We start from the raw sequence: 42,385 nt of genomic DNA, 5'->3' as shown, positions 1-42,385 counted from the left end.
CTGCACCACCTGACAAAGCGCGCAGAGACCATGGGCTACAGCTTGGTACCGTTGGCCACCCCAGAAAAAGCCAATGAAATATCAACAGCTTAGGAGGAGTTTCTTGAGAGGGAAGGCCGAAGGCCTGGACGAAGATGACGAGGGGGAAGTCCGGAGCGAAGGCTCCGGACCGCAATCGTGGGCGATCGCACCCACGGTGACCGCGGCGTCGGGCGACCTACGAAGAACTTCGGGGCGCCAAGATCACCGACCTAAGAAGAACCCATCGGCACCAAGATCAGCAATTCAACATCAAGTCTTCACAGACCGATGCCGACTAATACTCATCATGATCCCAAACGCAATCCCCATCGTGAACAACGCCGTCCCCCCATAACTCATGAACGGCAACGGCACCCCCACCACGGGCAAGATCCCCGTCACCATGCCTACGTTCACGAATACGTAGATGAACAGCATCATCGTCAGCGCGCCCGCCAGCAGTCGACCGAATTGCGACGCGGCCCGCGACGCGATCGTCAAACCGCGCGCCATCATCAGGCCGTACAGCACCAGGATTGCAATACCGCCGTACAGGCCGAATTCCTCTGCGTACACGGCAAAGATGAAGTCGGTCGTGCGTTCCGGGATGAAGTCCAGGTGCGTCTGCGTTCCCTTCATGTAGCCCTTGCCGTACACGCCGCCCGAGCCCACTGCGATCATTGACTGGATCGTGTGAAAGCCCTTGCCTAGCGGATCCGAGCTGGGATTGAGCAGCGTGCAGACCCGGTGCTTCTGGTATTCGTGCAGCACCACCCAGTCCACGTCCGGCTCGCAGAGCTGGTCTTCGTAATAGACCAGCGTGCCAATGGCGATGACGCCGGCCAGCATCACCGGCACCAGCAGTTTGAACGACAGTCCCGCGAAATAGATCACGAAAAAGCCCGCGCCGAAGACCAGCAGCGCCGTGCCCAGGTCGGGCTGCAGCACGATCAGGCCAAATGGTGCGGCCAGCATCGCGGCGGCGGCGAGGAAGTCGCGCACGCGGACCGCGCCTTCGTGGCGCTGGAAATACCAGGCCAGCATCATCGGCACCGCGATCTTCATCATCTCGGACGGCTGGATGCGGGTCACGCCCAGGTTCAACCAGCGGGTTGCGCCCTTGCTAGTTTCGCCGAAGAACTCGACGCCCAGCAGCAGCACCACGCCCACCACATAGAACGGCAACGCCAGCTTCATCAGCAGCTTTGGCGGAATCAGCGCCATTGTCCACATCGCGAAGAACGCGATGATGAAGTTGCGCGACTGTTCCGCGAAGCGCCAATCCGTGCCACCGACGGCCGAGTGCATCACCGTCAGGCCCAGCGCCGCGAACATCATCAGGATCGCGAGCAGCGGCCAGTCGAAGGCCGTGAACACGCGCAGCAGAATCAGGCCAAGACGTTTCATTGTTGGCGCACCAGGTCGGAGGCGATGTCATCGACGGTCGCCATGGTGTCGGCGGGTTGGGGACGCGCGATCTTGTCCTGGCGATCCTTGGCCAGCCAGTAATCGAAGACCTTGCGCGCGACCGGAGCCGCCACGCTGGCGCCCCAGCCGGCGTTTTCGACGATCAGCGCCACGGCGATGCGCGGTTGCTCAAGCGGCGCGAAGCCCATGAACAGCGCGTGATCACGCAGGCGTTCGTCGATCGCGCTGGCCCGGTAGTGGCCGCCACGCAGACTGAACACCTGCGCCGTGCCAGTCTTGCCGGCCGCCTGGTACGGCGTGTTGGCGAACGCGCGCCGCGCCGTGCCGGCGCGCACCACGTCGGCCATGGCGTTCTTGATGACGTCCACGTTGGCCTGCTTGAGCGGGATGCGGTAGTCCGGCGGCGCCTCGGTGGGCTTGGCCACGCCCGAGCGCGAATCGCGCACCGCATGCACCAGGTGCGGGCGGCGGTACAGGCCGTTGTTGGCCAGCGTGGACGTGCCCTGCGCCAGTTGCAGTAGCGTAAAGGCGTTGTAGCCCTGACCCACCGCCACGGAAATCGTCTCGCCCGCGTACCAGCGCTGGCGCTCCTTGTCCTTGTAGGCCGAGCGCTTCCAGTCGGTGGACGGCAGCACGCCGCGCTTCTCGCCTTCCAGGTCGATGCCGGTGATCTGGCCGAACCCGAACTGCTTGGTGAAATCGTGCAGGGCGTTCACGCCGATTTCAGGGCCAAGCGAATAGAAATAGGTGTCGGAGGAGACGACGATGGCCTTGTGCATGTCCGTCATGCCGTAGGCCGCGCCGCCAGCGTTGCGGAACTTCTGTCCGCCGAATTCGTAATAGCCCGGGTCCGAAACCCGGTCGGTCGCGCGGCGTTTGCCCAGTTCCAGCGCGGCCAGGGCCACGAAAGGCTTGTAGGTGGAGCCGATGGGATACGTGCCGTACAGGGGACGGTTGATCAGCGGATGGTCCGGCGATTCGTTCAGCATGCGCCAGTTGTCGACGTCGATGCCATCCACGAACAGGTTCGGGTCGAACGACGGCTGCGACACGAACGCCAGGACCTCGCCCGTGTCCGGGTCGATGGCGACGAGGGCGCCGCGCTGGCCCTCGAAGGCCTCTTCGGCCACCTTCTGCAGGCCCATGTCGATGGACAGCATGATGTCCGAGCCCGGCACCGGATCGATGCGGCGCAGCGTGCGCATGGGCCGGCCGCCGGCGGTGACCTCGACTTCTTCGAGGCCCGTGCGGCCGTGCAGCTGCTCTTCCCAGGTCTTTTCGATGCCCTTCTTGCCGATGACCTCGGTGCCGCGGTAGTTGCCGAGCTGCCCGGCACGGTCCAGCTCTTCGATGTCGTTGTCGGCGATGCGGCCAATGTAGCCGACCACGTGCGCGGCCGACACGCCCTGCGGGTACTCGCGCACCCAGCGGGCGCGCAGTTCGACACCGGGGAACTGGAAGGCGTGCGCGGCAAACCACGCGGCTTCGGTTTCGTTCAGGTTGTTGCGCAGTTGCAGGCTGGCGTAGCGGCTGGATTCGGCCGCGCGGCGCTTGAAGCGGCGCTGGTCGGACGGGCTGATGTAGACGACTTCGGTCAGGCGCTCGAAGAGTTCGTTCATGTTGCCCGCGTGGGCCGGTACGACTTCGAGCGTGTAGGTGCGGTAGTTGCGGGCCAGGACTTCGCCGTTGCGGTCCAGGATCTCGCCGCGCCGCGGCGGAATCGGCACGACCGCGATCCGGTTGCGGTCGGCGCGTTCGGACAAGCCTTCGTAGCGGTCGACCTGCAGATACCAGAAACGGCCGACCAGCACGCCGAAGCAGACCAGGGCGAAGGCGCCGCCCACCCAGGCGCGCAGGCGAAAGCGCTGCTTCTGCTGCTGGCCGGTTTTCTTGAATTCAAACATGACGCAACGCCGCCGTCAGGCGGATGAGGATTCGGCGTCGTCGACACCGCGTTGCGGCAGGTGCAGCACCCAACCCGCCAGCGGCCACAACGCAGCCGTCAGCAGCACGCTGATGCCCCAGTCCCAGCCCGGCCATTTTCCGGCCAGCCACGCGTGGATGATCTGGGTGACGAAGCGCGCAATGAAGAACACAGGCAGCATGTGCATCGCCTGGCTCCAGAGGTCGAACCGTTGCAGCCGGCGATGCAGGACCACCGCGCCGTAGGCGACGAGCGTGTACGACAGCGCGTGCTCACCCAAGAGGCCGGCGTCGTGCACGTCCATCAGCACGCCGAAGAAGAAAGCCGTGAACAGACCCACGCGGCGCGGCTCGTGCACGCACCAGAAAGCGATGATGAGCAGCAGCACGTCGGGCGCGCCCTGCCACAGACGCCACGGCAGCAGCGACACCAGCCAGGCGAGCAGGACGGTGCCCCACACGAAAAAGGCATGCGCGGGACCCGACAGCCGGTCGGGATGCACGTTGCTGGGCGTGCCAAGGCGGCGCGGGGACTGCCCCGCAGCGTGTTGGTTAGTCCGATCCACCGGAATCGACCTCCTGACGGTTGGACTCGGCGCGATCCACATCCACCTGCAGAACCAGGAAATGGCGATAGCGTTCGGGATGGGCCAGCGGTTCACATACGGCGCGCGCGAAACCTGAGGCGGTATCGCGTTCCACCGAGGTCACCTTGGCCACGGGCAGGCCGGCGGGAAAGAGGCCGCCGACGCCGCTGGTGACAATAGTATCGCCTTCCTTGATGTCGGCATTGGCCGCCAGGTAACGCACTTCCATCTTGCCGGGCGAGTTGCCGCCGAACGCAATCAGACGAAGTCCGTTGCGCAGGAGTTGCACGGGGATGGAAACCTGCTCGTCGGTGACGAGCGCCGCCTCGGCGGTCATGGGCGTCACGCGAACGATCTGGCCAACCACACCGCCTTCGTCGATGACGGGCATGCCGGGCGCCAAGCCAGCCTTGCTGCCCTTGTTGAAGACCAGGCGCTGCGTGAACGCGTTGGTGGGTTCGTACATGACTTCAACAACCACTGCGGACTGCGCCACGGTGTCGGTCACGCCAAGCAGGCGGCGAAGCTGGGAGTTTTCGGCGGCAAGCTGCGCCGCGTGGGATGCGACCTGGGCGAGTTCGATGCGCTGACGCTGCAAGGCTTCGTTTTCGCTGCGGATGAGGTTGGCCGCGTTAACCCATTCGTTGACTTGCTGGACGAGATCGCGCGGCGCCATGACGGCACGCTGGAACGGATAAAGCCCTACGGCAATCGCGCGGCGCGCCGGTTCCAGCATGCGCCATTGGGAATCCATGACGATCAGGGCCAGAGCAAGGACGACCAGAACGACCAGCCGCACCTCTGCCGGTGGGCCGCGCCTGAATAGGGGGGGAGTCCCTTGTCGTTGCATGAATCTCAGCCCGGGCGCCCGCGTCCGAGGCCCCCGCAGCGGCCGGAGCCAGAAAAAAGCGGGGCTCCGGGCTGGCGGGCAATATTAGTCGTTGATGAAGATGGCGCCCAGTTTCTCAAGGTGTTCCAGCGCCTCGCCGCAACCGCGCACGACGCAGGTCAGGGGATCGTCGGCCACCACGACCGGCAGGCCGGTTTCTTCTTGCAGCAGGCGGTCCAGGTCACGCAGGAGCGCGCCGCCACCAGTCAGGGCGATGCCCTTGTCGGTGATGTCGGCGCCCAGTTCGGGCGGCGTCTGTTCGAGCGCGATCTTGACGGCGGAAACGATCTGGTTGAGCGGATCGGTCAGCGATTCGAGGATCTCGTTGGACGAGACTGTGAAGCTGCGCGGCACGCCTTCGGCCAGATTGCGGCCCTTGACTTCGATTTCGCGGACTTCGGAACCCGGGAATGCGGAGCCGATTTCCTTCTTGATCAGTTCGGCCGTGGGTTCGCCGATCAGCATGCCGTAGTTGCGGCGGATGTAGTTGACGATGGCTTCGTCAAACTTGTCGCCGCCGACGCGCACGGAACCCTTGTAGACCATGCCGCCCAGCGAGATGACGGCCACTTCAGTGGTGCCGCCGCCGATGTCGACGACCATCGAGCCGCTGGCGTCGGACACGGCCAAGCCGGCGCCGATGGCGGCGGCCATGGGTTCTTCGATCAGGAACACGTGGGAAGCGCCGGCGCCGAGCGCCGATTCACGGATGGCGCGGCGTTCAACCTGGGTGGAGCCGCAGGGCACGCAGACGATGATCCGCGGGCTGGGCGCCAGCATGTTGCGGGGGTGCACCATGCGGATGAACTGCTTGAGCATCTGTTCGGTGACCGTGAAGTCGGCAATCACGCCGTCTTTCATGGGCCGAATGGCCTCGATGTTGCCGGGAACGCGACCGAGCATCTGCTTGGCTTCGTGCCCGACGGCCTGAATGATCTTCTTGCCGTGGGGGCCGCCTTCATGACGGATTGCGACCACGGAAGGCTCATCGAGAACGATGCCCTTGCCGCGGACGTAAATCAGCGTATTGGCGGTACCTAGGTCAATCGCCATATCGCTGGAAAAATAACTGCGCAGGAATCCGAACATGGGAGCTCAGCTAAATTCTGGGGGGAATTGGGGTCAAGCCGCGGGGCGTTTGGCCCGTGAAACAACGGGTCCGCCTGTCATCACGGCGATTAAACCGTGAATCATAACTTATAATTTCCCCGGAAATAGCGCATAAATGCAGGCTATTCAAGCTTTGTAACGGGTTTGGCGTATGCATACTGCCCACTCCCGCCCCGCGGCCTTCGCTTACCGATTTTTGCAATCCCCCATGGCGCTCAACGACAAAGATGTGGCCCGCATTGCCCGGCTGGCCAGAATCGAACTGACCCCCGACCAGCGCACCGTCGCGCAGGCCGAACTCAACGGCATCCTCCACCTGATCGAACGGCTTCAGTCCGTCGATACCCAAGGCGTCGAACCCCTGGCTCATCCCCTGTCCGCGCACGAGGACATCGTATTGCGCCTGCGTGAAGACGCCGTGACCGAAGCCGGATCGGAAGCCCGCCGCCAGGAACTGCTGGCCAACGCGCCCGATGCCCAGGACGGCCTGTTCCTGGTTCCCAAGGTCCTGGATTAAGTCATGACGAAACCTGCCCTGCATACCCAATTCGAGGGGATCGCCGCGTTGCGCGCGGCCCTCGCGCAACGCGAAGTCAGCGCGGTAGACCTGGCGCAAAGCGCCCTGTCGGCCGCCGAAGCGGCCAGCGGCCTGAATTCCTTTTTACATATTGACGCCGAATTGACGCTGGCCGAGGCCCGCGCGGCCGACGCTGCACTGGCAGCCGGCACCGCGGGTCCGCTGGCCGGCATCCCGATCGCCCACAAGGACGCGTTCGTGACGCGCGGCTGGCGCACTACCGCGGGCAGCAAGATGCTCGACGGTTACGTCAGCCCGTTCGACGCGACCGTCGTGGAACGCCTGGGCGCGGCCGGCGCGGTGTCGCTGGGCAAGCTGAACTGCGACGAATTCGCCATGGGCTCGGGCAACGAGAACTCGGCATACGGCGCCGTGAAGAACCCCTGGGATCACGTTGCCGTACCCGGCGGCTCGTCGGGCGGTTCGGCCGCCGCCGTGGCCGCCCGCCTGGTCGCCGCCGCCACCGGCACCGACACCGGTGGCTCGGTCCGCCAACCCGCCGCGCTGTGCGGCGTCAGCGGCATCAAGCCCACTTACGGCACCGTGTCGCGTTACGGCATGGTGGCCTTCGGCTCCAGCCTGGACCAGGCCGGCCCGCTGGCCCCCAGCAGCCGCGACCTGCTTGAAATCCTGGATGTCATCAGCGGCTTCGATCCGCGCGACGCCACCAGCCTCGAAAAATGCGATGGCGCGGTCAACGAACCCGGCCGCGTGCGCCGCGACTTCGACGCCGCGCAGGCCCGTTTCGACGCCGCCGGCAGCCAGCCGCTCAAAGGCCTGCGCATCGGCGTGCCTGAAGAATACTTCGGCGCCGGTCTGGCCCCCGATGTGGCCGCCGCCGTGCAGGCCGCGCTTGAGCAATTCGAGGCGCTGGGCGCCGTGCGCGTGCCCGTCTCGCTGCCGCGCACCGAGCTGGCCATTCCGGCGTATTACGTCATCGCTCCCGCCGAAGCGTCCAGCAACCTGGCCCGCTACGACGGCGTGCGCTACGGCCACCGCGCCAAGCAGTATGGCGACCTGAACGAGATGATCAGCCGCTCGCGCGCCGAAGGCTTCGGCGACGAGGTCAAGCGCCGCATCCTGATCGGCACCTACGTGCTGTCCCACGGCTATTACGACGCCTACTACCTGCAGGCGCAGCGCCTGCGCCGCCTGATCGCGCAGGACTTCCAGCGCGCCTATGCCGATCAGTGCGACGTCATCATGGGACCGGTGACGCCGTCGGTCGCCAAGAACATCGGCGACAACCGCGACGACCCGACCGCCGACTGGCTGGCCGACGTCTACACGCTGGGCGTCAGCCTGGCGGGCCTGCCCGCCATGTCGATCCCCTGCGGCTTCGGCGGCGAGAACCAAAATCGCCCCATCGGCCTGCAGATCATCGGCAACTACTTCGACGAAGGCCGCCTGCTGGCCATCGCCGACCGCTACCAACACGTGACGGACTGGCATCAGCGTGCCCCTGTCCAGCAAGGCTGAGAACATGAACTGGGAAATCGTCATCGGCCTGGAAACGCACACGCAGCTTTCCACGGACTCCAAGATCTTTTCGGGCAGCAGCACGCAATTCGGCGCCGCACCCAACACGCAGGCGAACGAGGTTGACCTCGCCCTGCCGGGCAGCCTGCCGGTCATGAACCGCGGCGCGGCCGAACGCGCCATCCGCTTCGGCCTGGCCGTGGGCGCCAAGATCGCCCCGCGCTCGGTTTTTGCGCGCAAGAATTACTTCTACCCTGACCTGCCCAAGGGCTACCAGATCAGCCAGTACGAGCTGCCGGTGGTGGTGGGCGGCTCGCTGTCGTTCTTCGTCGGCGAAGAAGAAAAGACCGTCAACCTGACGCGCGCCCACCTTGAAGAAGACGCCGGCAAGTCCCTGCACGACGACTTCAACCTGGGCAATGGCAGCCCGGCCAGCGGCATCGACCTGAACCGCGCCGGCACCCCGCTGCTGGAAATCGTGACCGAGCCCGAAATGCGCTCGGCTGCCGAGGCCGTGGCCTACGCGCGCGCGCTGCACAGCCTGGTCGTGTGGCTCGGCATTTGCGACGGAAACATGCAGGAAGGCTCCTTCCGCTGCGATGCCAACGTGTCGGTCCGCCCGGTAGGCCAGAAGGAATTCGGCACCCGCACCGAGATCAAGAACGTCAACTCGTTCCGCTTCCTGGAACGCGCCATCACCTACGAAGCGCGCCGCCAGATCGAGCTGATCGAGGACGGTGGCACCGTCGTCCAGGAGACGCGCCTGTACGACGCCGACCGCGACGAAACGCGCAGCATGCGCAGCAAGGAAGACGCGCACGACTACCGCTACTTCCCCGATCCCGACCTGCCCACGCTGGTGATCTCCAGCGCGTGGGTGGACGAGGTCCGCGCCGCCATGCCCGAACTGCCGGCCGCCCAGCGAGCCCGCTTCGAAACGGAATACGGACTGCCCGCGTACGACGCCGCGCAACTGACCATCAGCCGCGATCTGGCCGCGTACTTCCAGGCGGTCGCCAACGCGCTGCCGGCCGGCCAGGCCAAGCTCGCGTCCAACTGGGTCATGGGCGAAGTCGCCGCCGTGCTCAACAAGGAAGAAAAGACCATTGCCGAATCGCCCGTCGCGGCGCCGGCGCTGGCGGCCCTGATCGGCCGCATCATCGACGGCACGATCTCCAACAAGATCGCCCGTGAAGTCTTCGGCGCCATGTGGGCCGGCGAAAATGGCGGCGATGCCGACGCCATCATCGAATCGCGCGGCCTGAAGCAGATCAGCGACACGGGCGCCATCGGCGCGATGATCGACGAGGTGCTGGCCGCCAACCCGGCCATCGTCGAGGAGTACCGCGCCGGCAAGCAGAAGGCGTTCAACTCCCTGGTCGGCCAGATCATGAAGGCCGCCCGCGGCAAGGCCAATCCGCAGCAGGTGAACGATCTGCTGAAGCAGAAGCTGGATAGTTGATGGACCGCCGGTTCTCCTCGCGGAAAACCGGCGCAATATCAGACTGAATCGGGGGCCGCGGCATATTGCCGCGGCCTTTTGTTTGGCCAAGAATGATCTGGTCGATTTCGCCGGAGCTTGGCCATGAACTACACCGAGGTCAGCAGCAACGACTTGCTGCACCGATTCACCGATTACCTGCAGGCCCTCAGCCAGGGACAGCACTTCATCATCGCTGTCGACGGCGTGCGCCGCGCCAGGCTGACGCCCGTCCTGCCCGATACCTCACTGAACGCGCACGATGCCCTGGAGGCCATGAAGCGCCTGCACACCGCGGCTCCGGTCTCCCACGACATCATCCGCGCGTGGATTGAAGAAGGCCGGGAATGAACACCATCCGTCTGGTGCCGGACGCGTCGGTCGCCCTTGCCTGGCTGCTGTACCGCGTGGATGTCCACGAATCACTGCTTGCCCAGCATCTGCTCGACGTCGCGCACGGCTCGCAAAACACCGTGCCTCACATCTGGCGCGTGGAAGTTGCCAATGGCGTTTTGCGTGCAGAGCGCAGCCAGCGCATTTCGCGGGCCCAGGTCGCTGCGTTCAATCAACTTCTCGACAACCTGCCCATCGCCGCCGACAACGACGATGCGGCTTCCTGCATCGCGCGCACCTGCCAGCTTGCCCGCGCCCATGGGTTGACTGCCTACGACGCCAGTTATCTCGAACTCTCGCTGCGGCAGCGCGCGTGCCTGGCCACCTTTGACCGCAAGCTGGCGGACGCGGCGCGGGCCAGCGGCGTCACCGTGTTCGGGCAACCGCACGGCGTCGCCGAACCCGTTGCGCCCTATCTGTGGCAATGACGTTTTGGCAATCGCATCTTTGCAATGACAAAGGGCGGCCCATGGCCGCCCTTTGTCATTGCTTTCAGCAACGAGACGCTTACTTCACCCCGTACTTCGTCCGATACGCCAACACGGCATCCCGGTTCTCCGCAAACGACGCATCATCCTGCAGCAGGGCCAGGATGTCGGTCAGCGAGGCAATCGCCACCACGGGGATGCCGTAGGTCTTGGCCACGTCCTGCACGGCCGAATGCGGCGACAGGGCGTCGTCCGGGCCGGCGCGCTCCATGCGGTCCATCGCGATCAGCACGGCGGCCGGTTCGGCGCCGGCGGCGCGGATGATTTCCACGGACTCGCGCACCGACGTGCCGGCCGTGATGACGTCGTCAATGATGACGACCTTGCCTTTGAGCGGAGCGCCGACCAGCGTGCCGCCTTCGCCGTGATCCTTGGCTTCCTTGCGGTTGTAGGCGAACGGCACGTCGCTGCGGCCCTGCATGTCCGGGTGGCCGGCCAGCGCCACGGCGGTGGCGGTGGACAGCGGGATGCCCTTGTACGCGGGGCCGAACAGCATGTCGAATTCGACGCCGGAATCCAGCAGCGCCTGTGCGTAGAACTGCGCCAGCTTGCCGACCGAGCGGCCATTGTTGAACAGGCCTGCGTTGAAGAAATAGGGGCTGATGCGGCCCGACTTGACCTTGAAGCTGCCAAAGCGCAGAACGCCCTCGTTCAAGGCGAAACGGACGAAATCCAGGGCGGTGACGGAGGACGGGGCGGCGGGCATGCAGGGTGATCCGGTAGGTGGCAGACCCCGCATTTTATCCGCTGTCGGGGCTGTTCCAGGTGGCCGCGGCGGAGTCGGTTAAATTCCTGGCATTGTCCGCCCCCCCTGCGGCCGCATTACAGGAGTTTCGCTTTGCTGCGCATCACGTCGATCAACCTCAATGGCATCCGGTCCGCCTTCAAAAAGGGCCTGCAACCGTGGATGGAAAAGCACGCCGCCGACGTGCTGTGCCTGCAGGAAATCAAGGTATCCCACGAGGACCTGACCGACGAACTGCGCCATCCGCCCGGCTACACCGGCCACTTCCACCACGCCGTGAAGAAAGGCTACAGCGGCGTGGGCATCTACCTGCGAGATGCCGCCGAGCGCGTGAACAACGGCTTTGATTGTGAAGAGTTCGATAGCGAAGGCCGCATCATCCGCGCCGACTGGAAGGATCTGTCGGTCATCAGCGCCTACCTGCCTTCCGGCTCCAGTGGCGACGAACGCCAGCAGGCGAAGTATCGCTTCCTGGACAGTTTCGGCCCGTGGATCGATGCCCTGATGCACGAGCACAAGACGACCGGCCGTGAATTCGTCATTTGCGGCGACTGGAACATCGCGCACAAGGAAATCGACCTGAAGAACTGGAAGGGCAACATGAAGAATTCGGGCTTTCTGCCCGAAGAGCGCGCGTGGCTGACGGACGTCTTCGACAAGCGCGGCTTTGTGGACGTATTCCGCACCATCGACGACCGCCCCGACCAGTACACCTGGTGGAGCAATCGCGGCCAGGCCTGGGCCAAGAACGTCGGGTGGCGCATCGACTACCAGATCGCGACCCCCGGCATCGCGGCCAAGGCGCGCAGCGTCGCCATCTACAAGGACGAACGCTTCTCGGATCACGCGCCGTTGACGGTCGATTACGACTTCACTTTGCGCGCGTGATTTTTCTCAAAATAAATATAGGGACGCATTAAGGGTGCCAAGCGGGCGGCGGCGTCTTTGCGACGCTGCCGGATGCCCCGCAGCGGCGTATCAGAAGGCGCCCTGCCCTATGCCGCATCGGCGAAATTAAACGGGGACACTTCAAAAATCCCTGAATTTTCAAGCTCCCCCGTTTGATCAGCCCGGTTTCCATCCACAGGCGATCAACACTCCGCTTTTATACGTCCCCGTTTATCGTCTGGAAAAATCTGTTTGTTATCAAGGTGATGGCGCAGTTTTTCGCTTTGCGCAGGGCAACATTTTGCCCCTACAATCCCCGCACCATACAGGTGCAGCCATGCACCAAAACAAACTGATCGCGCCCCAATTTGGCGCAATTTCCGCACCTATTCGAAGCACCCCCGAGGAGATCATGGTGAAAGTGCAGAGTCTGGACGACTTCCTGCGTGGCGTCGCCGCGCGCGACCCGCAGCAACCCGAATTCATGCAAGCCGTCCAGGAGGTGATGCTCAGCTTGTGGCCCTTCGTCGAGAAGCATCCCCACTACGCCGAGCACGCTCTGCTGGAACGCCTGGTCGAACCGGAACGCGTCATCCAGTTCCGCATCTGCTGGACCGACGATCAGGGCCGCGCCCAGGTCAACCGCGGCTTCCGCATCCAGCACAGCTCCGCAATCGGGCCTTTTAAGGGCGGCATGCGCTTTCACCCGTCGGTGAACCTGTCGATCCTGAAGTTCCTCGCCTTCGAACAGACCCTGAAGAACTCGCTGACCACGCTGCCCATGGGCGGCGGCAAGGGCGGTTCCGACTTCGATCCCAAGGGCAAGTCCGACGCCGAAGTCATGCGCTTCTGCCAGGCGCTGATGATCGAGTTGTATCGCCACCTGGGTCCGGACACCGACGTGCCCGCCGGCGATATCGGCGTGGGCGCGCGTGAAGTCGGCTTCATGGCCGGCATGATGAAAAAGCTGTCCAACTCGACCGCCAGCGTCTTCACCGGCAAGGGCCTGACCTTCGGCGGCAGCCTGATCCGCCCCGAAGCCACCGGCTACGGCACCGTCTACTTCGCCGAAGAAATGCTCAAGCGCGTCGGCAAGTCCTTCGACGGCATGCGCGTGTCCGTGTCGGGCTCGGGCAACGTGGCGCAGTACGCCATCGAGAAGGCCATGGCGCTGGGCGCGCGCGTCATCACCGTGTCGGATTCGAACGGCACCGTGGTCGACGAAGCCGGCTTCAACCACGAGAAGCTCGTGGCGCTGATGCACATCAAGAACGACCTGCGCGGCCGCCTGGACACCTACGCCCGCCAGTTCGGCCTGCAGTACGAAGCCGGCAAGCGCCCGTGGCACGTGCCCGTCGACGTCGCCCTGCCCTGCGCCACTCAGAATGAGCTGGAGCTGTCGGACGCCCAGACGCTGATCAAGAACGGCGTGCTGGCGGTTGCCGAAGGCGCCAACATGCCCGCCACGCTGGACGCCGCCAAGGCCTTCATCGCCGCGCGCGTGCTGTACGCGCCGGGCAAGGCCAGCAACGCCGGCGGCGTCGCCGTGTCGGGCCTGGAAATGGCCCAGAACTCGGCCCGCCTGTCGTGGACCCGCGAGGAAGTGGACACCCGCCTGCATGCCATCATGCGCGACATCCACGAAAACTGCGTGCGCCACGGCCATTCGGAGCGCGAGTACGTGAACTACCTGGACGGCGCCAACATTGCCGGCTTCGTCAAGGTCGCAGACGCCATGCGTCAGCAAGGGCTGTATTGATCGCCGCCCGCTGAAGCGCGCGCGACAACGCGCGGGCCCGGCATGCAAAAGGCCGACTCGGATGAGTCGGCCTTTTGCATTGCGGCGATGGCGGGCCGCGGATGGGCCCGCGCCTGCGCCTTTAAAAAGCGCGCAGCCTGGCGGGGTGGCGCAAAGATCAGTGCTTCATCGCGCCGTGATCGTGGCTCATGCCGGGATTGTGCGAGGCCGGCTTGACCTTGAACTCCACCGCCACTTCGCCTGCCTTTTCAAACTTGAGCGTGGCGGGCACGGTGGCGCCATCCTTGAACGGCGCCTTCAGCTTGATGAACATGACGTGATAGCCGCCCGGGCTGAGCTTGACCTCCGTGTCGGCGGGCAGCGCGATGCCGCCTTCGACCTGACGCATCTTGGAGACGCCGTTTTCGGTCTGCACGGTGTGCAGTTCGACGCGTTCGGCGGCATCCGACGAGACCGACAGCAGACGGTCCGGCGCCTTGGCGTCGTTGTCGATATCCATGTACCCCGCACCGTTGGCCTGTCCGGGCGCCGAGGCGCGGACCCAGAGATCGTCGACTTCGACCTGGCCGACCTTGTAGTCCTTGGCCCACGCCGAACCGGCGGTGCACAGGCCGATCGCGGCAACAACGGCAAACTTGCGGATGTTCATGGGTGTCCTCCTGAGACGTTAGCGGCGCCTGACCAGGCTGCGGGCGGCTGACAGCACCGAGTCGGTCAAGGCTTCCATGGCCTCGGAGTTTACCCGCCAATGCTGCCAGTAGAGCGGCACGTCCTCCCACGCCCGGCCGCGCAGCAGAACGAGTTGACCGGCATCAAGATGTTCCTGCACGAGCGGCAGCGGGTTCATGGTCCAGCCCAATCCGCCCAGCGTGGCCTGCACGAAGGCGCGCGTGGACGGCACCCACCAGACCGGCGGCTCCCACGGCGCGGGGTCGGCGATCTTGTGCGCAAAGCGCGCCTGCAGCGCGTCCTTGCGGTTGAAGACCAGAACGGGCGCCTGAGCCAGCGTCTGCGCGTTGACGCCCGAGGCGAAGTAGCGCTTGTGGAAGTCCGGCGTGCAGGTGGCCACGTAGCGCATGCTGCCCAACGCGTGGATGCGGCAGCCCTGCACCGGATCGGCCAGCGTGGTCACGGCGCCCAGCACGGAGCCGTTGCGCAGCAGCGCGGCCGTGTGATCCTGGTCTTCGGACAGCATGTCCAGCGTGGCGCGGGTGCGCGCCGCGAACTGCAGGGCGGCGTCAACGAACCAGGTTTCCAGGCTGTCGTGGTTGACCGCGATGGGGATGCTGGCGTGGGGCACGTCGTCGTCGGCGACGCCCAGCCGGTTCAGCGCGTCGTGTTCCAGCAAGGCGGTCTGCTCGGCCAGTTGCACCAGCACCTGTCCGTCTGCCGTGGCGGCGGCCGGCACCGTGCGTTGGACCAGCAGCCGGCCCATCCGGTCTTCCAGCGCCTTGATCCGTTGCGACACCGCCGACGGCGTGACGCTGAGCGACAGCGCCGCGCGCTCGAAACTCCCTTCGCGCACCACCGCGGCCAGGGCGCGCAGGTTGCCGTGATCGATTTTCATGAGATTAGGAATACTTAATATAGTGAAGGAAAATTAGCTGTATTTCATATACATGGCAAGGGAAAATGGCGCATTGCCGATTGCTCTCAGCATTCGGCCACCCATCAAAGCGCCGCCACAGGCGTTGCAGTCACAGGTATTTTTTCCATGTTTGCCACCTTGTCATCCCCCGCCTTCCTTACCGCCTGGGCCAGCGGAACGGCCACGGGCCTAGGCCTGTTCGCCGTCGTGGGCGCGCAAAGCGCGTTCATCCTGCGCCAGGGCCTCATGCGCGCGCATCTCTTGAGCGTCGTCGCCATCTGCGCGCTGATCGACGCGGTCTTCATCTTTGCCAGCGTGTCCGGCCTGCAGGCGCTGACCGCGTGGTTCCCCTGGCTGACGACCGCCGTGCTGTGGTTCGGTGTGGCGTTCCTGACCTGGTACGCCGCGCAATCCGCGCGCCGCGCCTGGACCGCCACGGGGGGTCTGGCCGCCGCCCGCGACGTGGTGCCGTCGCGCCGCGCCGCCATGCTGGGCGCGCTGGGTTTCTCGCTGCTGAACCCGCACTTCTGGCTGGACATGGTGGTGGTCGGCTCGCTGGCGCACGGCTTCGAAGACGCCCGCATGGCCTTCGCCGCCGGCGCTTTCACCGCCAGCCTGCTGTGGCTGGCGGTACTGGGCATCGGATCGCGGCTCTTTGCACCCTTCTTTGCCAGCGCGTCGGCCTGGCGCGCGCTGGACGGCATCATCGCCGTGGTCATGGCTGGTTTGGCGATCAGCCTGGCGCTGAAGGGCGTCTGAGCCTCGCCATGTACACCTCCACGTTCATCTTCGCCATAAAGCAGTTCGACGATGCATTCCACCGCCTCGACCAGCGCATCGCAGAGGCGGCGCGCGCGATGCCGGGCTACCTGGGGGAAGAATCCTGGGAAGACACCACGCGCGGGTTGTTCGCCAATGTCTATTACTGGCAATCGCTTGAAGCGTTGGACGCGCTGATCCGGCATCCGGCGCATCAGCAGGCCAAGGCCGCGCAGTCGCAATGGCTGGACGGATACCGGGTGGAGATTGCCCAGGTGCTGCGCCAGTACGGGCACGGCGTGCCCGCGCCGGCACTTTTATAATTGGCGCCTCACCACTTTCTGTCGGGCGCCGGGCCGGCCCGCCAACGCGCCATGCGTGGACCTTCGCCTTCCAAAGACGTGCGCCTGCCGCCGCTTGCCGCCATCCAGGCGTTCGAAGCGGCCGCGCGGCTGGGTTCCTTCGAGCGTGCGAGCGAAGAACTCTTCGTCACCGCCAGCGCCATCGGCAAGCGCATCGCCTCGCTGGAAACCCTGCTGGACGTCACGCTGTTCATTCGAAGCAGCCGCGGCGCGACGCTGAGCGCCGCCGGACGCGAGTACCTGGAACAGGTGCGCACGGCGCTCGATCTGCTGTCCGACGCCTCGCTGCACAAGCGCAACGAACCCAAGCTGGAAACGCTGCGCGTCGTGTCCACGCCGACATTCGCCCGGCAGGTGCTGATTCCGGCCCTGCCCGGTTTCACGGCGGCAAACCCCGGCGTCGAACTTGAAATCATGCTGTCCATTCCCTATCTGGACATCATGCCCCCCAACGCCGACGTCTGGATCCGCTTTGGCAGCGGCAAATATCCCGGCCTTCATGCGCATCCGCTCACGCACGATCCGGTGTTCGCGGTGTGCGCACCGAGTTATCAAGCGGCGCGCGGCCCGTTCAAGCGGCCCGCCGATCTGGCACGCGCCGACCTGTTGCGTTGCCCGATGGAACCCTGGCGTCCGTGGCTGGCAGCGGCTGGCCTGGACTGGCCCGAGCCGTCGCGCGGCGTGTGGCTGGTAGACCTGGGCATGATGCTCGCCGCGGCGCGCGCCGGCCAGGGCGTGGCGCTGACTCGCCGATCGCTAGCCGCCGAGTGGCTGGACGAAGGCAAGCTCGTTCGCGTGCTGGATGTGGAGATCCCCGGCGAGTCGCAGTACTACCTGTGCACCGAAGCCACACGCACACCGGGCGGCGCGGCCCAGGCGTTTTCCCTATGGCTCGCCGAGGTCTGCAAACGCGCAGCCCAATGGCCATGCGGGCCGCAGGCCGGTCAGGAATAAATTTCCAGTTATCTGCGGAATGAATTTCCGCACGACGCCGCACCCTGCTCGCTAGGATGCGGCCAGCGTGACTGCGCCCGTCCCGGAGACACGCTGTGTGGACAAGCGGAAGCGGACGCATTGCGAACGCAACACCGACGCACGCCCATCTCACCGCCCATTCCACTCACAGCATTCAGTAAGCTGAAAGGAACCTTGCATCCGCACTAGGTATTTACGCGGAAAAGCACCGCCGGGTCAGATTCGCGTAAGCGATTAAGCAGACAGTCACGACACGCAACAAAGGAGCGCGCCAACAAAACACCATCCGCCGATTGGCGCCGGCACACGGCTTTCCACGCAGTTCACCCAATTACAACGGAGACATCCATGGATTTTCGTTTGAAGCTGCTTGCAGGAACCCTTGCATTTGCCGTATCGGCCGCGTCCCACGCCGCCGACCCCATCAAGATCGGCGTGGCCGGCCCCTACACGGGCGGATCGTCCTCCATGGGCGTCAGCATGCGCGACGGCGTTCGCCTTGCCATTGAAGAGATCAACAAGAACGGCGGCGTGATGGGCCGCCAGCTCGTCGCGGTCGAACGCGATGACGAAGCCAAGAACGAGCGCGGCGTACAGATCGCGCAGGAACTGATCAACAAGGAACAGGTGACCGCCACCGTCGGCTATATCAACACCGGCGTCGCATTGGCCTCCCAACGTTTCTACCAGGACGCCAAGATCCCGGTGTTCAACAACGTGGCCACCGGCAGCGTGATCACGCATCAGTTCAAGGCGCCTGAATACCCCGACAACTACGTGTTCCGCAATGCGGCCCACGACAGCATCCAGGCCCCGATGATCGTGGAAGAAGCGATCACGCGCCGCGGCTTCAAGAAGGTCGCGATCCTGGCCGACTCCACCAACTACGGCCAGCTCGGCCGCGAGGACCTGGAAAAGGCCCTGGACGCCAAGGGCATCAAGCCGGTCGCCGTCGAAAAGTTCAACATCAAGGACGTCGACATGACGGCCCAGCTGCTCAAGGCCAAGGCCGCGGGCGCCGAAGCCGTGCTGACCTACGGTATCGGCCCGGAGCTGGCCCAGGTCGCCAACGGCATGACCAAGCTGGGCTGGAAGGTGCCGATCATCGGCAGCTGGACGCTGTCCATGGCCAACTACATCGACAACTCCGGCGCCAACGGTGAAGGCGCGCGCATGCCGCAAACCTTCATCCAGGACCCGGACACGCCCAAGCGCAAGGCGTTCATCGACGCCTACCTGGCCAAGTTCAAGCCCAAGAACAACCGCATCGATTCGCCGGTGTCGGCGGCGCAGGGCTATGACTCCATCTTCCTCTTGGCCGCGGCCATCAAGCAGGCGAACTCGACCGACGGTCCCAAGGTGCGCGAAGCACTGGAAAACCTGCAGACCCCGGTCGAGGGCGTGGTGATGACCTACAACAAGCCCTTCTCGCACGACAACCACGACGCGATCACCGCGAAGGAAGTGGTCATCGGCGAGGTCAAGGGCGGCCGGGTCATCAAGGCCAACTAAATCCCGACAAGCAGGAAGGCGGCGGCTGCCCGGCCGCCGCCGCCCGCGCCTGAAGCTTCGGGCGCGGGGCATGCAGCCGCCTGAAAACAGCGTTCTGCCCAAGGGGGTTGGGACGGAACACAGCGCCTCAAGACACACACCATGATTCTTCTACAGCTCATCTATAGCGGTATCGCGCTAGGCATGATCTATGCGGTCATTGCGTTCGGCTACCAGCTCACCTTCGCCACATCGGGCACCTTGAACTTCGGCCAGGGCGAAGCCCTGATGCTGGGCGCGCTCGTCGGCCTCACGCTCGTCGGACTGGGCGTGAACTACTGGGTCATGATTCCCATCGTCTGCATCTTCGGCTTCGCGCAGGGCGCGCTGGTCGAACGCGTGGGCGTGCGGCCCGCCATCAAGACGCGATCGGAATTCGGCTGGATCATGGCCACCATTGCGCTGGGCATCATCTTCAAGAACGTGGCCGAAAACATCTGGGGCCGCGACGACCTGCGCTTTCCCTCGCCGCTGCCCGAGGCGCCGATTCAGGTGCTGGGCGCCAACGTGCTGCCGATGGAGCTGCTGGTGGTGTTCGGCGCGCTGGGCATGATGATTCTGGTGGAAATCTTCAACCGCAAATCCATCTACGGCAAAGCCTTCGTCGCCACGTCCAACGACCGCGACGCGGCCGGCCTGATGGGCATCAACACCGGCATGGTCATCACGTTCTCGTACGCGCTGTCGTCGCTGACCGCGGCGTTTGCCGGCGTGCTGGTCGCGCCGCTGACGCTGACGGGCGCCACGATGGGCGCCGTGCTGGGCCTGAAGGCATTTGCCGTCGCGATCATTGGCGGCCTGTCCAGCGGGATGGGTGTCGTGGTGGGCGGGCTGATCCTGGGGATCGCCGAAACGACCACCGGTTTCTATCTATCAACGGGATACAAAGACGTGCCGGGATTGGTATTGCTGCTGCTCGTTCTGACCTTCAAGCCCGCCGGCCTGTTCGGCAAGACCGCGATCAAGAAGGTGTAAGCGATGAAACCCCTGCATCTTCTCCTATCCATCGTGGCCGTGGCCTGCCTGGCCGCCGTGCCGCTGGGCGTGACCAACACGTATTACCTGCACCTGATTGAAACCATCATGATCTATTCGATCCTGCTGTTCGGGCTCGATATCGTGGTGGGCTACACCGGCCAGGTGTCGCTGGGCCACGCGGGTCTCTTCGGCATCGGCTCGTACGTGGCCGGCGTGCTGGTCTTTCACCTGCAGATTCCGATCTGGCTGACGCTGCCCGCCGCCATCGTCATCGCCGCCGCCTTTGGCGCAGTGCTCGCGCTGCCGGCGCTGCGCGTCACCGGCCCCTATCTGGCGATGGTGACGCTGGCCTTCGGCACGATCATCCAGATCCTGATCAACGAGATGACCTTCCTGACCGAAGGCCCGCTGGGCATCAAGGTCACCAAGCCGTCCATCGCCGGCCACGTGCTGACCAAGGCCGAGTACTTCTGGCTGGTCGCCGCGCTGCTGGTGATCTCGCTGATCGTGGTGCACCGGATCTTGAAGTCGCACCTGGGCCGCTCGTTCGAAGCCTTGCGCGACAGCCCCATCGCATCCGACTGCATGGGCGTGTCGGTGTACCGGCACAAGGTGATCGCCTTCGTCATCAGCGCCGGCTTTGCCGGCCTGGCGGGCGCGCTGTACTCGTATTCGGAACAGTACATTTCGCCGAACACGTACAACTTCGAACTGACGATCCTGTTCCTGCTGGCCATCATTATGGGCGGCCGCAAGAGCCGCACCGGCGCGCTGCTGGGCGCCTCGATCATCGTGCTGCTGCCCAAGATGCTGGACGACATCGGCACCTTCCGCCTGATCGCGCTGGCGGTGGCGATCCTGGTGACGGTAGGCAGCGTTGTGGCCATCTCCAAGGGCCGCACCGAGCCGCGCAAGGTCGCGGTGCCGGTAATCGGCACGATCGTGCTGGCCATCTTCTCGTACTGGCTGGACGCCGTCACCGACTGGCGCCTGACCATCTTCGGCGCGATGATCCTGTTCGTCGTGTACTACCTGCCCGACGGCATCGTGGGCTTCGTTCGCAACCTGTTCTTCTCGACGCGGCGCGCAGCGCTGGCGGTGAAGAAGGACCTGGTGAAGGAACAGGATGCGGTGCCAGACGCCGTCGCGGGCAAGGGCGAGACCCTGCTGGCGGCCAAGAACGTGCTGATGCAGTTCGGCGGCCTGAAAGCGCTTAACGAGGTGGACCTGACCGTCAAGCGCGGCACCATCCACGGGCTCATCGGACCCAACGGTTCCGGCAAGAGCACGATGATGAACGTGCTGACCGGCATCTACGTGCCCACGGCCGGCGCGGTGGAGTTCGGGGGCAAGTCGCTCGTCGGACTCCCGCCCGCGGACATCGCCGAAGCCGGCATCGCGCGCACGTTCCAGAACGTGCAACTCTTCGGCGAAATGACCGCGCTGGAGAACGTGCTGGTGGGCCTGCATCACACCTTCACGACGGGTCTGGCTGGCATCGCGCTGCGCACGCCCAAGTGGAAGACCGAGGAACAGCGCGCACGGGCACGAGCCATGGCGCTGCTGGAATTCGTCGGCCTGGAATCGCTGGCCAGCGAAGAAGCGCGCAACCTGCCCTATGGCAAGCAGCGCCTCCTGGAGATCGCCCGCGCACTGGCGCTGGATCCGCAACTGCTGCTGCTGGACGAACCGGCGGCAGGCCTGACGGCGCCTGACATCGTGGAGCTGCTGGCGATCATCCGCAAGGTGCGTGACCACGGCATCACGCTGATCCTCATCGAACACCACATGGACGTCGTGATGGGGGTGTGCGACACGGTGTCGGTGCTGGACTTCGGCCAGAAGATCGCCGAGGGCCTGCCTAATGAAGTGCAAAGCAACGCCAAGGTGATCGAGGCGTATCTGGGCGGCGCGCCCGCCTGACGCCAAGGGGACAAGAAGATGCTATCGATCAAGAATCTGGAAGCAGGCTACGGGAAGGTGAAGGTGCTGCACGGCATCAGCATGGAAGTGCCGAAAGCCAAGGTGGTGACGTTGATCGGCTCGAACGGGGCTGGGAAGACGACGACGATGCGGGCCCTGTCGGGGATGATCCGGCCGACGGCGGGGGAGATCACGCTGGGTAGCAAGCGGATCGATGGGATGGAGTCGCATCGCATCGCGCGGCTAGGGCTGGCGCATTCGCCGGAGGGGCGCCGGGTGTTTCCTACGCTGTCGGTGACTGACAACCTGCTGCTGGGTGCGTTTCCGCGTCTGACGGGTAGCCGGCCTAAGGGTGACGTTCAAGCTGATCTGGGGCGGGCGATGGATCTGTTCCCGCGTTTGAAGGAACGGCGCGATCAGCTGGCTGGGACGCTGTCGGGCGGTGAACAGCAGATGCTGGCCATGGCGCGCGCGGTGATGCTAAATCCGGAATTGGTGCTGCTGGACGAGCCTTCGATGGGACTGGCGCCGATTCTGGTTGAAGAGGTGTTCCGGATTATTGCGCGGCTCAAGGAGGAAGGCGTGACGATGCTGCTGGTGGAGCAGTTTGCGGCGGCGGCGTTGAATGTGGCGGATTATGGGTATGTGCTGGAAAACGGGCGGATTTCTGTGCATGGGAGTGCGGAGAAGTTGAAGCATGATCCGGCTGTGGTTGCGGCTTATTTGGGTGGGGGGCATTGAGGGGGTTGGCTGTGGCGTTATTCGGCTGGCGGTGAGGGGGGGTCTTTAGACGCCCGCCGCAGCGGGGGCCGGGGTGCGCGGGGCTACGATTGCGGTCCGGAGCCTCGTCCGCCTTCGGCTCCCTACGGTTTCCGTCGGGCGCATCTACACGCCCCGCGCACCCCGGCCCCCGCTGCGACAGGCTCCAGTTGATTCAGCTTTACCGGTGGCGGGGCGAGTTGGGTTCTTTAGGTTCTTGCCCACGGTGGGGGAGAGAGAAAGATCTTGCGGGGCCCGCCCGCGGCGGCCGCGCGGGCGGCCTTCGGGGGCTTACGCGGCGTCTTGCGTCGGAGCGATGACGCTTCGCGTGTGGCTGCGATGTGGTTGGGTTCTTGCCTATGGCAACGTTTAGTGTCTGACACTGACGAGCACCATTCGCAAGCCGCTCTCCGCACGCGCGCAAGCGCACACCGCACCGACGAACCGCAGCTCCGATGCCGATTGCCGCCGCCCGGGCGGCAGCAATTCGGCGGCCTCGCAGACCTCCTTCCCTGACCACAGGTCTTGTAGCGCCCAAACCAAAGACCCTCGTAGCACGGCGTCGCGGTCACCGTGGGCGCGAGCGCCGTCGATGCGCCCGACGGAATCCGTAGGAGTCGCCGCAGGCGAGGACGAGGATGAGGAAGGGGGAGTCCGGAGCGAAGGCTCCGGACCGCAATCGTGGGCGATCGTGCCCACGGTGACCGCGGCGTCGGGCGACCTACGAAGAGCTTCGTAGCGCGCCAAAAGAAAATGGGCCTCTGCAGGCAACCGACCAAATCAGTCTTCACCTGCAAGGCCCACGCTCACGTCGCATCACTCTCGATGCGACGTCACCCTCAAACGATCGTCAGCGTCACATCAATGTTGCCGCGCGTTGCGTTCGAGTACGGGCACACGATGTGTGCAGCCGCGACCAGCTTTTCGGCTTCTGCGCGGTCCAGGCCCGGCAGCGAGATCTTCAGTTCCGCTTCGATGCCGAAACCCGTCGGAATCGCGCCGATGCCGACGATGCCGTTCACCGACACGTCCGCCGGGATCGCGATCTTGTCGCGGTTGGCGACGAACTTCATCGCGCCCAGGAAGCAGGCCGAGTAGCCGACGGCGAACAGTTGTTCGGGGTTCGTGCCTGCTGCGCCGGCGCCGCCCAGTTCGCGGGGGGTGGTCAGCTTGACGTCCAGGTTGCCGTCGTCGCTGACGCCACGGCCTTCACGGCCTCCGGTGGCGGTGGCGTTGGCGCGGTAGAGGACTTTTTCGATCGACATGGTGTGGTTCCTTTGAATGAAAGTTTGTACTGCTTGCCTTGCGGGACCCTTCCCGTGTTGGCGGTCAACGATGAACTTGCGACTTGCTTAAGACTTTAAATAGTGAACAACAATATCGTGCGCTATTTATAAAACCGGATGATGACAGTCATCACCCACAACCTCAAAGACTTCCGGCCAGCTTCTCCCGCAGCGCGTGCAGCATCTTCGTCATGCCCTGCGCTTCGTCCAGCGAACACTGCGCTGCCGCGCCAACCGCGTGCGGCACCGCTTCGGCCTTTTCGCGCAGATCGCGGCCCTGTTTCGTCAGGCCCACGATCACCTGGCGTTCGTCGGTCACGGCGCGCTTGCGCGTCACCAGTCCCGCGGCCTCCAGGCGTTTAAGCAGCGGCGTCAGCGTGGCCGAATCCAGAAACAGGCGGCTGCCGATATCCGTCACCGTAATTTCGTCGCCTTCCCACAGCACCAGCATCACCAGGTATTGCGGGTAGGTCAGGTCCAGCCCGCTCAGCAGCTTGCGGTACACCTTGTTCATCGCCAGCGAGGTCGAGTACAAGGCGAAGCACAACTGGCTGTCCAGCAGCAGCGGGTTGAATGCGGCTTTGGTCTTGTTTCTGGATTTCATGGTGCGATATTAAATAGCGCGCGATTTATCGTCAACACTTTTTTTAAGTCCTGATAACGATTACGCCGCCTGCTCCGCTTCCACCGCGCCGCGGTCCGAGCCGTATTGCTTCAGCCCGTCCAGGTCCAGCACCCGAACCGCCCCGTATTCCACGTTCAGCAGCCCCGCCTCCTCCAGCTTGCGCAGCGCCTGGTTCGCGCGCTGACGTGACACCCGGGCCAGATAGCCGACTTCTTCCTGTGTAATCGTCAGTCGCATCCCCATGCCCGGATACAGCAAAGGGTTGAAGAGCTCGGCCAGACAGCGGGCCACGCGCGCATCGGGATCGAGCAGACGGTCGTACTCCGCCTTGCCGATGAACTGCGCCACGCGCTCGTTCAATTGATGCAGCAGGTACCGGTTGAACGGAATACTGGTATCCAGCAACCAGTCGAACGTCGTGCCCGGCAGGCGCGCCACCACCGAATCGCGCAGCGCCACGATGTCGTACTTGCGGACCTCGCGTTTCAGCAGCGAGCCCTCGCCGATCCAGCCGCCGGCGGGCACGCCCGTCAGCGATGCAACCTTGCCTTCCGAGTTGCCCACCGACACCTTCACCAGTCCCGCCAGTACGCCGATCCAAGCCTGGGCGAGTTCGCCTTTGCGCTCTATGATCGATCCGGCAACGACCTGCTGCACGGAAAGGTCCCGCTCCACGCGCGCTTGCTGTTCGGCGTTGAGCACGCGGAACCAGGCGGCGGCGAGTTGCAGGGAGTCGGATAGCTGCATCGGGAATACCCTAAAAGGTCCTTGAATGTCGCGATGGTGACAGTTGGTAGCAACCCAACCTTATACCTTAACTCCTGCCGTAAATCTAAAACCAACTGGTCAAGCACACCGCCGCAACCGCCGCTTCATTGCAGGCACTGCGCGCGATGCGCCCAAACCGGAGGAGACAACGTGGCACATTCATCGCCCGCATCTGCACAGGTGCCGGCGGCGCCGGACACCTTTCCGGCGCTGCTGCTCGCGCATGCCAACGTTCGTGGGTCGCGGCCCGCGATACGAGAGAAAGACCTGGGGATCTGGCAAACCCTGACCTGGTCCGAAGTGGCGGAGCATGTCCGTCACGTCGCGCAGGGTCTTGCATCGCTCGGCATTCAGCCCGGCATGCACGTCGCCGTCATCGGTGAAAACCGCCCGCGCCTCTACATGGCCATGATGGCCGCGCAATCGCTCGGCGCCATCCCTGTTCCGCTCTATCAGGACGCGGTCGCGCAGGAAATGGTGTACGTGCTGCAGGATGCGGAGATCAGCGTTGCGATCGTCGAGGACCAGGAGCAGGTCGACAAGATGATCGAGGTGCGCGAACAGTGCCCTGCGCTCAAGCATGTCGTGTTCGACGACCCGCGCGGCCTGCGCCATTACGCCGATCCCATGCTGCTGTCGTATGAGCAACTGGAAGCGCTGGGCAGTGAATATGCCGCCAAGCATCCCGACTTCTACGCGCGCGCCGTCGCTGCCGTGCAGCCGCATGACCCCGCGGCCATGTTTTATACGTCCGGCACGACGGGCAAGCCGAAGGGCGTGGTGCTGACGCACCATGCGCTCATCGACCGCGCGCGCGCCGTGTCAGAAATGGAAAAGCTGACCGACCAGGAAGACGTGCTGGCCTATCTGCCGCCCGCCTGGATCGGGCAGAACATGTTCTCGTACACGCAGTTGCTGGTCACGGGCTTCACGGTGAATCATCCCGAGTCGCCCGACACCGTGTCGATCGACATGCGCGATATTGGCCCCACCTATTACTTCGCGCCGCCACGCGTGCTGGAAGGCTTGCTGACGCATGTGATGATCCGCATGGAGGACGCGGGCTATCTCAAGCGCAAGCTGTTCGCGGCGTGCATGAAGCTGGCGCGCCGCGTTGGCACGAAGATCCTGGACGGTGAATCCGTCAACGCCTGGGACCGCATGCGCTACGCGGTGGGCAACGTGCTGATCTACGGTCCGCTGCGCAACGCGCTGGGCATGAGCCGCGTGCGCGTGGCGTACACGGCCGGCGAAGCCATCGGTCCAGACCTCTTTGTGTTCTACCGCTCCATCGGCATCAACCTGAAGCAGCTGTACGGCTCCACCGAAACCTCGGTGTTCGTCTGCGTGCAGCCCGATGGCCAGGTTCGCGACGACACCGTCGGACCGCCGGTGGCGGGCGTGGAGATTCGCGTGGCCGACAACGGCGAGATCCTCGTCAAGAGCCCGGGGCTCTTCAAGGAGTACTACCGCAATCCCGACGCCACGGCCGAAGCGCGCAGCGCCGACGGCTGGTTCCACACGGGCGACGCGGGCTATCTGGATACCGATGGGCAGCTCAAGATCATCGATCGCGCCAAGGACGTGGGCAAGCTGGCCAACGGCAGCCTGTTTGCGCCCAAGTACATCGAGAACAAGCTCAAGTTCTTCCAGCACATCAAGGAAGCGGTGGCGTTCGGCGCCAACCGCGAAGACGTGTGCGCGTTCATCAACATCGATCTGGAAGCTGTGGGCAACTGGGCTGAACGCCGTGGCCTGCCGTACGCCGGCTACACCGACCTGGCGGGCAAGGACGAGGTCTACCAGCTGATCGCCGAGTGCGTGGAGCAGGTCAACGCGGATCTCGCGACGGATCCCAAGCTGGCGGCGTCGCAGGTCAGCCGTTTCCTGATCCTGCACAAGGAACTGGACCCGGACGACGACGAGCTGACCCGCACGCGCAAGGTGCGCCGCGCCTTCATCGCGCAGAAGTACGGCGTGCTGATCGACGCGCTCTTTGGCGGCAAGCAGTCGCAGTTCATCGAGACCGAAGTGAAATTCGAAGACGGACGCACCGGCAAGATTTCGGCGGATCTGCGGATCCATCCGGTCAAGACGTTTCCCGCCATCACCGCCCGAGCCGCGTAAAGAACATGAGCACTAACGACCGCGACCAGCGTATCGGCGATGTCATGCTGGACATGCAGAACATCTCCCTGTCTTTCGGCGGCGTGAAGGCGCTGACCGACATTTCCTTCAACGTGCGCGAGCACGAGATCCGCGCCATCATCGGGCCCAACGGCGCGGGCAAGAGCTCGATGCTCAACGTCATCAACGGCGTGTACACGCCGCAGCAAGGCGGCATCGCGTTTCGCGGCGAGCGGTTTTCGCGGATGAACCCGCGCCGCGCCGCTGAAATGGGCATCGCGCGCACGTTCCAGAACCTGGCGCTGTTCAAGGGCATGAGCGTGCTGGACAACATCATGACCGGCCGCAACCTGCGCATGAAGAGCGGCCTGCTGGCGCAGGCGTTCCGCCTGGGGCCGGCCGAGCGCGAAGAGATGCAGCACCGCGAGTTTGTCGAGAACATCATCGACTTCCTGGAAATCCAGGCCTATCGCAAGACGCCGGTGGGCCGCCTGCCCTACGGGCTGCAAAAGCGCGTCGACCTGGGCCGAGCGCTGGCGATGGAGCCGCGTCTGTTGCTGCTGGACGAGCCGATGGCCGGGATGAACATCGAGGAAAAGCAGGACATGAGCCGCTTCATCCTGGATGTGAACGATGAGTTCGGCACGACCATCGTGCTGATCGAGCACGACATGGGCGTGGTCATGGACATCTCGGATCGCGTCGTGGTGCTGGACTACGGGAAAAAGATCGGCGACGGCAAGCCCGATGAAGTTCGGGCGAACGAGGATGTGATCCGCGCCTATCTCGGCGTGTCGCACTAAGCCGGACAACCAAGGCGGAAAGACATGGGATTTTTTCTAGAGACTTTATTCGGCGGCCTGATGAGCGGCATGTTGTACGCGCTGATCGGCCTGGGCTTCGTGCTGATCTTCAAGGCGTCGGGCGTCTTCAACTTCGCGCAGGGCGCGATGGTGCTGGTGGCGGCGCTGTCGATGGCGCGCTTTTCGGAATGGCTGCCGCGCTGGCTGGGCTTTGACAACATGATCCTGGCCAACGTGCTGGCGTTCATCGTCAGCGCCATCGTGATGTTCCTGCTGGCGGTCGCGATCGAACGCTTCGTGCTGCGGCACCTGGTCAACCAGGAAGCCACGACGCTGTTGATGGCCACGCTGGGCATCAGCTATTTCCTGGACGGCCTCGGCCAGATCACGTTCGGCAGCTCGGTGTACTCCATCAACGTCGGCATGCCCAAGGATCCGCTGATGATCCTGGACTCGGTGTTCGAAGGGGGGCTGCTCATCAACCTTGAAGACCTGACCGCGGCGGTCATCGCCGCGCTGCTGGTGGCGACGCTGGCGCTGTTCTTCCAGTACACCTCGACGGGCCGCGCGCTGCGTGCCGTGGCCGACGACCACCAGGCCGCACAGTCGATCGGCATTCCGCTGAACCGCATCTGGGTGATCGTGTGGAGCGTGGCGGGGCTGGTGGCGCTGGTGGCGGGGATCATCTGGGGATCGAAGTTCGGCGTGCAGTTCACGCTGTCCACCGCCGCGCTGCGCGCGCTGCCGGTGGTGATCCTGGGCGGCCTGACGTCAGTGCCGGGCGCCATCCTGGGCGGCCTCATCATCGGCGTGGGGGAAAAGCTGTCCGAGGTCTATCTGGGGTCGCTGGTGGGAGGCGGCATCGAAATCTGGTTCGCCTACGTGCTGGCGCTGGTGTTCCTGCTGTTCCGTCCGCAAGGGCTGTTCGGCGAGAAGATCATCGACCGCGTCTAAGCCTGCGTCACCGAGGATAAAAAATGTTCTATCGCGAAAACGGCCAATTCAAGACCAGCTATCGCGCTGACCAGCAGATCTTCCCGATCCGCCAGGACCGCGTCTTCATCTGGCTGCTGATGGCGGTGGCGTTCATCGTCGTTCCGGCCATGGCCAGCGACTACCTGCTGCGCGCCATCCTGATTCCGTTCCTGATCCTGGCGCTGGCCGCCGTGGGCCTGAACATCCTGGTCGGGTACTGCGGACAGATCTCGCTGGGCACGGGCGCCTTCATGGCGGTGGGTGCGTATGCGGCCTGGAACTTCGGCGTGCGCTTTCCCGGCATGCCGCTCGTGGTGCAAATCTTGTTGGGCGGCTGCTTTGCCACCATCGTCGGCGTGATCTTCGGCATCCCCAGTTTGCGCATCCGCGGCCTGTATCTGGCGGTGGCAACGCTGGCGGCGCAGTTCTTCGTGGACTGGGCGTTCCTGCGCATCCCCTTCTTCACCAACTATTCGTCCTCGGGCAGCGTGTCGGTGCCCCCGCTCACGGCCTTTGGCCTGCCGGTGCAAAGCGCCATGGAAAAGTACCTGTTCGTGCTGATCCTGGTTGTCATCTTCAGCTTGCTGGCCAAGAACCTGGTGCGCGGCGCCATCGGCCGGCAGTGGATGGCGATCCGCGACATGGACGTGGCGGCATCGGTCATCGGCATCCGGCCCATGTACGCCAAGCTGACGGCGTTCGCGGTCAGTTCGTTCATCGTGGGCGTGGCCGGCGCGCTGTGGGGCTATATCCACCTGGGCTCCTGGGAGCCGCTGGCGTTCGACCTGGGCCGCTCGTTCCAGCTGCTGTTCATGGTCATCATCGGCGGGCTGGGTTCGATCATCGGCAGCTTCTTTGGCGCCGCGTTCATCGTGCTGGTGCCCGTGGCGCTGTCCAACATTCCGCACATGCTTGGCCTGCCGCTGTCGGTGGACACCGCCGCCCACATCGAGCACATGGTGTTCGGCGCGCTGATCGTGTTCTTCCTGATCGCCGAGCCGCACGGCCTGGCGCGGCTGTGGAGCATCGGCAAGGAGAAGCTCAGGATCTGGCCGTTCCCGCACTGATCGTGTTTCGTTTTGATTTCCGTGGGTCCATCGCAGCACAACCGCGCTGGACCCCCGCCCCGAATACCCGGCTCAAGACCGGGCCAATCCCGGTGTCACAGGGTTGACCGACCCAAACACCACGCAGGAGGTAAATGGAGATGAAGCGTCTTAACCTGAAGTTGGCGGCAGCCTTGATGGCCGCAGCCGGCGCCGCAGGCGCCGTGGCCACGCCGGCAATGGCGGCCGAAGAGCAGTTCGTTCCGTTGCTGGTGTATCGCACGGGATCGTTCGCGCCGCTGGGCATTCCCTGGGCCGATGGCAAGCTGGATTACCTGAAGCTCGTGAACGAGCGCGATGGCGGCGTGAACGGCGTCAAGATCACGTATGAAGAATGCGAAACCGCCTACGCCACGGACCGCGGCGTGGAATGCTACGAGCGCCTGAAGGGCAAGGGCACCGGCGCATCGGGCTTCGACACGCAGTCCACCGGCATCACCTTCGCGGTCAGCGACAAGGCCATCGTCGACAAGGTGCCCGTTGAAACGATGGGCTACGGCCTGTCGCAATCGGTGGACGGCAGTGTGTTCGAGTGGAACTTCCCGCTCCTGGGCACGTACTGGACTGCCGCCGACGTGATGATCCAGGACATCGCCAAGAAAGAAGGCGGCATGGACAAGCTCAAGGGCAAGAAGATCGCCCTGGTCTACCACGACTCGCCGTACGGCAAGGAGCCGATCCCGCTCTTGCAGAAGCGCGCGGCCAAGGAAGGATTTGAGCTGCTGCTGTATCCGGTGACGGCGCCGGGCGTGGAGCAGAAGTCCACCTGGCTGCAGATCCGCCAGGCGCGTCCGAATTACGTGCTGCTGTGGAGCGCGGGCATCATGACGCCCACCGCCATCCGCGAAGCGCAGGCCAGCGGCTATCCGCGCGACAAGATGTACGCGATCTGGTGGGCTGGCTCGGAAGGCGACGTGAAGGACCTGGGCGATGTCGCTAAGGGCTACAACGCCATCACGATCCACAACAGCGGCGCCGACAGCGACAAGGTCTACGACGATCTGAAGAAGTACGTCTACGACAAGGGCCAGGGCGCGGACAAGACCGGCAAGACCACGCTGGGCACCATCGCCCACACGCGCGGCATGATGATCTCGATGCTGCAGGTGGAAGCGATCCGCGCCGCGCAGGAAAAGTACGGCAAGGGCAAGGCGCTGACGCCCGAGCAGGTGCGCTGGGGCTTCGAGAACCTGGACCTGACCCAGGAAAAGCTCGACAAGCTGGGCTTTGGCCAGATCATGCGTCCGGTCAAGACCTCGTGCGCCAACCACAAGGGCGACGACTGGGCCCGCATCGTGCAGTGGGACGGTTCCAAGTTCAAGGTCGTTTCCGACTGGTATCAGGCCGACAAGACGATCCTGGACCCGATGGTCAAGGAATCGGCGGCCAAGTACGCCAAGGAAAAGAACATCACGCCGCGCAAGTGCGAGTGATGCTTCTGGAGCACCCGCGGCCCCGCGCCGCGGGTGCGCAACGCAGGTTGATATGAACCGGCGGCCGGCTTTCCGGCCGGCCGCCGCCACGCCGCAGGAAGGTTTATGAACGACGCCAATATTGCCGCCGCCGACGCCCCCCAGGTGCTGCTCGATGTGAACGGCATCGAGGTGATCTACAACCACGTGATCCTGGTGCTCAAGGGCGTGTCCCTGCAGGTGCCCGAAGGCAGGATCGTGGCGCTGCTGGGCGCGAACGGCGCCGGCAAGACCACGACGCTGCGCGCGATCTCGAACCTGCTCAAGGGCGAGCGCGGCGACGTCACGAAGGGCCACATCCAGTACCGCGGCCAGCGTATCGAACGCCTGACGCCCGCCGAACTGGTCAAGCGCGGCGTCGTGCAGGTGATGGAAGGCCGGCATTGCTTTGCCCACCTCACCATCGAGGAAAACCTGCTGACGGGCGCCTATACGCGCAGCATGAGCCGGGGCGACACCACCGCCGCGCTGGAGCGGGTCTACCAGTATTTCCCGCGCCTGAAGCAGCGCCGCACCAGCCAGTCCGGCTACACCTCGGGCGGCGAGCAGCAGATGACCGCGATCGGCCGCGCGCTGATGGCCAACCCGAACATGATCCTGCTCGATGAGCCGTCGATGGGTCTGGCGCCGCAGATCGTCGAAGAGATCTTCGAGATCGTGCGCGACCTGAACCAGCGCGAGCGCGTGAGCTTCCTGCTTGCCGAGCAGAACACCAACATCGCGCTGCGCTACGCCGATTACGGCTACATCCTGGAAAACGGGCGCGTGATGATGGACGGCGCGGCCGCCGACCTGGCGCAGAACGAGGACGTAAAGGAGTTCTACCTGGGCATTTCCAGCGGCGAACGCAAGAGTTTCCGAGACAACAAGTTCTACCGCCGCCGCAAACGCTGGCTGGCCTGATTCCCGACGCGGGCAAGCCAGCGCTTGCCGCATGGCGCCGGCAACGGCGCCGCCAACCGGCACACGAGAAGGTGCGATTCCATGTCCGAGTTTTTCGATGACCGCGAAACCCGCGCGCCCGAGCAACGCGAGCGCGATCTGATGGCCGCCCTGCCTGGGGCGATTGCGCGGGCCATCGCGCGCGCGCCGGCCATTGCCGAGCAACTGCGCGGCGTGGACCCCGCCACGATCACCTCGCGCGAGGCGCTGGCCCGGCTGCCGGTCCTGCGCAAGCATGAACTGCTGGAACGCCAGCAGCATAGCCGCGATGACGGCGCGCAGCCCGCCGGTCCCGAGAAAGCCTTCGGCGGGTTCTCCGCCATCGGCTGGGGCGAAGCTGTGCGTGTGTTCGCCTCGCCCGGTCCGATCTATGAACCGGAGAGCGCGCGGTCGGATTACTGGCGCTTTGCGCGCGCCCTGTACGCGGCGGGCTTTCGCGCCGGCGAACTGGCCTACAACTGCTTTTCGTACCACTTCACGCCGGCCGGCTCGATGATGGAAACGGCCGCCCACGCCGTGGGCTGCACCGTGTTTCCCGGCGGCACCGGGCAGACCGAGCAGCAGGTTCGCGCGATTCAGGACCTGGCGCCCAGCGGCTACACCGGCACGCCGAGCTTCCTGAAGATCATTCTTGAGAAATCAGACGAACTGGGCGTGAAGCTCGATTCGCTGCGGCGCGCACTGGTCTCCGGCGAAGCCTTTCCGCCGTCGCTGCGCGACTGGCTGGCGGCGCGCGGCATCGACGGCTACCAGGCCTACGGCAGCGCCGACCTGGGCATGATCGCGTTCGAGACGCCCGCTCGCGAAGGGCTTGTGGTGGGCGAGGACATCATTGTCGAGATCGTGCGTCCCGGCACCGGCGAACCCGTGCCGGCAGGCGAAGTCGGCGAGGTCGTGGTGACCACGTTGAATCCGGATTACCCGCTGGTGCGCTTTGGCACCGGCGATCTGTCCGCGGTGATGTCCGGCATCTCGCCGTGCGGACGCACCAACACACGCATCAAGGGCTGGATGGGACGCGCCGACCAGACCACCAAGGTGCGCGGCATGTTCGTGCATCCGTCGCAGGTGGCGGACGTGGCGCGGCGGCATCCGGAGATCCTGCGGGCGCGGCTGGTCATCAGCGGCAGCACCGGGTCGGACCGCATGGTGCTGAAGGTGGAGTCGCGCGAACAGAACGACGCGCTGGCCCGCCGGATTGCCGATTCGGCGAGAGACTTGACGAAGTTGCGGGCCGATGTCGAATGGGTGGCCGAGGGTGGCCTACCGAACGACGGCAAGGTCATCGACGACATCCGGACGTACGAATAGGCGATTCGACTCGAGTGCAAGCGCGAGGGCAAGCGCGCGGGCAGGCGCGCGGGCAAGCGGCCGCTACGCGCGCGGTCCGGTTGCGTCGCCGTCGCGGCGCCCAGCCCGCGTGATGTACGCGTGGATGCCCATGCCAACGAGCATCGCCCCCGCAAACACCGCTGCGTCGCCGATGCCCGCCGCGGCAGCGACGAGCGCCGGGCCGGGGCAGAAGCCCGCCAGCCCCCACCCCACGCCAAACGCCAGGCTGCCGGCAGCCAGACGCGCGTCGAGCCGGGTGGCTTGCGGCCAGCGCATGGGCTCGCCGGACAAGCTGGCCCGGCGACGCCGCAACAGCGCATAACCGACACTGGTCGCCAGCACGGCGCCGCCCATCACGAATGCCAGGGTAGGATTCCACAACCCGGCCAGATCCAGAAAGCCCAGCACCCGTGCCGGGTCCGCCAGGCCCGATATGAGCAGGCCCAGTCCGAAGACGAGCCCGGCGGCGAAGGCGTAGAGCGCGGCCATGATCAGACGCCCGCCACGTGCCGCAGCACGTAGACCGTGGCAAAGCCCGCGGCCATGAAGATCAGCGTCGCCACGAGCGACCGGCGCGAGCCGCGCGACAGGCCGCACACGCCGTGTCCGCTGGTGCACCCAGACGCATAGCGCGTGCCGATGCCGACCAGCAGGCCGGCGACGATAAGGCGCGGCGTGCTGGCCTCCACCGTGATGGAAGGCAGTTCGGAAAAGAGGCGGAACAGCCAGGGCGCGGCGCACAGCCCCAGCAGGAAAGCGATGCGCCAGCCGCCGCCGCGCTCGGGCGCCAGCAACCCGCCCACGATGCCGCTGATGCCCGCGATGCGTCCCGCGCCCAGCATCAGCAGCACCGCGCCGGCGCCGATCAGCAGGCCGCCCACCGTGCCGGCGGCCGGGGTGAAGGCGGACCAGTCCACGTTCACTTGAGTGACTCCATGGCGCGTCCGCAGTACAAACTGGATAGCGTTTTCATCACCTGGCTGACCTCGAAGCTGGCCATCTGGTAATAGACGTATTTGCCCTCGCGCCGCGTCGCGACCAGACCCTCGTCGCGCAGCACACCCAGCTGTTGCGAGAGCGTCGGCTGGCGGATGCCGGTCAGCGATTCCAACTCGCCGACGTTGCGTTCATTCTGGACCAGCTGACACAAGAGCAGCAAGCGGTCTTCGTTGGCCAGCGCCTTGAGCAGCGCGCAGGCCTGGGTGGCGGACTCGCGCAGGACGGCGACTTCGCAATCGGTAAGGGGAGCGTTCATGACGAGGTGTCGGACACGTGGGGGATAGCCGCGTCATTATATTTATGAATAAACTATGCGCAAATATTATTTATTTTCGTAAATTGACCTGATCGGGCCGCCCTTGCGGCCTTCACGCGAGCCCTCATGACCCCGCACATCCAGGCCTTCTTCGACACCGTCACTGCGACCATCACCTACGTCGTCCACGAACCCGCGCCCGGCGGCGCGTGCGCCATCATCGATTCGGTGCTGGATTACGATCCCAAGTCCGGCCGCAGCAGCACCGCCAGCGCCGATCGCGTGGCTAATTACGTGCGCGAACGCAGCCTGCGGACCGTCTGGCTGCTGGAAACCCATGCCCACGCCGATCATCTGTCGGCGGCGCCCTATCTGCAACGGCAGCTTGGTGGCGTGATCGCCATCGGCCAGAGCATCCGCACCGTGCAGGGCGTCTTCAAGACCATCCTGAACCTGGAGCCGGAGTTCCAGCTCGACGGCTCGCAATTCGGCCATCTGTTCGCCGATGGCGAGACCTTTCAGATCGGTTCGCTGACCGCCACGGCCATCCACGTGCCCGGCCACACGCCGGCCGACATGGCCTATCTGATCGGCGATGCGGCATTCGTGGGCGACACGCTTTTCATGCCGGACGTGGGCACGGCGCGCTGCGATTTTCCCGGTGGCGACGCGCATCTGCTGTATCAGTCGATCCAACGGCTGCTGAGCCTGCCAGACGACACGCGGCTCTACATGTGCCACGACTATCCGCCGGCGGGCCGCGAGGCCGCCTGGCAAACCACCGTGGCCGAAGAGCGCCGCGGCAACATCCACGTGCGCGACGGCATTACCGAGGACGAATTCGTCGCCATGCGCACGCGGCGCGATGCCACGCTGTCGATGCCCACGCTGATTCTGCCGGCGATCCAGGTGAACATCCGCGCGGGCCATTTCCCGCCCCCCGAAGACAACGGCGTGCGCTATCTCAAGATTCCCGTGAACGCGCTCTGACCCTCGGCCGCGGCGCACTTGCGCCGCGCGGCCTTATCCCGCAAGATCGCCCGATCGCAGCCACCCGATCCGACGCGCATCCATGTTTGCCGAAGCCGAAGCCGACCCCATCCTGTCCAAAGACGAATTCAAGGCGCTCGAAGCGCGGCTGCGCGTCGCGTTGCTCAATGCGCAATACGAACGGCTGCGGCAGGCCGACAAGACGCTTCTGATCGTCGTGGCCGGCATCGATGGCGCCGGCAAGGGCGCCACGATCAACCTGCTGAACGAATGGATGGACCCGCGCCACATCCGCACGCTGGCCTACGGGCCGCGCGAAGGCGACGAGCTCGAGCGCCCACCGCTGTGGCGCTACTGGCGCGATCTGCCGCCCAAGGGCAGCACGGGCATCGTGTTCGGCTCATGGTATACGCCGCTCGTCATTGAAGCCGCGCGCAAGAAGCCCAACGCGGACGCGATCGAGGCGCACTCGGCGGCGATCATGCGCTTTGAGACCATGCTGGCCGCCGAAGGCGTGCAGATCATCAAGCTGTGGTTTCACCTGTCCGCCAAGGCGCAGAAGACGCGCGCGCAGCGCCTGCTGGCCAACCCCGATACGGCCTGGCAGGTCAGTCCGGTCGACATGAAGGTCAACAAGCGGTTCGACCGCATCCGGGCCGGCGCCCAAGTCGTCCTCAATCACACCGACTGCGGCCATGCGCCGTGGGTGGTGATTCCCAGCGCCGACGAAAACATGCGCGCCGCCCGCACGGCCGAGGCGGTGCTCGGCGCGCTGCGCCGGCGCGGGGTGCCCCGCCTGCCGCCCGCTTTCGTGGCGCACTCCAGCACGACGCGCATCGTGGACCGGCTGGGCAAGCTGGACTACGACGCCAAGGTGGACAAGGAAGACTACGAGACCGAACTCGGCCTGCTGCAAGGCCGGCTGGCGCGCGCCGCCCGGTCCGACAAGTTCAGGAATCGCTCCCTGATCCTGGTGTTCGAGGGGCAGGACGCAGCCGGCAAGGGTGGTGCCATCCGCCGCGTCACACACGCGCTGGATATCCGGCAAGTCGACATCACGCCGATATCCGCGCCCACGACCGAAGAGTTGGCCCGGCCCTATCTGTGGCGTTTCTGGCGCTGCATTCCCAGCCATGGCCGCATCGGCATCTTCGACCGCTCGTGGTACGGCCGCGTGCTGGTCGAGCGCGTCGAAAAGCTGATACCGCCCGCCCGGTGGCGCCGCGCGTATGCCGAGATCAACGACTTCGAGGAACAGCTTGCCGCCAGCGGCGCGCTGGTGCTGAAGTTCTGGCTGGCCGTCACGCCCGACGAGCAGCTCAAGCGTTTTCACGAGCGCGAGAAATCACCGTTCAAGAATTTCAAGATCACGCCCGACGACTGGCGCAACCGCGACAAGTGGAAAGAATACGCGGCGGCAGCCAACGAGATGATGACGCGCACCGATGTGGCCCACGCGCCGTGGCATCTGGTGTCGGCCAACGACAAGCGTTACGCTCGCCTGCAGGTGCTGCGGCATATCGTCGACGCCATGGAAATCCAACTCTGAAGACCCCAGGAGGCCTTGCGCCATGAGTACCGCAGAAATCCGTCCCATCGTCGCCACCGACTTCGACGCCTGGCTGCCCCTGTGGAAGGGCTACCAGGACTTCTACCGCGTCAGCATCGACGACGCCGTCACGCGCAACACCTGGGCGCGCTTCCTGGACCCCGCCGAGCCCATGCACGCGGCGCTGGTCTATGAAAGCGGCCGCGCTGTCGGCATGGTGCACTGGATCTTCCATCGCTCCACCTGGACCGCCGGCGACTACTGCTACCTGCAGGACCTTTATGTGGACCAGGACGCGCGCGGCACGGGCGCGGGCCGCAAGTTGATCGAACACGTCTACGCCGAAGCCGCCGCGGCCAACTGCGCCCGCGTCTATTGGCTGACACACGAAACCAACGCGACCGCCATGCAGCTCTACGACCGGATTGCCGACCGTTCCGGCTTCATCCAGTACCGCAAGGTGATGGCTTGAGCGCGCGCGATCCCAACTGTCCGCTGTGCCAGGAAGACGGCGGCACGCTGCTGTGGCGCGGGCCGCACCTGCGCATCATCGAGGTCGACGACGCCGACTATCCAGGCTTCACGCGCGTGATCTGGAACGGTCACCTGGCCGAGATGACCAGCCTGTCCACGCATGGCCGCGACCTGCTGATGCGGGCGGTGTATGTGGTGGAGGAAACGCAGCAGGCGATCCTGACGCCGGACAAGATCAACCTGGCGTCGCTGGGCAACATGGTGCCGCACCTGCATTGGCACGTGATCCCGCGCTGGCGCGGCGACCGGCATTTTCCGGATCCGATCTGGGCAGCGCCGCGCATCGCGCCGGGCGCTGAGCCGGATTCCTGGAAGGACCGGCAGGCGCAGGTGCAAGCGCTGCTGCCTCGCTACCGCGACCGGCTGGTGGAAGCCATGAATGCGTTGCTATGGCATTGAGCCTGCATGGGCGTTGAGGCAGTCAGGGCAATGAGCCGCCAGGCGCCACGGATGCAGGCCCGCGCCGCTCCCCCAGCCAGCGTGCGTACGCCGATTCGACCAACTGCGCGGCACGATCCGCGCTGAACAGACCCTGCCCGCGGATGAATTCGCGGCCCGCCTCGCCCATGCGGCGTCTGCGTTCGGGATCGGCCAGCAGGCTTTCCAGCGCCGCGGCCAGCGCAGCCGGGTCTCGCGGCGGCACCAGTAGCCCGGTCACGCCGGCCTGCATGGTTTCCGGCACGCCGCCCACGTCGGTGCCGATCACCGGCACCCCCATGGCGGCGGCCTCGACGAACGCCGTGCCAAAGGCTTCGCGGTGGGTCGGCAACGCAAACACGTCGAACGCCTGCAATACGTTGCCGATGTCATGACGCCGGCCCAGGAAGTGCACGCGCGATGCGAGGCCCAGGGATTGCACCTGCGCCTTCAGGCGCTCGAACACCGGCATGCCATCTCCGGCCAGCACCAGGTGGGCATGCGGAAACGTGGCCACAACCTGGTGGAAGGCGTCGATCAGGTCCGCGTGCCCCTTTTCCGCACGCATCACGGCCACGCAACCCACCACGAGGGCATCGTCAGGCAGCCCGAGTTCTTGCCGGACAGAGCCCTGGCCATCGCTTTCGGGCAGGACGATCGGGGAATGGATGGTGGCGATGGACTGGGGCGCCGCGCCGCCATCCAGCAGCTGGCGGTGCACGTGCCGGCTCACCGCGATGACGCGGTGGGCCAGCCACGTATAGGCGTACAGCGAGTTGATCGGCTTGGCCAGGTGGCGGGTGCGCACAATGAGCGGCGTGCGCGCCAGGCGCGCGCCCATCGCGGCCCGCACCGTGTCGCTGCGGCTGTGGGTGTTGACTACGTCGAACCGGCCACGAGCCGCCACGCGCCGCACGAATGCCACGCTGCGCATGAAATTCACAGGGCCGTCCATGTTGATGGTGTGCACGGTGAACCCGGCGTCGCGCAGGCGCTGCGTCAGTTCGGCGTGCGGCTGGCACACGGCTTCCAGGTGATGGCCGCGCTCGCGCATGGCGACCATCTCCTTATAGATGCAGAATTCCTGTCCGCCGAACGCCGTAGCCGCCTCCGTATGCAGAATGCGCAGGCGGCCGGCGGTAACGGGCGAGGGATGCAGGTCTGAAGGGTTGCGTGGCGGCATGACGGCGAAGGGCGCCAGGCGGCCTGGCGAAGCCACGACAGAATCGTGGGTTCAAAAAAGGCCGACGGCGTCGGCCTGTAATAGGGTTGTTACATAGAGGTTAAGTGAATGTAATCGACAACCCGCTGGCGCGACAAGCCGGTCGGATTCGCGGTGCTGCGCGCCGCCGGTGCGCCGCGTCAAACTTCCAGTACGCCGTGATCCGGCGCGTCGCGGGCGTTGCAGTAGACTGGCCGCACCGTCAGTTGCAGGAGCCGGCATGAAATCGTCCAACATCATCGTGCAGCGTGTCTATGAAGGCACCGGTCCGGAAGGTCACTACCTCGCCCTGGTCGACCGCATGTGGCCACGCGGACTGCGCCGCGCAGACCTTGGCCTGGACGAATGGGCCCGCGACATCGCCCCCAGCGCCGAACTGTGCAAATGGTTCAGCCACATCGAGGACCGCTGGGATGACTTCCGCGCCAAGTATCTGGCTGAACTCGCCACCCCAGCGCAGCAATCGCGCATGGCGGCGTTGCTGGACGCCGCGGGGGATCGCCCCCTGACCTTGCTTTTCGGTGCGCGCAATACCGAGCACAACCAGGCGGTGGTGTTGCGCGACGCGCTTCTCGACTACGCCCGACAACACCGCAAACGCGCAGCCTGAACCAGCCGTCCCCGCGCCGCGATCCGCCTGCGCTTCCGTCTTTACCCCCTTTACCCTTATGCCCCGCCGATGGCGCGCGCCACGCGCGCCCGAGCCTATCCCAGAGGAATTCCATGTCTTTCAGTTCCGATGCCTGGACCCGCAACGCCGCGCTCTATGAGAAGACGCGCGACATGCCGTTCAACCGCGAGTTGGCCAGCGGCCAGCTCGCCGAGGACGCGTTCAAGCACTACATGATCCAGGACGCGCACTATCTGGTGGCGTTCGGACGCGCGCTCGCCATCGCCGCCGCCAAGGCCGACGATGCCGACGGCGTGGTGCAGTTTGCCGAGGCCGCCAAGGGCGCCGTCGTCGCCGAGCGCAGCCTGCACGCCGGGTTCATGCAGCAGTTCGGCATCGACGCCGCTACCTTCGAAGCCACGCCGCTGACGCCGGCGAGCCATCACTACACCAGCTTCCTGATTGCCACCGCCTGGAGCGCGCCCTATCCGGTCGTCCTGGCCGCCCTGCTGCCCTGCTTCTGGATCTACGCCGAAATCGGGCGCGACATCCACGCACGCGCCGTGCGGCCCAATCCGTATGCGGCCTGGATCGACACCTACGCCGGCGACGATTTCCACGCGCTGGTCCGCGCCGTGACCGCCACCGTGGATCGTGCGGCGGATACAACGTCGCCGCAGACCCTGGCCGCGATGCACCAGGCCTACACGCACGCCGCCCAGCTTGAATGGATGTTCTGGGATTCGGCGCACCGTCAGGCTGGCTGGCCAGTCTGATTGGGAAGGCGGTCTGATCGCACAAGCGGGCCGATCCGGCTGACCGGGCTGTGCCAAAATCGCGCCCATGCCGATCGACAACCGCCTCACATCCAACGCCCTGGCCGCCCAGGCCGCGCAACTGCCTGCCGCGTGGCAGGCCGCCTTGTCCGCCGACCCTGCCGTCGCCGCCGCGCTGGCTGCCGCCACCGCCCATGTGGAGGCGCGCCTCGCACAAGGCGCCGTGGTGTACCCCGCCACGCCCTTCCGCGCGCTGCATGGCCTGGCGCCGTCGGACGTGTGCGTCGTGATCCTGGGCCAGGATCCCTACCATGGCCCCGGCCAGGCGCAGGGCCTGGCGTTTTCGGTGCCGGACGATTGCAAGCGCCCGCCCAGCCTGCGCAATATCTTCAACGAGATTGCGCGCGACTATCCGGCGCTGAGCGTCCCGGCGGGCAACGATCTGAGCCCCTGGGCCGACCAAGGTGTGCTTCTGCTAAACACGGCACTCACGGTCGAAGACGGCCAGCCCGCCTCGCACGCGAAACGCGGCTGGGAAACGGTGACGGATGCGCTGATCGCGCACGTGGCACGTGATCCCTCGCCCAAGGTCTTCATGCTGTGGGGCGCCCACGCGCAGGCCAAGCGGCTGTTGCTTCCGCCCGACAGTGGTCATCTCGTCCTGATGTCCAACCATCCATCTCCGCTATCCGCCCGCCGGCCGCCCGTGCCCTTCCTCGGATGCGGCCATTTCCGGGCCACCAACACCTGGCTGCAGGACCAAGGGAAAAACCCTATTGATTGGGGACTGGACAAAAAAATAATTCCATTGCAGGGCGAATTCGGGTTATGATCGCCGCACTGCACAAAACGAGTTCGGCATTTACCGCCTTGATTTAGCGGAATTTTTTGCAGACTGCCGGGAAGCCTATCCCCGGCCTCATGCCGAACTATC

Annotated in this window: 43 protein-coding genes; 28 read left to right on the top strand and 15 right to left on the bottom strand. The window is 65.0% G+C overall.

The features are described 5' to 3' along the window. Positions 1-291: 291 nt before the first annotated feature. The 5 genes from rodA to HV681_RS21940 all read right to left on the bottom strand — a co-directional run bounded on the left by rodA (position 292) and on the right by HV681_RS21940 (position 5,937). Positions 292-1,428: a rod shape-determining protein RodA gene (rodA, locus tag HV681_RS21960; RefSeq protein ID WP_056560313.1), complete on the bottom strand. Its 1,137-nt coding sequence runs from the start codon at positions 1,426-1,428 to the stop codon at positions 292-294. Beyond that, complete coding sequence (gene mrdA, locus HV681_RS21955; RefSeq protein ID WP_175124993.1) at positions 1,425-3,353, bottom strand: penicillin-binding protein 2; 1,929 nt, start codon at positions 3,351-3,353, stop codon at positions 1,425-1,427. The genes rodA and mrdA overlap by 4 nt, the downstream gene beginning before the upstream one ends. A 15-nt stretch (positions 3,354-3,368) precedes the next feature. Next, complete coding sequence (gene mreD / locus HV681_RS21950) at positions 3,369-3,875, bottom strand: rod shape-determining protein MreD (protein ID WP_175125001.1); 507 nt, start codon at positions 3,873-3,875, stop codon at positions 3,369-3,371. A gap of 49 nt (positions 3,876-3,924) precedes the next feature. Beyond that, entirely contained in the window at positions 3,925-4,809 is an 885-nt protein-coding gene (gene mreC, locus HV681_RS21945) for a rod shape-determining protein MreC (RefSeq protein WP_056560320.1), read from the bottom strand. 84 nt (positions 4,810-4,893) lie between these two features. Then, the gene (locus HV681_RS21940; protein WP_006216320.1) at positions 4,894-5,937 is read right to left on the bottom strand and encodes a rod shape-determining protein; all 1,044 of its coding nucleotides are present in this window, start codon (positions 5,935-5,937) and stop codon (positions 4,894-4,896) included. A gap of 229 nt (positions 5,938-6,166) precedes the next feature. On the opposite strand from HV681_RS21940, the gene gatC reads away from it, so the two are divergent. The 5 genes from gatC to HV681_RS21915 all read left to right on the top strand — a co-directional run bounded on the left by gatC (position 6,167) and on the right by HV681_RS21915 (position 10,315). Beyond that, positions 6,167-6,475: an Asp-tRNA(Asn)/Glu-tRNA(Gln) amidotransferase subunit GatC gene (gene gatC / locus HV681_RS21935; protein WP_175124992.1), complete on the top strand. Its 309-nt coding sequence runs from the start codon at positions 6,167-6,169 to the stop codon at positions 6,473-6,475. A 3-nt stretch (positions 6,476-6,478) separates the two neighbouring features. Beyond that, positions 6,479-8,014 carry an Asp-tRNA(Asn)/Glu-tRNA(Gln) amidotransferase subunit GatA gene (gene gatA / locus HV681_RS21930; RefSeq protein ID WP_175124991.1) on the top strand — a complete coding sequence of 512 codons (1,536 nt, stop codon included), beginning with the start codon at positions 6,479-6,481 and terminating at the stop codon, positions 8,012-8,014. 4 nt (positions 8,015-8,018) lie between these two features. After that, complete coding sequence (gene gatB, locus HV681_RS21925) at positions 8,019-9,476, top strand: Asp-tRNA(Asn)/Glu-tRNA(Gln) amidotransferase subunit GatB (protein WP_175124990.1); 1,458 nt, start codon at positions 8,019-8,021, stop codon at positions 9,474-9,476. Positions 9,477-9,599: 123 nt separating this feature from the next. Continuing rightward, the gene (locus HV681_RS21920) at positions 9,600-9,845 is read left to right on the top strand and encodes a hypothetical protein (protein ID WP_175124989.1); all 246 of its coding nucleotides are present in this window, start codon (positions 9,600-9,602) and stop codon (positions 9,843-9,845) included. Continuing rightward, the gene (locus HV681_RS21915; protein ID WP_175124988.1) at positions 9,842-10,315 is read left to right on the top strand and encodes a type II toxin-antitoxin system VapC family toxin; all 474 of its coding nucleotides are present in this window, start codon (positions 9,842-9,844) and stop codon (positions 10,313-10,315) included. The genes HV681_RS21920 and HV681_RS21915 overlap by 4 nt, the downstream gene beginning before the upstream one ends. 79 nt (positions 10,316-10,394) lie before the next feature. Here HV681_RS21915 and pyrE read toward each other — a convergent pair whose 3' ends face one another. After that, positions 10,395-11,081, bottom strand: coding sequence for an orotate phosphoribosyltransferase (pyrE, locus tag HV681_RS21910; protein WP_175124987.1), 687 nt, complete (start codon positions 11,079-11,081; stop codon positions 10,395-10,397). A gap of 132 nt (positions 11,082-11,213) precedes the next feature. On the opposite strand from pyrE, the gene HV681_RS21905 reads away from it, so the two are divergent. Both HV681_RS21905 and gdhA read left to right on the top strand, forming a co-directional pair. Then, complete coding sequence (locus HV681_RS21905) at positions 11,214-12,008, top strand: exodeoxyribonuclease III (RefSeq protein ID WP_175124986.1); 795 nt, start codon at positions 11,214-11,216, stop codon at positions 12,006-12,008. Positions 12,009-12,420: 412 nt separating this feature from the next. Continuing rightward, on the top strand, positions 12,421-13,767 hold the full coding sequence (gene gdhA / locus HV681_RS21900; protein ID WP_105241110.1) for an NADP-specific glutamate dehydrogenase: 1,347 nt from the start codon (positions 12,421-12,423) through the stop codon (positions 13,765-13,767). 157 nt (positions 13,768-13,924) lie between these two features. On the opposite strand, the gene HV681_RS21895 is transcribed toward gdhA, so the two are convergent. Both HV681_RS21895 and HV681_RS21890 read right to left on the bottom strand, forming a co-directional pair. Continuing rightward, positions 13,925-14,416 carry a copper chaperone PCu(A)C gene (locus HV681_RS21895; protein WP_175124985.1) on the bottom strand — a complete coding sequence of 164 codons (492 nt, stop codon included), beginning with the start codon at positions 14,414-14,416 and terminating at the stop codon, positions 13,925-13,927. Positions 14,417-14,434: 18 nt separating this feature from the next. After that, complete coding sequence (locus HV681_RS21890; RefSeq protein WP_056560345.1) at positions 14,435-15,334, bottom strand: LysR family transcriptional regulator ArgP; 900 nt, start codon at positions 15,332-15,334, stop codon at positions 14,435-14,437. A 147-nt stretch (positions 15,335-15,481) separates the two neighbouring features. Here HV681_RS21890 and HV681_RS21885 point away from each other — a divergent pair, with 147 nt between their 5' ends. The 7 genes from HV681_RS21885 to HV681_RS21855 all read left to right on the top strand — a co-directional run bounded on the left by HV681_RS21885 (position 15,482) and on the right by HV681_RS21855 (position 22,644). Then, the gene (locus HV681_RS21885) at positions 15,482-16,114 is read left to right on the top strand and encodes a LysE/ArgO family amino acid transporter (RefSeq protein WP_175124984.1); all 633 of its coding nucleotides are present in this window, start codon (positions 15,482-15,484) and stop codon (positions 16,112-16,114) included. A gap of 8 nt (positions 16,115-16,122) precedes the next feature. Continuing rightward, the gene (locus HV681_RS21880; protein ID WP_175124983.1) at positions 16,123-16,437 is read left to right on the top strand and encodes an antibiotic biosynthesis monooxygenase family protein; all 315 of its coding nucleotides are present in this window, start codon (positions 16,123-16,125) and stop codon (positions 16,435-16,437) included. A 51-nt stretch (positions 16,438-16,488) separates the two neighbouring features. Beyond that, on the top strand, positions 16,489-17,430 hold the full coding sequence (locus HV681_RS21875; protein WP_175124982.1) for a LysR substrate-binding domain-containing protein: 942 nt from the start codon (positions 16,489-16,491) through the stop codon (positions 17,428-17,430). Positions 17,431-17,799: 369 nt separating this feature from the next. After that, positions 17,800-18,963: an ABC transporter substrate-binding protein gene (locus tag HV681_RS21870; RefSeq protein WP_175124981.1), complete on the top strand. Its 1,164-nt coding sequence runs from the start codon at positions 17,800-17,802 to the stop codon at positions 18,961-18,963. Between the two features lie 141 nt (positions 18,964-19,104). Then, a complete protein-coding gene (locus tag HV681_RS21865) occupies positions 19,105-19,977 on the top strand; it encodes a branched-chain amino acid ABC transporter permease (protein WP_006216335.1) in 873 nt (290 codons plus the stop codon). 3 nt (positions 19,978-19,980) lie between these two features. Continuing rightward, the gene (locus HV681_RS21860; RefSeq protein WP_175124980.1) at positions 19,981-21,903 is read left to right on the top strand and encodes a branched-chain amino acid ABC transporter ATP-binding protein/permease; all 1,923 of its coding nucleotides are present in this window, start codon (positions 19,981-19,983) and stop codon (positions 21,901-21,903) included. Positions 21,904-21,921: 18 nt separating this feature from the next. Next, complete coding sequence (locus tag HV681_RS21855; protein ID WP_056560356.1) at positions 21,922-22,644, top strand: ABC transporter ATP-binding protein; 723 nt, start codon at positions 21,922-21,924, stop codon at positions 22,642-22,644. Between the two features lie 857 nt (positions 22,645-23,501). Here the strand turns inward: HV681_RS21855 and HV681_RS21850 are convergent. The 3 genes from HV681_RS21850 to HV681_RS21840 form a co-directional block, all read right to left on the bottom strand. Further along, on the bottom strand, positions 23,502-23,927 hold the full coding sequence (locus tag HV681_RS21850) for an organic hydroperoxide resistance protein (protein WP_056560358.1): 426 nt from the start codon (positions 23,925-23,927) through the stop codon (positions 23,502-23,504). 163 nt (positions 23,928-24,090) lie between these two features. Continuing rightward, positions 24,091-24,552 carry a MarR family winged helix-turn-helix transcriptional regulator gene (locus HV681_RS21845; protein ID WP_175124979.1) on the bottom strand — a complete coding sequence of 154 codons (462 nt, stop codon included), beginning with the start codon at positions 24,550-24,552 and terminating at the stop codon, positions 24,091-24,093. 60 nt (positions 24,553-24,612) lie between these two features. After that, entirely contained in the window at positions 24,613-25,320 is a 708-nt protein-coding gene (locus HV681_RS21840; RefSeq protein ID WP_175124978.1) for a Crp/Fnr family transcriptional regulator, read from the bottom strand. 171 nt (positions 25,321-25,491) lie between these two features. On the opposite strand from HV681_RS21840, the gene HV681_RS21835 reads away from it, so the two are divergent. From HV681_RS21835 to HV681_RS21805, 7 genes are all read left to right on the top strand, one after another. After that, a complete protein-coding gene (locus tag HV681_RS21835; RefSeq protein WP_175124977.1) occupies positions 25,492-27,468 on the top strand; it encodes an AMP-dependent synthetase/ligase in 1,977 nt (658 codons plus the stop codon). A gap of 5 nt (positions 27,469-27,473) precedes the next feature. Beyond that, positions 27,474-28,271 carry an ABC transporter ATP-binding protein gene (locus tag HV681_RS21830; protein ID WP_175124976.1) on the top strand — a complete coding sequence of 266 codons (798 nt, stop codon included), beginning with the start codon at positions 27,474-27,476 and terminating at the stop codon, positions 28,269-28,271. A gap of 24 nt (positions 28,272-28,295) precedes the next feature. Further along, positions 28,296-29,225 carry a branched-chain amino acid ABC transporter permease gene (locus tag HV681_RS21825; protein ID WP_063955103.1) on the top strand — a complete coding sequence of 310 codons (930 nt, stop codon included), beginning with the start codon at positions 28,296-28,298 and terminating at the stop codon, positions 29,223-29,225. Positions 29,226-29,248: 23 nt separating this feature from the next. Continuing rightward, complete coding sequence (locus HV681_RS21820; protein WP_175124975.1) at positions 29,249-30,313, top strand: branched-chain amino acid ABC transporter permease; 1,065 nt, start codon at positions 29,249-29,251, stop codon at positions 30,311-30,313. Positions 30,314-30,447: 134 nt separating this feature from the next. Continuing rightward, on the top strand, positions 30,448-31,785 hold the full coding sequence (locus tag HV681_RS21815) for an ABC transporter substrate-binding protein (RefSeq protein WP_081100873.1): 1,338 nt from the start codon (positions 30,448-30,450) through the stop codon (positions 31,783-31,785). 105 nt (positions 31,786-31,890) lie between these two features. After that, positions 31,891-32,727: an ABC transporter ATP-binding protein gene (locus HV681_RS21810; RefSeq protein WP_175124974.1), complete on the top strand. Its 837-nt coding sequence runs from the start codon at positions 31,891-31,893 to the stop codon at positions 32,725-32,727. Positions 32,728-32,808: 81 nt separating this feature from the next. Beyond that, the gene (locus HV681_RS21805; RefSeq protein WP_175124973.1) at positions 32,809-34,077 is read left to right on the top strand and encodes a phenylacetate--CoA ligase family protein; all 1,269 of its coding nucleotides are present in this window, start codon (positions 32,809-32,811) and stop codon (positions 34,075-34,077) included. A 63-nt stretch (positions 34,078-34,140) separates the two neighbouring features. Here the strand turns inward: HV681_RS21805 and HV681_RS21800 are convergent, their stop codons facing one another. Genes HV681_RS21800 through HV681_RS21790 form a run of 3 tightly spaced genes read right to left on the bottom strand, consistent with a single transcriptional unit; the run spans position 34,141 to position 35,353 of the window. After that, a complete protein-coding gene (locus HV681_RS21800; RefSeq protein ID WP_175124972.1) occupies positions 34,141-34,587 on the bottom strand; it encodes a DUF6691 family protein in 447 nt (148 codons plus the stop codon). A 2-nt stretch (positions 34,588-34,589) separates the two neighbouring features. Then, positions 34,590-35,021, bottom strand: coding sequence for a YeeE/YedE family protein (locus tag HV681_RS21795; RefSeq protein ID WP_175124971.1), 432 nt, complete (start codon positions 35,019-35,021; stop codon positions 34,590-34,592). Then, entirely contained in the window at positions 35,018-35,353 is a 336-nt protein-coding gene (locus HV681_RS21790) for an ArsR/SmtB family transcription factor (RefSeq protein ID WP_175124970.1), read from the bottom strand. The genes HV681_RS21795 and HV681_RS21790 overlap by 4 nt, the downstream gene beginning before the upstream one ends. A gap of 126 nt (positions 35,354-35,479) precedes the next feature. Here HV681_RS21790 and HV681_RS21785 point away from each other — a divergent pair, with 126 nt between their 5' ends. The 4 genes from HV681_RS21785 (at position 35,480) to HV681_RS21770 (ending at position 38,825) form a co-directional block, all read left to right on the top strand. Then, on the top strand, positions 35,480-36,343 hold the full coding sequence (locus HV681_RS21785) for an MBL fold metallo-hydrolase (RefSeq protein ID WP_175124969.1): 864 nt from the start codon (positions 35,480-35,482) through the stop codon (positions 36,341-36,343). An 82-nt stretch (positions 36,344-36,425) separates the two neighbouring features. Then, positions 36,426-37,892 (top strand): polyphosphate:AMP phosphotransferase, encoded by a 1,467-nt coding sequence (pap, locus tag HV681_RS21780; protein ID WP_175124968.1) that lies wholly within the window; start codon positions 36,426-36,428, stop codon positions 37,890-37,892. 22 nt (positions 37,893-37,914) lie between these two features. Continuing rightward, complete coding sequence (locus HV681_RS21775; RefSeq protein WP_105241129.1) at positions 37,915-38,364, top strand: GNAT family N-acetyltransferase; 450 nt, start codon at positions 37,915-37,917, stop codon at positions 38,362-38,364. Beyond that, positions 38,361-38,825, top strand: coding sequence for an HIT family protein (locus tag HV681_RS21770; RefSeq protein ID WP_175124967.1), 465 nt, complete (start codon positions 38,361-38,363; stop codon positions 38,823-38,825). Before HV681_RS21775 ends, HV681_RS21770 begins: the two co-directional genes overlap by 4 nt. 22 nt (positions 38,826-38,847) lie before the next feature. Here HV681_RS21770 and HV681_RS21765 read toward each other — a convergent pair whose 3' ends face one another. After that, positions 38,848-40,026, bottom strand: coding sequence for a glycosyltransferase (locus HV681_RS21765; RefSeq protein ID WP_175125000.1), 1,179 nt, complete (start codon positions 40,024-40,026; stop codon positions 38,848-38,850). A 259-nt stretch (positions 40,027-40,285) separates the two neighbouring features. On the opposite strand from HV681_RS21765, the gene HV681_RS21760 reads away from it, so the two are divergent. From HV681_RS21760 to HV681_RS21750, 3 genes are all read left to right on the top strand, one after another. Beyond that, a complete protein-coding gene (locus tag HV681_RS21760) occupies positions 40,286-40,675 on the top strand; it encodes a DUF488 domain-containing protein (RefSeq protein WP_175124966.1) in 390 nt (129 codons plus the stop codon). Between the two features lie 113 nt (positions 40,676-40,788). Further along, positions 40,789-41,451, top strand: a complete 663-nt coding sequence (tenA, locus tag HV681_RS21755) for a thiaminase II (RefSeq protein ID WP_175124965.1) — start codon at positions 40,789-40,791, stop codon at positions 41,449-41,451. A 67-nt stretch (positions 41,452-41,518) separates the two neighbouring features. Next, a complete protein-coding gene (locus tag HV681_RS21750; RefSeq protein ID WP_175124964.1) occupies positions 41,519-42,283 on the top strand; it encodes a uracil-DNA glycosylase in 765 nt (254 codons plus the stop codon). Positions 42,284-42,385 lie beyond the last annotated feature (102 nt).

Origin of the sequence: Achromobacter animicus, from assembly GCF_902859585.1 — a bacterium.
Taxonomy (GTDB): domain Bacteria; phylum Pseudomonadota; class Gammaproteobacteria; order Burkholderiales; family Burkholderiaceae_B; genus Achromobacter; species Achromobacter animicus.
This window is presented reverse-complemented; position numbering and strand designations above follow the sequence as displayed.

Bases quoted from the DNA above. Each gene is read 5' to 3' on its own strand.
- rodA (WP_056560313.1), bottom strand. From the start codon at position 1,428: ATGAAACGTCTTGGCCTGATTCTGCTGCGCGTGTTCACGGCCTTCGAC.
- mrdA (WP_175124993.1), bottom strand. From the start codon at position 3,353: ATGTTTGAATTCAAGAAAACCGGCCAGCAGCAGAAGCAGCGCTTTCGC.
- mreC (WP_056560320.1), bottom strand. From the start codon at position 4,809: ATGCAACGACAAGGGACTCCCCCCCTATTCAGGCGCGGCCCACCGGCA.
- HV681_RS21940 (WP_006216320.1), bottom strand. From the start codon at position 5,937: ATGTTCGGATTCCTGCGCAGTTATTTTTCCAGCGATATGGCGATTGAC.
- gatC (WP_175124992.1), top strand. From the start codon at position 6,167: ATGGCGCTCAACGACAAAGATGTGGCCCGCATTGCCCGGCTGGCCAGA.
- gatA (WP_175124991.1), top strand. From the start codon at position 6,479: ATGACGAAACCTGCCCTGCATACCCAATTCGAGGGGATCGCCGCGTTG.
- gatB (WP_175124990.1), top strand. From the start codon at position 8,019: ATGAACTGGGAAATCGTCATCGGCCTGGAAACGCACACGCAGCTTTCC.
- HV681_RS21920 (WP_175124989.1), top strand. From the start codon at position 9,600: ATGAACTACACCGAGGTCAGCAGCAACGACTTGCTGCACCGATTCACC.
- HV681_RS21915 (WP_175124988.1), top strand. From the start codon at position 9,842: ATGAACACCATCCGTCTGGTGCCGGACGCGTCGGTCGCCCTTGCCTGG.
- pyrE (WP_175124987.1), bottom strand. From the start codon at position 11,081: ATGCCCGCCGCCCCGTCCTCCGTCACCGCCCTGGATTTCGTCCGTTTC.
- gdhA (WP_105241110.1), top strand. From the start codon at position 12,421: ATGGTGAAAGTGCAGAGTCTGGACGACTTCCTGCGTGGCGTCGCCGCG.
- HV681_RS21895 (WP_175124985.1), bottom strand. From the start codon at position 14,416: ATGAACATCCGCAAGTTTGCCGTTGTTGCCGCGATCGGCCTGTGCACC.
- HV681_RS21890 (WP_056560345.1), bottom strand. From the start codon at position 15,334: ATGAAAATCGATCACGGCAACCTGCGCGCCCTGGCCGCGGTGGTGCGC.
- HV681_RS21885 (WP_175124984.1), top strand. From the start codon at position 15,482: ATGTTTGCCACCTTGTCATCCCCCGCCTTCCTTACCGCCTGGGCCAGC.
- HV681_RS21880 (WP_175124983.1), top strand. From the start codon at position 16,123: ATGTACACCTCCACGTTCATCTTCGCCATAAAGCAGTTCGACGATGCA.
- HV681_RS21875 (WP_175124982.1), top strand. From the start codon at position 16,489: ATGCGTGGACCTTCGCCTTCCAAAGACGTGCGCCTGCCGCCGCTTGCC.
- HV681_RS21870 (WP_175124981.1), top strand. From the start codon at position 17,800: ATGGATTTTCGTTTGAAGCTGCTTGCAGGAACCCTTGCATTTGCCGTA.
- HV681_RS21865 (WP_006216335.1), top strand. From the start codon at position 19,105: ATGATTCTTCTACAGCTCATCTATAGCGGTATCGCGCTAGGCATGATC.
- HV681_RS21860 (WP_175124980.1), top strand. From the start codon at position 19,981: ATGAAACCCCTGCATCTTCTCCTATCCATCGTGGCCGTGGCCTGCCTG.
- HV681_RS21855 (WP_056560356.1), top strand. From the start codon at position 21,922: ATGCTATCGATCAAGAATCTGGAAGCAGGCTACGGGAAGGTGAAGGTG.
- HV681_RS21850 (WP_056560358.1), bottom strand. From the start codon at position 23,927: ATGTCGATCGAAAAAGTCCTCTACCGCGCCAACGCCACCGCCACCGGA.
- HV681_RS21845 (WP_175124979.1), bottom strand. From the start codon at position 24,552: ATGAAATCCAGAAACAAGACCAAAGCCGCATTCAACCCGCTGCTGCTG.
- HV681_RS21840 (WP_175124978.1), bottom strand. From the start codon at position 25,320: ATGCAGCTATCCGACTCCCTGCAACTCGCCGCCGCCTGGTTCCGCGTG.
- HV681_RS21830 (WP_175124976.1), top strand. From the start codon at position 27,474: ATGAGCACTAACGACCGCGACCAGCGTATCGGCGATGTCATGCTGGAC.
- HV681_RS21825 (WP_063955103.1), top strand. From the start codon at position 28,296: ATGGGATTTTTTCTAGAGACTTTATTCGGCGGCCTGATGAGCGGCATG.
- HV681_RS21820 (WP_175124975.1), top strand. From the start codon at position 29,249: ATGTTCTATCGCGAAAACGGCCAATTCAAGACCAGCTATCGCGCTGAC.
- HV681_RS21815 (WP_081100873.1), top strand. From the start codon at position 30,448: ATGGAGATGAAGCGTCTTAACCTGAAGTTGGCGGCAGCCTTGATGGCC.
- HV681_RS21810 (WP_175124974.1), top strand. From the start codon at position 31,891: ATGAACGACGCCAATATTGCCGCCGCCGACGCCCCCCAGGTGCTGCTC.
- HV681_RS21805 (WP_175124973.1), top strand. From the start codon at position 32,809: ATGTCCGAGTTTTTCGATGACCGCGAAACCCGCGCGCCCGAGCAACGC.
- HV681_RS21800 (WP_175124972.1), bottom strand. From the start codon at position 34,587: ATGGCCGCGCTCTACGCCTTCGCCGCCGGGCTCGTCTTCGGACTGGGC.
- HV681_RS21790 (WP_175124970.1), bottom strand. From the start codon at position 35,353: ATGAACGCTCCCCTTACCGATTGCGAAGTCGCCGTCCTGCGCGAGTCC.
- HV681_RS21785 (WP_175124969.1), top strand. From the start codon at position 35,480: ATGACCCCGCACATCCAGGCCTTCTTCGACACCGTCACTGCGACCATC.
- pap (WP_175124968.1), top strand. From the start codon at position 36,426: ATGTTTGCCGAAGCCGAAGCCGACCCCATCCTGTCCAAAGACGAATTC.
- HV681_RS21775 (WP_105241129.1), top strand. From the start codon at position 37,915: ATGAGTACCGCAGAAATCCGTCCCATCGTCGCCACCGACTTCGACGCC.
- HV681_RS21765 (WP_175125000.1), bottom strand. From the start codon at position 40,026: ATGCCGCCACGCAACCCTTCAGACCTGCATCCCTCGCCCGTTACCGCC.
- HV681_RS21760 (WP_175124966.1), top strand. From the start codon at position 40,286: ATGAAATCGTCCAACATCATCGTGCAGCGTGTCTATGAAGGCACCGGT.
- tenA (WP_175124965.1), top strand. From the start codon at position 40,789: ATGTCTTTCAGTTCCGATGCCTGGACCCGCAACGCCGCGCTCTATGAG.
- HV681_RS21750 (WP_175124964.1), top strand. From the start codon at position 41,519: ATGCCGATCGACAACCGCCTCACATCCAACGCCCTGGCCGCCCAGGCC.